This window comes from Nocardia sp. NPDC003693 (genome assembly GCF_053981095.1).
On the sequence record NZ_JBSFNO010000049.1, the window covers coordinates 1 to 56991 of the forward strand.

Consider the following 56991-nt stretch of genomic DNA (forward strand, 5'->3'; position numbering starts at 1 on the left):
AGCACGGTTCCGGCCCGATACGCCCACCCCCGGCCGCCGCGTGCCTTCCCGTTCCGAGTTGTCGTTCTCCACACCCACACCCACCCCGCATCTTCCAGCGGGGTTCGGGAGAGCAGGCAAAACAGATGCGGCAGTGCTGGTTACCTCGCCTGCCGTACCCAACCTATGGCTCCCCAGCCGAGAGCCCATTCACCCTCCCCGCCGGGCTGGCCGGCCGTGGGAACCTTTTCGAGACCTACAGACAAAGACTCGTCATCAGCACAACAGGTGATGGCTCTGGCGGTGATTGCCGCGCCCGGTCCAGAGTTCGAAACTCGGCCACGCATCCAGGGGCTTCGATCCCGTGTATCGGCCCGGGAGGGCCGGAGCCGCCGCCGAGGCACCCAACCTGCCCCGGCTGGTACTCCGTTATCCAGGCGTCCTCTCCCAACCAGGCACCCAACCGCAGTCGAGTCTCCCGGCGAGCCCCCGCTGGTACTCCGTTGTCCTGTCTTCTTTCCTGCGGCAGGGCACCCAACCGCCATCGAGTCTCCCGACGTGCCCCCGCCGGGACTCCGTTCTCCAGGCTTCTCTCCCCCGGCAGGGCACCCAAACCGCCACCGAGGCACCCACGTCTTCCCGCTGGTACTTCGTTGTACAGGCATCTCTCCCCCGGCAAGGCACCCAACCGCCACCGAGTCTCCCGACGTGCCCCCGCCGGAACTCCGTTATCCGGGCTTCTTTCCTGCGGTGGCGCACCCAACTGCCATCGCGGCACTCGACGTGCCCCGCCGGGACTTCGTCACCCAGGCCCCCCGATCCAGCCGGCCATCAAGAAGCAACCCCCGCCTCACCCCCCTCAGAAGTACCAATCCGGACAACCTGCGGCGCAGGCGTTTCGGCACATCGAGGTGGGGCAAATCTCAGTTCAGAACCCCCTGTCGATGGGGACAGGCCGAAAGGCGCGACATGCGAAACGAATTCGACGCACGCTCTCGGGCGCGAGCCGAAATCCAGTCGTTCATCTCCGAACTCGCCGCCGCGGGCATTCGGCCGACCATGCATTCGCGGCCGGCGGGTCCGGGCCTGCGGCCGTCCATCAGCGTGATCGGCTGGGATATCGGCGGCTGCCGCGGCCAATGGCGCGGTTGCGGGCCGGGCTGCGAGCTCGTGGTCACCACCACCGCGAATCTCGTCCTGATGTGCGAACAACCCGAACGCTCCCGCCTGCGGCGCGTTCGCCCGCGCTATGTGGATCTGGCGGATTACCGGGATCTGGCGCGGGTACTGGCACGCGGCCGGGCACTGCTGCTCCCCCGCCCGCAGGCCGCCTGACGATCGAGGCGGCGGCACATGCCGCCGCATCACCCGGTGACTCGTTCGCGCAGATCTCCCCCACACCGATTACTTTCGGATTCGGCACTCGTCGTCATCTCTGTGCGCGCCGACAGCGGCGTGCGGAGCGGCCGATTCGGCGATGACCCGAATCGCGAATGGAGGCGCGGTATGAGCGGTACCAGGGTTTTGGTGGCGGGAGCGAGCATCGCAGGGCCCGCGGTGGCGCACTGGCTGCGCCGCTGGGGCGCGGAGGTGACCGTGGTGGAACGGGCGCCCGAACTCCGGCCCGGCGGGCAGGCCGTGGACGCGCGCGGAGTGACCAAGGATGTCATCGCGCGCATGGGCCTCGACGCGGCCGTGCGGGCGGCTCGCACCGAGACCGCCGGCGCGCACACGGTGGACGCGGACGGCGCGGTGCTCGAGACCTTCAGCGCTGAGGACGATGGCGGCGACGGCTATATCTCCGAGATCGAGATCCTGCGCGGGGATCTGTCGCGGGTGCTGTACGACGACACTCGCGATGGCGTCGAGTACATCTTCGGGGATCGGATCGCCGCACTCACTCAGGATTCCGACGGCGTCGATGTCGTCTTCGAGAGTGGCGATCGGCGGCGCTTCGATCTGGTCATCGGCGCCGATGGGCTGCATTCGGCCTTGCGCGCCATGGTCTTCGGCCCGCGTGAGAAGTACCTGCACCACCTCGGGCTGGCCCTGGCCTTCTACACCGTGCCCAATGAGTTCGGGCTGGAGCGCTGGCTGCTGGACTTCCACGATGGCGGCCGCACGGCCGGGCTGCGGCCGGTGCCGGATGCGACGCGGGCCATGGCCATGTTCTCTTTTCCCGCAGGCGAATTCGATGTCGATCATCGCGATATCGCGGCGCAGAAGCAGCTGCTGCGCGAGCACACCGCCGATATGGGCTGGCTGACCCCGCGCATTCTCGCGCACGCCGATACCGCCCCCGATTTCTATCTCGATCAGGTCGCCCAGGTGGTGATGGACAGCTGGTCCAGCGGCCGGGTGGTGCTGCTCGGGGACGCGGCCTACAGCGCGTCGCCGATGTCGGGGCAGGGCACCGGGCTGGCCCTGATCGGCGCGTACCTGCTCGCCGGGGAATTGGCCGCCAACAACTGGGATCCGGCTGTCGCGTTCGCCGCGTACGAACGGCACATGCGCGACTTCGTCGAGGCCAATCAGGAGATCGGGCGGCTGCACGTGCAGAGCATTCTCCAACCACCCGCGCCGGACCAGGAGCCGGCTTTCGACATGGAGTTGATCGATCGCGCGATCAACGGCGTCGAATTGCCCGATTACGCGAGCATCATCGGAATCGATACGAGGAGCGCGTCATGACCGTTCGCCGACTGGATCACGCCGGATACGTGGTCGACGATCTCGCCGCCGCCGTCGCCTTCTTCCTCGAACTCGGCCTGGAGCTCGAGGGCGAGGCCAGCGTGGGCGGCCCCTGGGCCGACGAATTACTCGGCCTGGATGGGGTCAGCGCGGACATCGCCGTGGTGCGCACCCCGGATGGCCAAGCGCGCGTGGAACTCTCGACCTTCCGCTCCCCCGCGAATCGTCCCGCCGCGCCGCCGGCCCCGGTGAACACCCCGGGCATTCCGCGCCTGACCTTCGCCGTGGACGATGTGGACGATCTGCTGGCGCGCCTGCGCCCGCACGGGGCGGAACTCGTCGGCAAGGTGGCACAGTACGAGGACCTGTACCGCTATGCGTACGTGTACGGCCCGGCCGGAGTGATCATCGGCCTGGTCGAGGAACTGCGCTGACGCGCTGCGGTGTGGCCCCGCGCTGACGGCGACCGCGCGACTACGTTGGAGTTCGCGAGTGGATTGTTCCCGGCCGCACGGCGGGGACGATCGCACGCATCCGACCCCGGCGACTCGGCGCCGCAGCGTGATTGGAGACCGATGGGCGCGTTCGATGTGCCGCTGGCGGATGACCGCACTCAGTTCGAGGCATTCATCGAGGACTATCGCGCCTCGATCGAACAGACTCTCGACGGCCTCACGGAGGAGCAGGCTCGCCGCCGTCTGGTCCCGTCCGCGACAACGCTTCTCGGCCTCCTCAAACACGTGACCTGGATGCAGCGCGTGTGGTTCGAGGAATGCGTCGGCGGCCGGACGCGCCGGGATCTCGGCCTGGTCCAGTCCCCCGATGATTCCTTCCGCCTGACCCCCGAGGACACGATCGCCTCGGTCACCGCCGCCCACCGCGCCGCCTGCACCACCGCCCGCACCCTGGCCTCCCCCCTCCCCCTCGACACCGTGGTGACCGGCCACCGCTCCGGCCCCCGCACCCTGCACTGGGTCTACCTCCAGGTCCTGCGCGAGCTGGCCCACCACTCCGGTCACGCCGACATCCTCCGCGAACAACTGCTCGCCGCCGCGTAAGTCGGGAGGCGGCCCCGGTGCGCGAGCGCGGCTCCCGGGATGCCTTGTCGGACAACGCTGTTACGTTGACGCCAGGATCGCCACGCACCTCGGGGACACACACATGTACGACGCACGGCTCGCCGAGTTCTCCCGCGAGCGGCTGGACGGCCGATACCCGACGATCTGCGGGTGCTGCTGATCGCGCGGGACTACGACGCCCTCGACCACTCCGGGCTCGGGGTGGACCCGGAAGAGTTCCCGGACGACCTGGTCGACGCCGAACGCGAGAAGCTCGGCATTCTCTGACCGGAAAGCTCGGCGGCGCTAGGACGTCCGCGCGCCCTGCTCCGCCGCGCAGCTCTCCGCCGCGCGAACCGCCTCGTGCAGCGCCGTGCGCAACCCACAGCGCTCCAGCTCCCGCACGGCGGCGGCGGTCGCGCCCGCCGGGGCGGTAGTGGCGGCGCGTAAATCCGCGGCGGTGCGGCCCGAATCCCGAAGCAGCACAGCGGTTCCCCGCATCGTCTGGGTGACGGACTCCAGGGCCAGGGGGCGTGGCAGGCCCAGCTGTACCGCGGCGTCGACCATCGCCTCCGCGATCACGTAGAAGTAGGCCGGGCCGGAGCCCGAGACGGCGGTCACCGCGTCCATCCGGCACTCGTCGATGATCACCACCTCGCCGACGGATCGCAGCATGCGGGACGCGAGTTCGAGCTGCCCGGCGGTGACACGGCGGCCCGGCGCCATCGCGGTGATGGCCCGCCGCACCATCATCGGGGTGTTCGGCATGGCCCGCACGACCGGCACGCCGGCCGGCAGCCGGGCCTCCAACTGCGCGATCGGCACGCCCGCCACCAGGGACACCACCACTCGCGCACCAGGCTCGGCCGCGCCGACGCCGGCGAGTACCTCGTTCACGTCGTGCGGCTTCACCGCGAGCACGATCAGATCCGATGCCCGGACGGCCGCCGCGGTGTCGACCGTGGCGCGCACCCCCAGCCGTTGCCCGGCGGCGTCCGCGCGCCCCTGTTCGCGACCAACGATCATCAGATCGTCACGGGCCCAACCGGATTCGAGTAGCCCCGAGATGAGCGCCGCCCCGATCCGGCCCCCGCCGATCACCGCGATCTTCGCCATGGACCTCACGGTAGCCGGTGCGACGCCGACCTCCGGGAGGCGCGTCAGCCGCTGACGATCCGGTCGCCGTCCACGCGGATCGCGCGGGTGTCCAGGGGCCGGGGCGCCGGACCACTCGCCACCGTGCCGTCGAGGTTGAAGCTGCTGTTGTGGCAGGCGCAGCGAATGGTCGCCGCGTTGATCTCGGTGACCTTGCAGCCCAGATGCGTGCACGTGGAGGAGAAACCCTGGAACGAGCCCGCGGTGGGCTGGGTGATCACCGTATCGCCGGCGATCAGGGCGCCGCCGACCGGAACATCGGCGGTGCGAGCCAATTCGGTGGGGGTCCGGCCCTTATCGGTGCCGGCGGTATCGGAGGACGATGAGCCGCCGGAGGAGGAGCAGGCGGCCACGGTCAATGCCGTCGCGGCGGCGCCGGTGGCGGCCAGGGCGGTGCGGCGGTCGAAGCGAATTCCGGACGCGGGAGCGTGTTCGGTCATGAGGAGTACTCCTGGTTCTGGGCGGACCGGGCTGGGTCGCCACACTTGTTCGACGGGGCAGCCGGGCCCGAGGTTCACCAGGTGGGGGAACCGCGGATCAGGCGCTGAGCGGAAGCTTGCGCAGCGAGCGCAGGGCGTAGTGCACGCGCGTCTTCACGGTGCCGACCGGCACGCCGAAATCGGCGGCGACATCCTGGTAGGCCCGGTCGCGCAGGATCACCTGCACCACCGCGTCGCGCTGGGCGTCGGGCAGCTGGGCCAGCAGTTCGGCGACGAGCATGCCGTCGGCGAGACCGTCGGCGAAGTCGGGCCCGGCGCTGCGGCCCTCGACGGCGTCGCCGAGTTCGTCCCAGTGCGTGTCACCGGGCCGGGCCGCGCGCACCCGGGCGATGTCGGTCAGGATATTGCGCTCGATGGTGAGCAGCCAGGTGCGCACGCTGCCCCGGTCGGGGTTGTAGCTCGCGCACGCTTTCCAGGCACGCAGCAGCGTTTCCTGAACCGCGTGCTCGGCCAGGCCGGTATCACCCAGTCGACGCATGGCACGCCAGTGCAGCAGCGCCTTGTCGGCGGTCAGAATGGCCGAGAGGCCGGAATCGGTGCACAGGCCCGCGCAGCGGGGGGCACAGGTGGCAGAGGTGCTGGTAGGAGCGCTGTCCGCGAGGGGTCGGAGTCTTCTCATGCCCTGAATATCGTTGCCAAGGCCACAAAGAGCATCGGTGATTCCTACCCAATTCCGACACGATCCGAACCACCGGAATGGATATGCCGAACACGCCACTAGGTGAAACGTTTTTGCTTCAAAAAGCTATTGCGCCATAGCGCGCAACGAAAGCCGCGTTAACACAATGAATTACCCGAAATCGCACAAAACCGACCGTAATCTCTGATAAACCCCACCCGGGAGATTCGGGGATCGCCCAGGCCGCGCTCGCACCGTCGCGACGTGCGGTGCAGTGAGTTTTCGAGGGAGGAAACACCGTGCGCGCACGTGTGCTCATGACCGCGGGGGCCGTGGCTTCCGCGCTGACGATGACCCTGTCCGGAACGGCGGCCGCGCAGCCGGCCACCGAAATCCCGGACGGCCTGTACCTGGTGAACGTCGATATCCAGCCCGGCACCTACATCACCGAGGGCTCGCCGGATCCCGCCGTCGCCTGCTTCTGGAAACGGCTGTGGAAAGTGCAGACCGAGACCGATTACAACGATCCGAACTACTACATCATCGCCAGCGATTTCACCCGCGTGCGCAACCTGCGCATCGTGATCAAACCCAGCGACGTCGCCTTCCGCACCGACAACTGCGGGGTTTGGCGACTCGATCCCAACCCGCCGTCCACCGGGTCCTTCGGCTGACGACGGCTAGGGTGGCGGTCATGACCAGGCGCAAGATTCTCATCACCGGTGCGAGCTCCGGGCTCGGCGCGGGCATGGCCCGCGAATTCGCCCGTCGCGGGCGCGATCTGGCGCTGTGCGCGCGGCGCGTCGAGAATCTCGAGGAACTGCGCGCCGAACTCCTGGCCGCCCACCCCGGCATCACCGTGGCCGTGCGCCCCCTGGATGTCGACGATCACGCGGCGATTCCCAAGGTCTTCGCCGAACTGCGCGAGGAAATGGGCGGCCTGGACCGGGTCATCGTCAACGCGGGCATCGGCAAGGGCGCACGCGTGGGCACCGGCCGCGCCGACGCCAACCTCGCCACCGCCACCACCAATTTCGTGAGCGCCCTGGCCCAGGCCGAGGCCGCCCTGAGCGTGTTCCGCGAACAGAACGCCGGGCACCTGGTGCTCATCTCCTCGGTGAGCGCGGTGCGCGGGCTCCCGGGGAAGAAGGCGGCGTACTCGGCGAGCAAAGCCGGGCTCACCGCCCTCGGCGAGGGCCTGGCCATCGAACTGCGCGGCACGCCCCTGAAGGTGACCACGATCCAGCCGGGCTACATCGCCACCGACATGGCCGACAAGGCGGGCGACACCACCCTGCTCGCGCCCCTGGACAAGGGCGTGAACTCCATGGTCAAGGCCATCGAACGGGAATCGGTGCGCACCTCGGTGCCCGAATGGCCGTGGCGCGTACTGGCTTCGGCCATCCCGCTGCTGCCGCGCGCGATCATGGCTCGCATGTAGCTCCGAGCCGGCGCGCACGGACCGCCAAAACCGCGCCGCGCCCTTCCCGGTCCAGCGAACCGCCGCTAACATCGGCCCGATGGCGAAGTTCACGACCTGGGACGGCTTGCAGCTCAACTACCGCGTGTGGGAGGGCGAGGGCTCCACCGTCGTGTTGCAGCACGGCGTCGTGGCCGACACGAACGCGAACTGGATGAGCGTGGGCGTCGTCGCCGCGCTGCAGGCCGCCGGTCATCGCGTCGTCTCGCTGGACGCGCGCGGGCACGGGCGCTCGGAGAAGCCACACGATCCGGCCCGCTATTCGTGGCAGGCCATGGCCGACGACATGCGGGCGCTGTTCGACGAACTGGGCCTGGAAGAGGTTGCGCTGGTCGGCTATTCGATGGGCGGCATCATCTCGCTGCTGGTCGCGCAGGCCGATGACCGGGTGCGCAGGCTCGCCATCGGCGGCATCGGTTCCGGCGTCGTCGACTGCGGCGGCATCGACTGGCGGGCCATCGATCCGGACGAGATCGTGGCGGCGATGAGCGGGGACGGCTCCACCGCCCCGCCGCGCGCGGCCATGTTCCGCATTCTGGCCGACGCCCTGGGCGCGGACCGCGAAGCCATCACCGCGCTCGTGGGCGGGCTCAGCGAGGCCCCGATCAAGACGGTCGCCGACATCACCGTGCCCACCCTCGTGCTCGCGGGCGATGCCGATCCGCTCGCCGCCGAACCCGAACGCCTGGCCGCCGCCTTCCCGAACGCGATCCTGGCCGTGGTGCCGGGCGATCACCTGATGGCCACCGTCGATCCGGGATTCTCCGCGGCGCTGGTGGAGTTCCTGGCCTAGCCGCTACTCCGGCCAGCCGCGCCAGACCTCCTGCAGCACCGGGTCGGTGATCCCGCCCGGGCAGGCCAGGGCGGGCGCGTCCCAACCGGCGAGTTTAGAGCCCGCTGCGTACGCCGAGCGCAGGAATTCCAGTGCCGCCCCGGCCGGATCGCCGCTCGCCCGCGCCGCGTCGTAGGCGTAGTAGGCCGCGTGTGCCGAGCCCGAGGGGACCCAGCGGGCGGCGGCCGGGGACAGCGGGACATCGGTCAGCCCGGCGGGTTCGGGCGCGGTGTAGGAGTAGAAGGTGGGTTCGGGGACCTTGTCGTCGCCGAACCAGAACCCGGCGCTGATCTCCTCGCGCGAATACGCCTCGCGGGTCACCGGGTCCACGCTCTCCCCCATCGGCACCTTGTTCTCGGAGAACCGCTGCACCGCGAGATCGAAGGTGTGCCAGAACAATTGGACGGGACTGATCTTGCCCGAGTAGCCGGCGCTGAATTCCTCGAGCACCCGCCCGACCTGGCTCAGCACCCGGAACGCGCGCTGGGCGGCGACCGGGTCGTAGTGGTGATGCTCCTCGTCCTCGTCGAACGGCCGGCCGTGATCGGGCAGGTCGTAGGGCGTGGGGTGCACGATGGTCACGTCGATGCCGAGGTTGTCCAGCGCGCGCAGGGTCTCGGTGTAGAAGCTCGCCACCGACTGCTCGCCCAGTTCGACCTCTTCCTGAACGCCGCGATCGGTGGAGATCCGCAGCACGTGGTCGAAGAAGTCGAATTCGCAGGTGAAGACCGGGCCGTCGGTGGCGGTGCCCAGCGGCACGGTGGTCCAGCCCCGGGCGGTGAGCCGGAAGGTCATGTGCCACCAGTGGTTGCGGCGGATTCCCTTGGCCAGCGCCACCTTCCCGACGATCTGGCAGTACCGGTGCAGGGTTTCCTTGGTCGGCCGCCAGGCGTCCAGGGGCAGGGCGGGCAGCACCTCCCGGGCGGTACCCGTGCCATTTCCCGAGGAGGATTCAGCCATTGCCCTACCCACTTTCGTTCGAGACGTCGGTGTTCGGAGGAGGTGCCGTCGTACGGAACGGGTTACCGTTCGCAGTGCATACTAGTCAGCTATTTCGAAGCAATTGCTCGAACGGCACGGGATCGGCGTACGGGTCGGGCTTGGCTCCGCCGGGGCGGCGCGCCACCAGATCCGTGAATTCACCTGCCGCCCGCAGAATTCGATCGCCCAGTCCGGCGCCGGCCCCGGAATCGACTCCGCCCGTGCCCCAATCCTCGGACGCGGCGTAGACCGAGGTCGGCACGACCACCGCGCGCAGGTAGGCGAACAGCGGCCGCACCGCGTGTTCGAGCGCGAGCGAATGCCGGGCGGTACCACCGGTGGCCGCGATCAACGTGGGCTTCCCGACCAGCGAATCCGGTTCCAGCACATCGAAGAAGGTCTTGAACAGGCCACTGTAGGAGGCGGTGAAGATCGGGGTGACCGCGATCAGGCCGTCCGCGGCCACCACCTTGTCGATGGCGTCGCGCAGCGGGCCGGCGGCGAATCCGGTGAGCAGGTTGTCGGCCAGACCGTGCGCCAGATCGCGCAGTTCGATCACGTCGAACTCGACCGATTCGGGCGCGAGGCCCGCCGCGGTCGCGGCCATCAGGCGATCGGCCAGCAATCGGGTCGACGACGGCTGCGACAGCCCGGCGGTCACCACGGCGATGCGGGTCATGCGGTCACCTCACTGTTCTGCGATTCGACGGTGGACTCCGGCTGCGCGGCGGCGTCGCGCGCGGCGACGAGGGCCGCGTGGGTCGGACCCTCCGGCACATGGGCCGGACGCAGGGCCGCGAACTCCTTGCGCAGCACCGGAACCACCTCTTCGCCGAGCAGGTCGAGCTGCTCGAGCACGGTCTTCAGCGGCAGGCCCGCGTGATCCATGAGGAACAGCTGGCGCTGGTAGTCGCCGAAGCTCTCGCGGAAGGTCAGGGTCTTGTCGATGACCTGCTGCGGGCTGCCCACGGTGAGCGGGGTCTGCTCGGTGAAGTCCTCGAGCGAGGGCCCGTGCCCGTAGACCGGCGCGTTGTCGAAGTAGGGCCGGAATTCGTTCACCGCGTCCTGGGAGTTCTTGCGCATGAACACCTGTCCGCCCAGACCGACGACGGCCTGGTCGGCGGCGCCGTGCCCGTAGTGCTCGTAGCGGCGGCGGTACAGCTCGATGAGGCGCTTGAAGTGCTCCTTCGGCCAGAAGATGTTGTTCGCGAAGAACCCGTCGCCGTAGTAGGCGGCCTGCTCGGCGATCTCGGGGCTGCGAATCGAGCCGTGCCACACGAACGGCGCGACGTCGTCCAGCGGGCGCGGGGTGGAGGTGAAGCCCTGCAGCGGTGTACGGAACTTACCCTCCCAGTCGACGACGTCCTCGCGCCAGAGCCGGTGCAGCAGATGGTAGTTCTCGATGGCCAGCGCGATGCCGTCGCGAATGTCCTTGCCGAACCAGGGATAGACCGGGCCGGTGTTGCCGCGCCCGAGCATGAGATCCACCCGGCCGTCGGCCAGGTGCTGCAGCATCGCGAAGTCCTCGGCGATCTTCACCGGGTCGTTGGTGGTGATCAGCGTCGTGGACGTGGACAGGATGATGCGCTCGGTCTGCGCCGCGATGTAGCCGAGCATCGTGGTCGGCGAAGACGGGACGAAGGGCGGGTTGTGGTGCTCACCGGTGGCGAAGACGTCGAGACCGACCTCCTCGGACTTGCGCGCGATGGCGACCATGGCCTTGATGCGCTCGGCCTCGGTGGGGGTCCGGCCGGTGGTCGGATCCATGGTCACATCGCCGACAGTGAAGATTCCGAACTGCACGGGGGCCTCCTCGGGCTCGCTTCCACTTTTGGTGGATATGTCAACCAGCTGAACACGAGCTTATACCGCACTATTCCAGCGCTGTGACCCGAAGCACACTGATGGTGGTGGTAGTCACACGCAACCTACCTGCGGGAACTATGAAAGTCGCAGTAGTGCAAGATCTTTCAAAGTATCCTGAACATTCCCCGCGCAACGCCGGAGATTAACCGCAGAGCATGGACAGGGGGTAGATCCGCATGGCGGACAACACCGTCGGCACGGCGTACGCCGTTGTCGTGACCGCGGTCACCGACCCGCACCAGGTGGAGGGCCTGGAGTGGGAGCGGGCCGTGGAGTTATTGCCGAGCCTGGACTCCTCTGCCATGCAGAGCTGGGTTCGCGCGCAGGAAACCGAGGGGGCCGCGGCCACCGCGGGCGACGAGACGCGCCGCGGGGTGGTGATCCCCGGGCCGCAGCGCCGGGTCGAGCCCCGGCATCCCTATCGCGAGGTGTGCGTACCGCCCGCCGAGTACCAGCTCTTCAGCGCCGCCGTACGCATCCGGCCCTCGCAGGCGGCCGAAACCGCTCGAGCGGAGGATGATTCACGACCCCTGAGACTGTTCCCCCGACGATGACGTGACGGCGCGGGAGGGCGCGCCGGACACCACGAAGGCCCTGCCGGGTGCTCGACGACAGGGCCTCGCGGCGGCCACCGAGGGGTTGTGACCGGCTCGCCCTCGCACCCCGGGTTTGCGGGCGGGGTGCGAGGACGAGGTCTCAGGGGGTCACGATCGCGAAGTTCGGATCCGGCTCGTCGAACAGGGCGGTGAGCTTCAGGAAGCTCTGGACGTCACCGTCGATGCTCAGCGCACCGGATGCGATGGCCTCCTGAATGTCCTGACCGGCCAGCAGCACACCGATCAGGGTCGCCCTGGTCAGGGTGAAGGTCACCTCGGGGGCGGGCAGCCCGCCGCCCTCGGGGAGGTCGTAGTGGATCAGGACGCCGTTGCGTAGTTCGAGCCGGTGCGTGCGGTCGAGATCGGTGAAACGCCAGTCGCTGACGGCCTTCTCGTTCCACGCCTTGACCCCGTCCAGGCGCAGGGAGATCGCGTCGAAGACCTGCTCGATGCTCAGTGCCGCCATCATGGTCGGCGCGTCGGTCGTCGTGGGCGTTCCGACGTTGCCGTTGCGCAGCTCGTAGGCGCCCATCAGGAACACGTTGCGCCAGGTCGCGTTCTCGGCGCCGAAGCCGAGCTGTTCGAAAGTACTGGCCTGCAACGCCTTCGCGGCCTCGTTCGAGGGGTCGGCGAAGATGACGTAGTTCAGCACCTGCGCGACCCAGCGGTAGTCGTTCTGGTCGTAGGCGGCCTGCGCCTTGGCCACCACGGCTTCGGGCCCGCCCATGAAGTCGACCATGCGCACGGCCTGCTCGACCGGCGGATGCTCCCACAGGTGCGCCGGATTGCCGTCGTACCAGCCCATGTAGCGCTGGTAGATGGCCTTGACGTTGTGACTCACCGACCCGTAGTAGCCGTGGGTGCTGTAGTCGCCGGCGACGGCGGGCGGCAGCTCGATCATCTCGGCGATCTCGGAGCCGACGTAGCCCTGGTTCAGCAGGCGCAGCGTCTGATCGTGCAGGTAGGCATACAGATCGCGCTGGATGGACATGTACTCCACCAGCCGATCGGTGCCCCAGGTCGGCCAGTGATGCGAGGCGAACACGACATCGGAGTCACGACCGAACATGTTGATCGACTCGGTCAGGTACTGCGACCACACGTGCGGATCGCGCACCAGCGCACCGCGCAGGGTGAGCAGGTTATGCAGTGTGTGCGTGGCGTTCTCGGCCATGCAGAGCGCGCGGTGATCCGGGAAGTAGAAGTTCATCTCCGAGGGCGCCTCGGTGCCCGGGGTGATCTGGAAGATCATCCGGACGCCGTCGACGGTCTCCTCCTGACCGGTGTGCGTCACATCCAGATTCGGGGCGATGAGGGTGACGGTGCCCAGCGACGGCGTCTGCCCGAGCCCGGAGCCCAGCCCGCCCTTCTCCCCGCGCGGCAGCACCGCGCCGTACATGTACGCCGCGCGCCGCGCCATAGCCGTTCCGGCGTAGACGTTCTCGGCGACGGCGTGCTCGAGGAATCCGGCGGGCGCGATGACCGGCACCTTGCGCTCGGCGACCTCCTCGACGCTGATGACACCCAGCGCGCCGCCGAAATGATCGACGTGCGAATGCGTGAAGATGAGCCCGGTCACCGGCTTGTCGCCGCGGTGCTCGCGATACAGCGCGAGCCCGGCGGCCGCGGTCTCGGCCGAGACCAGCGGATCGATCACGATCACCCCGGTGTCGCCCTCGATGATCGTCATCTGCGAAAGGTCCAGGCCGCGAATCTGATAGATCCCCGGCGTCACCTCGTACAGCCCCTGCCGGATGTTGAGCCCGGACTGCCGCCACAGGCTCGGATGCACGGAGGATGGGCAGGAACCGGTCAGGAAGCCGTAGGAATCGTTGTCCCACACGACTTTCCCGTCGGCGTTGTGCACGATGCCCGGTTCGAGCGCCGCGATGAAACCGCGGTCCGCGTCCTGCTGGTCCCGCGGGTCGGTCAGTCCGGGATCTTCGCCCGCCCGCCTGTTCTGCTCGACGATGAACGGGCTGGGATCGGAAATCGCACTGCTCACTGCTTGCCTCCTGTGGTGATTCACGGGGTGACGATGGCGAAATTGGGATCCGGTTTGTCGATGAAGCCCTTGAACTCGACCAGGACCGCGGGATTGCCGTCGATCGCGACGTCGCCCTTGGCGACCGCGGCCTTCATGTCCCCGCCCGCCATCATGTTCTGGATGAAGGCCCCGCGGGTGAGGGTGACGGTCGCGTCCGGGGCGGGCAGCCCGTCGTCCGGGCGGCGCTCGTAGTGCACGAGCACGCCGTTGCGCAGTTCGGCGCGGTGCACCCGGTCCTGCTGATCGCTGAACTTCCAGTCGGTCACGATGCGCGCGTCCCAGGCTTCGGGTCCGTTGATGAACAGCGAGATCGCGTCGAAGGCCTGATCCACCGTGAGCGCCGCCAGCAGGCCCTTGGAGTTGGCGGCGGTGGGCGTGCCGAAGGGGCCGTTGCGCAGCTCGTACGCGCCGGAGAGGTAGAAGTTGCGCCAGGTGGCGTTCTCCGAGCCGTAGCCGAGTTGCTCGTACACGCTCGCCTGCAGGTTCTTGGCCTTCTCGTTGCCGGCGTCGGCGAAGATCACGTAGTTCGCCAGCGTCGCGGCCCACCGGAAATCGGCTGCGTCATAGGCTTTCTGGGCCTTGCGCAGGGTCTCGTTCGCGCCGCCCATGGCATCGACGTGCCGCTGCGCGCTCTCGACCGGCGGGTGCTCCCACAGGTGCGCGGGATTGCCGTCGAACCAGCCCATGTACCGCTGGTAGATGGCCTTGACGTTGTGACTCACCGACCCGTAGTAACCGTGTGTGTACCAGGCCTTCTCGATGGTCGGGGGCACTTGCATGAGCTCGGCGATCTCGCTGCCGACGTAGCCCTGGTTGAGCATGCGCAGCGTCTGATCGTTGAGGTAGCCATACAGATCGCGTTGCAGCGACATGTATTCCACGATCTTGTCGGTGCCCCACACCGGCCAGTGGTGCGAGGAGAACACGACATCGGACTGCCGCGCGTAGAGGTTGATGGATTCGGTGAGGTACTTGGACCACACGTGCGGATCACGCACCAGCGCGCCGCGCAGGGTCAGGATGTTGTGCAGCGTGTGGGTCGCGTTCTCGGCCATGCAGAGATAGCGGCGGTCAGGGAAGTAGAGGTTCATCTCCGAGGGCGCCTCGGTGCCGGGGGTCAGCTGGAACACCATGCGCACCCCGTCGATCACCTGCTCCTGGCCGGTGGCGGTGATGTCGAGGGTCGGATCGATCAGGCTCACGGTGCCGATCGAGGTGGTCTGACCCAGGCCCGCGCCGATCTGGCCCTTCTCCCCGCGCGGCAGGGCCGCGCCGTACATGTAGGCCGCGCGCCGCGACATGGCGGTGCCCGCGTAGATGTTCTCCGCCACGGCGTGTTCCAGCAGTCCGGCGGGCGCGATGACCGGGCAGCGACCGGCCTCGACGTCCTCGCGGGTGGTCACCCCGAGCGAACCGCCGAAGTGATCGACGTGCGAGTGGGTGTAGATGAGCCCGGTGACCGGCCTGTCACCGCGATGCCGGCGGTAGAGCGCCAGCCCGGCCGCGGCGGTCTCGTTGGAGATGAGCGGATCGATGACGACGACGCCGGTGTCGCCCTCGATGATCGTCATGTTCGACAGGTCCAGCCCGCGAATCTGGTAGAAGCCGGGCGCGACCTCGTACAGGCCCTGTTTCACGGTGAGCTGGGACTGGCGCCACAGGCTCGGATTGGCCGAGGAGGGGCAGGTGCCCTGCAGAAACCCGTAGGAGTCGGTGTCCCAGATGACCTTTCCCTGCGCGTCCTTGATCACCCCGGGTCGCAGGGCCTCGACGAAGCCGCGGTCGGCGTCGGCGAAGTCGGTGGTGTCCGAGAAGGGCATGGTCTCGGCGACCTCGCGGTTGGCCGAGGCGATGGCGTCGGTCGGGTCGGTCTGGGTGGCGGAGGGGTTCACCTCGTCGTCGCCGGAACCGCAGCCGGTCAGCGCGCCGCCCACGCCCACCGCGGCCAGCGCCGCCGCGCCGACGCCGAACATGCCGCGCCGCGACACCCGCCCGCCGTGTTCCGGACCCTGATTGACCTGACCGCCGTCGACCACTTCGGTCTCCTTCTCCGGTTCGCGCGAACACTCGAACTCGGTCACAACCACCCAAGCAGCTGTTTGCCGAATATTCGCTACTTTCTCGATAACGATTGACGCGCGGGACATATCACCGCAGCTGGCCGGCAAATAGGCGATATCAATCGCCGAGTTCAGGCGTCTCGAAATTTGCCGCTTCCGCCACTGTACACACTATTGCAGTTAGACTGCAATAGTGACCACGTACTGCGGCCCCGACCCCGCCGACTACATCGGGCGCGGTTGTGATCGGATGACGGCATGAGCGAAGGCACGGCCGCGCGGCGGCGGCGCAATCCCGAACAGACCCGGGCGGCGATCGTGGAGGCCTTGCTCGCCGCCGTCAAGGACGGCACCTTCGCCCCGACCTCCAAGGACATCGCCGAGCGGGCGGGCGTCTCCGAGCGCAGCATCTTCGTGCACTTCCCGGGCCGCAACGATCTGCGCCTCGCCGCGGTCGAGACGCAATCGGAGTACGTGGAGTCGCTCATCGCGACCCCGGACCCGAGCCTGCCGCTGACCGAGCGCATCGACGCGGTGCTCCAGCGCGCCGAACTGATCTACGCCGCCCAGCGCAATCCCCGGCTGCTGGGCCTCCTGGAATCACACAACATCCCCGAGCTCGATGCCCGGATGCGCTTGACCGACAGTCGTATTCGCGACGCTCTGGGGGTGATGTTCGCCCCGGAACTCGACCGCGACGGGGTACGCGACGAGCAGCTGCTGGACCTGGTCGAGGCGTCGGTGGGCTGGGCGTACCGGCACCAGCTGATCGAACGGCGGGGCCTGACCCAGGCCGAAGCCTCGCGGGCGATCACCCGGGCGCTGCGAGCACTGTTCTCCGACAGCGCTTCTCGATGACTTCCGGATCGAGCGAGCCCGCACCCGGGCCCGCTCGATCAGTTACGCGGCGACCTCAGAGCGCGACACCGATGTACTTGACCTCGAGGTACTCCTCCAGACCCGCACTGCCGCCCTCGCGGCCCAATCCGGACGCCTTGACGCCGCCGAACGGCGCGGCCACCTCGGAGATGATGCCGGTGTTCACCCCGCACATGCCGGCCTGCAGACCCTCGGCGAATCGCAGTGTCTCGCCGAGGTTCTCACCGTAGACGTAGCCGACCAGACCGGCCTCGGTGTCGTTGGCGGCGGCCAGCGCCTGCGCGGTGGTGGCGAACGTGCGAATCGGCGCGAGGGGTCCGAAGATCTCCTCACGCCAGATCCGCGCGTCCGGATCGACGTCGGTCAGCACCGTGGGCGCGACGAAATACCCTGCGCCCGCGTCGATCTCGGCGCAGGTATGCACCTTCGCGCCGCGGTCGGCGGCGTCGCGCACCAGTCCGGTGACGCGGTCCACCGCGGCGCTGTCGATCAGCGGGCCGACCCGGGTGCCCGGTGCGAGACCGTCCCCCACGAGCAGCCGGGACAGCTCGGCCGCGAGGCGATCGCCGAATTCGGCGGCCAGCGATTCGTGCACCAGGAACCGATTCGCCGAGACGCAGGCCTGGCCGGTGTTGCGCATCTTCGCCGTCACCGCGCCCGCCACGGCCTTGTCCAGATCCGCGGATTCGAGCACGACGAAGGGCGCGTTGCCGCCGAGTTCCATCGAGGTGCGCAGCACTCGGCGCGAGGCCTGGGCCAGCAGCAGCCGCCCGACCACGGTGGAGCCGGTGAAGGTGAGCTTGCGCAGGCGCGGATCGGTGATGATCGGCGTGGACACCTCGGCGGCGTTGGAGGTCGTCACGCAGTTGACCACGCCCGCCGGCAGCCCGGCGTCCGCGAGCACCCGCATGAATTCCAGTGCGGTGAGCGGGGTCTGGGGCGCGGGCTTGAGCACGACGGTGCACCCGGCCGCCAGCGCGGGCGCGATCTTGCGGGTGGCCATGGCCAGCGGGAAGTTCCAGGGGGTGACCGCGTACACCGGGCCGACCGGCTGGCGGGTCACCACGATGCGCTGATCACCGGCCGGCGCGCGGAAGTAGTCGCCGCCGCCGCGCACGCCCTCTTCGGCGAACCAGCGCAGGAACTCCGCGCCGTAGGACACCTCGCCGCGCGCCTCGGCATACGGCTTGCCCATCTCCAGCGTGATCAGCGTCGCGATGCGGTCCGCCCGCTCGTGCAGCAGGTCGAAGGCGCGCATGAGCAGATCGGCCCGCGTGCGCGGATTCGTTGCCGCCCAGGACTCCTGCGCGGCGACCGCCGCGTCGAGCGCGGCCATGCCGGTGCCCGCGTCGGCGTCGGCCACCGCGGCGATCATCTCGCCGGTGGCCGGATTCTCCACCGGCATGAGCGTCGGGTCATCGGTCCAGTGGCCACCGATGAAATGACCAACGGGAAGGTCGGTGAGGGCATCGCCGATGCCCCGCGGGACGGTCGCGGTCGTCATCGAATCTCCTTGTCGCCGTGGTCGAAGACAATAACCTGCCGCACGGCCGAACCGTCGGCGAGCAGATCCATGGCCTCGTTGATCTGGGGCGGAGCGATGCGCGCGGGGATCAGCCTGTCCACCGGTCGACACCCCCGCCCGCCACATGTGTTCGTAGCGCGGGATATCCGGGATGGCACCGCGCATCCGAGCCGGCCGCCCACGATCGCGCGGGCCGCCGGGGCCGGGCTCGCGGTGGCCTGCCTCGGCCCGGACGCCCGGCTGATCACCGCCATCGGCGGCGACCCCGGCGGGCGCACCGTGTCCGGAACGGCAATCGGCCGCGTGGTGCCCGAGCGACGAGGGCGTCGGGCGCGGCCGATCGCCGCCCGCATCAGATTTCGACCATCTGGTGGTCGCCGACCAGACCGCCCAGGCGGCGCAGGTGATCGCCGGAGTCGCCGAGCGAATGCTCGATCGCGGTGAGCCGGGCGGTGTAGTGCCCGACCGGGTACTCCGCGGTCATGCCGATTCCGCCGTGCAGCTGAATCGATTCCTGGCCGATGTGCCGGGCCGACCGCCCGACCCGCAGTTTGGCGCGCGAGGCCACGACCGGATCGGCGACGCCGTCGGCCAGGGACATCGAGGCGTACATGCTCATGCCGCGCGCCAGCTCCAGCGAGACGTACATGTCCGCGGCCCGCTGGGTGAGCGTCTGGAACGAGCGCAGCGGCACCCCGAACTGCTTGCGGGTCTTGAGGTAGTCCGCGGTGAGCCGCAGCGATTCCTCCATCGCCCCGATCGCCTCCGCGCACAGCGCGGCCTGCGCGTGGGCGAAGGCGGACTCGATGACGTCGGTGACATCGGCGGCGGCGCCAAGCGATTCGGCCCGCGCGCCGTCGAACTCGATGTCCGCGCCGCGCTGCCCGTCGTGGGTGCGGTACGGGGTGCGCCGCACGCCCGCGCCGACCGGATCGACCAGGAACAGGCCGGTACCGCCCTCGGGCAGGGCCGCGCTGACGATCAGCAGCTCGGCGCAATCACCGTGCGGCACGGTGCTTTTGCGCCCGGCGATGGTCCAGCTCTCACCGTCGGCGACCACCCGGGTGGCGATCTCGCGCGACGGCCAGCGCACGCCCGGCTCGTTGTGCGCGAACGCCGCGCGCAGCGCGCCGTCGGCGATCTTGGGCAGCAGTTCCTTGCGCTGGGCGTCCGCGCCGATGTGCGAGATCAGCCCGCCGGGCAGCAGGGCGCAGTCGAGCAGCGGCTCGGGCGCCAGGCGGCGGCCGATCTCGGTGAATACCAGCATGGCCTCCAGCGGTCCCGCGCCCATGCCGCCGTCCTCCTCGGCGAAAGTCAGCCCGAGCAGGCCGATTTCGGCGAAGGTGCGCCACAGCTGCTGGTCCCAGCCGAGCTCGGTGCCGATGACCTCGGTGCGCCGCTCGGGGGTGTAGGCGCGGGCCAGCACGTCGCGCACGGTGTCGCGCAGCATTTCCTGTTCAGTGGTGAGATCGAAATCCATAGCGCTGCCTCACAATCCGAGAATGGTCGAGGCGATGATGGTGCGCTGCACCTCGTTCGAGCCTCCGTAGATCGATGTCTTGCGGTAGTTCAGGTAGGTGGCGGTGCTGCGGCGCGCCCAGTCCGGGGAATCGCCCTCGCGGGGCAGGGAATCGGGACCGGCGATGTCGACCAGGAGTTCGGTGACGGCCTGCTGGAGTTCGGTGCCGCGCAGTTTGAGGATCGAGGAGACCGGGTTGGGCTTGCCGTCGGCCGAGCCCGCCGCCACCCGCAACTGCACCAGTTCCAGTGCCAGCAGCTCGTTCTCGAGGTCGGCGATGCGGTTCGCGAAGATCGGATCGTCCAGCATGGTGCCCGCGCCGAGGCGGGTCTGGCGCGCGTATTCCTTGGCCAGCCACAGCCGGACCTTGTTCTGGCCGACGGCCGCGATGCCGGTGCGCTCGTTGCCGAGCAGGAACTTGGCGTAGGTCCAGCCCTGATTCTCCTCGCCCACCAGGTTTTCCACCGGGACGCGCACGTCCTCGAGGAAGACCTCGTTGACCTCGTGACAGCCGTCGATGAGCTCGATGGGCCGCACGGTCACGCCGGGGGTGTCCAGCGGGAACAGCAGCATGGAGATGCCGGCCTGCTTCTTGGGCGCGCCCGGATCGGTGCGCACCAGGCAGAAGATCCAGTCCGCGGACTGGGCGAGGGTGGTCCAGGTCTTCTGGCCGTTGACCACGTAGTGGTCGCCGTCGCGCACGGCGGTGGTGCGCAGTGAGGCCAGGTCCGACCCGGCCTCGGGCTCGGAAAAGCCCTGGCACCACCAGATGTCGAGATTGGCGGTCGCGGGCAGGAAGCGCTGCTTGAGCTCCTCCGAACCGAAGTGCGCGATGACCGGGCCGATCATGTTGGCGTTGAAGGTCAGCGGTTCGGGCACCGAGGCCAGCTGCAACTCGTCGTGCCAGATGTGCCGCTGCACGGGCGTCCAGTCGCGACCGCCCCAGGCCACCGGCCAGTTCGGGACCGCGAGTCCGTGCTGGTTCAGGATGCGCTGGGTGGTGACGATGTCGTCCCTGCTCAGCTCCTGCCCGTGCCGATTCCGGTTCCGGATATCGGCCGGGATTTCGCTCCGGAAGAACGCGCGCAGCTCGTCACGAAACGCGAGCTCGTCCTCGGTGAGCGCCAATTTCATGCCTTGACCTCCAGTTTCGTGGCCACCCGGCCGCGTCGAATGCGGCTGTCCGGGTGGACCCCGTCATCGACGGATACGATACACAGATAGTGCAATGTCTCAAATGGCCCCGAGAAGGAGAAGAATGCCGGACGACCAGCGGACCGCGTACGACGCCCTCGGCGTCGGTGAACTGATCGGCCATCGCCATCGCACGGGCAGCCTGCCCGGTCAGCGCGACGACCCGCATCGGCTCGCGCTGGTCATCGAGGGCGGCGCCTCGCGCGGCGCGTTCTCGCACGGCATGGCGATGGCGATCGAGGAGCTGGGCGTACTGGCGAGCTTCGACGCGGTGTACGGCGCCTCGGCGGGCGCGCTCAACGGGGCGTGGCTGCTGTGCGGGCGCGCCCGGGACTCCGAACGCGCCTGGGCGCCCGAGGTCATCGATCGCGTCATCTCACCGATCCGGGCACTGCGCGGCGGGCCGGTCGTGGACACCCGGTACCTGGTGCACACCGTGTACGAGCGCCTGGTGCCCATGGACTTTCCGGCCATCCTGGCCAATCCGATCACCTTCCACCCCATCGCGACCGACGCCGACACCGGCGCGGCGGTGGATCTGCATGGCGGACTGACGGATTCGCGCTCGATCCAGATCGCGCTGCGCGCGTCCACCTGCATGCCGATCCTGGCGGGCAAGCCGGTGCGCATCGGCGCGCGGCGCTACGTCGACGCGGGATTGTCCGAGGCGGTGCCGATTCGCACCGCGCTGGCCCAGGGCGCGACCCGGGTGCTGGTGCTGCGCACCCGGCGCGACAACGAGATCGCCCGCCCGCCATCGAATCTGGAGAACCGGGTCGTGGCCCGCTACCTGTCCCGGCGCGCGCCCGGCGCGGTGGGCCCGTGGCTCGGGCGGATGCAGCGGCAGCTGGCGGACGAGCGCGAGTTCGCCGATCACCCGGCGGTGCTGCAGATTCGGCCGCCGCGCGACGCCCCGGACATCAGCCGCACCGACCGCGGCGCGGAACTGCTGACCCGGGCGCTGACGCTGGGTCGCGAGGTCACCGCGCGTACCCTGGCCGACTATCTCGCACCTATGATTTCCACGTGACGCGCCCGGAGGGAACCCGATCGCCGGGGCGGCCGGCCTCGGCCAGCCGCGACGACGTCCTGCGCGCGGCCGCGGAGATGTTCGTGGCGGGCAAGCGGGTCGACGTCAACGCCGTCGCCGCCCGGCTCGGGGTGAGCCGGGCGAGCATCTACCGCTGGTTCGGATCGCGGGACGGCCTGCTCGGCGCGGTGATCGTCCACCAGCTCGAGCGCATGGTGGCGCACGTCGAACGCCGCACGAGCAGTACCGGTTCGGCCCGGCTGAACGAGATTCTCGATCGCACCGTGCAGTGGCTCGTCGATCACGATTCGTTGCGCACGTACTTCGACAACGAGTCGACCGCGGCGCTGCGCCTGATCACCCGCAGTGACGGGCCGGTGCACGAACCGGTGGTGGCGATCGTCTCCGGGCTCATCGCGCGGGCCCAGGAACAGGGCTATCGGCCGCCGCTGGACCGGGACACGCTGGCGTACGCGCTGGTCCGGCTGTGGGAGGCGTTCCTGTACAACGATGCCGTGGCGGGGTTCCGGGGTGATGTGGAACGACTGCGCCAGGTGCAGGCGGCGCTGCTGCGCACCTGACCACGTGGGCTACGAAACCCGTTCCGGCACAGGCATGTCCATCGATTCGGCCCGCAGCGACCGCCGCACCCACAGCCAGGTGACGGCGAGCATGACCACCAGCGCGGGTTTGCCCAGCATCAGCGCGACCGAGCCGAGCAGCACCACCTTGTTCGCCGCGTAGAGCGGGACCATGATCGCCAGGTGGACGGCCCAGAAGGCGAACCACGCGGCGGTTACCCTGCGGTGCAGGAAAAGTCGCGCGCCGGGGTCGGCGTGCTCGGCCGGTTCCAATCCGATCCGGCGGCAGGCCCATCGGCTGAGCGGGCGGCCGGTCAGCAGCGTGAGGCCGAACGCGGCCGAAAAGACCAGGCAGATCAGCAGATCCGGCAGATAGAAGCCGCGCCCCTCGCCGGTGATGCCGACGAACAGCGAGAAGACCACCACCGTCAGCAGCGAGATCACCACGACCTTCACCGAGTCCCCGCGCAGCAGGCGATACAGCCCGATGAACGCGGCCGTCGCGAGCGCGATGAGCACGCCGCTCCTGGCGTCGGCGAACGAATAGCCCAGGAGGAAGCCGAGGGCGGGTGCGGCCCCGTCGAGCAGGTGGCCGGGGCCGCCCAGCGCCCGGAACTTGCCCCACATCTCGGCCGCTCCCGACCGGGAATCGGTGTCGGTTGGCATCGCGCACCCCTTTTACATCGAGCCCCAGGACTGCATCAGATAGGTGATATTGGCCAGTACACCGGTGACGGTGCTCGCGAGATCGAGGGTGGCCGAGCCGAGGTTGATGATCGGGAAGTTCATGTGTGGCTACTTTCGATTCGGAATCACTATTGCAGTCTCACTGTAATAAGCGGGCGACGCCGATCCAAGGCAATCCGCGGCGATATGACCGGGTTGGCAGAACAGCACATCCGTGGCCCGGGTCACAGCCGCGACGCACACCGAGCAGATGACCGCCATCTAGCAAACATCTAGCTAAGCTCCGACCGGGGGGATCTCGCGGATCGAAGGAGTACGACGTGCAGGATCCGAACACGACCGGACTGTCCCGCCGGCACCTCCTGGGCCTGGGCGCGGTGGCGCTCGCGGGCCTGGGACTCACCGCCTGCGGCTCCGGCGACGACTCCGGCGACTCGGGCGCCACGAGCACCACGGTCTCGAACGACCCCGCGAACGTCGCGGCCGACGCCTACACCTTCGGATACCCCCTGGTCCTGATGGACGCCACGCGGGCGGCCTCGGGCGCACCCAACCAGTTCATGAACGCCGAGGCGCTGCCCACCCCGGCCGACCGCTTCGTGGTGCGGCTCAACCTCGACACCCTGTACTCCCAGGCCTGGCTCGACCTGCGCCCCGAACCACTCGTATTGCAGGTCCCCGCAATGGAATCCGGACGGTACTGGCTCATGCAGGTGCTCGACGCGTGGACCAACACCGCGCACAATCCCAGCAGCGTGCGGCCGCGGACCGAGGACGGGGCGCAGACGCCGCCGTACACCTACCTGCTGTCCGGACCGCAGTGGAGCGGGCAGACACCCGAGGGCATGACGCCGCTCGCCATGCCCACCGATATGGCCTGGGTGATCGGCCGGATCCAGGTCAACGGCCCGGAGGACGTGCCGAATGTGCTTGCCCTGCAGGCCGGTTTGAAGCTGGTGCCGCTCAGCGCCTGGCTGGCCGGGCAGACCGACTCGCCCGGCCGTCCCTTCTCGATCGATCCGGCCGCCACCCCGCCGCCGGCCCAGGTCGCGGCCATGGACGGACCCGCCTTCTTCGACAAACTCTGCGCGCTGATGGTCGCCAATCCCCCGGCCGCCGCGGACGCGCCCGCGATGGAGCGGTTCGCCGAGATCGGTGTGAAGCCCGGCGCCACGGTCGATTCGACGTCGGCGGACATGCTGAACCAGGGCGTGACACAGGCCAAGGCCGCCATTCCGGCCTACCGCGACCCGAAGGCCGAGCTGGTGAACGGCTGGAGTTACAGCACCGATCTCGGCACGTACGGAACCGATTACGCGCTGCGGGCCCGCACGGCGGTGCAGGCGCTCGGCGCGAATCTGGCCGAGGACGCCATCTACCCCAGCGTGGCCGGTGAGGCCGACGACAACGGTGTTCCACTGCGCTACCGGCTGCGGTTCGCCGCCGATCAGCTGCCGCCCGTGGACGCCTTCTGGTCGATCACCGCGTACGACGGGGACAGCTACCTGGTACCCAATGCCGCGCAGATCTATTCGATCGGGCACGACATCCCGGTGGTCGCCGGGCCCGACGGCACGGTGGAGCTCGCCGTCCAGAGCGAGGATCCGGGTCCGGATGTGCCGCAGGGCAATTGGCTGCCCATCCCGGCGACCGGAAAGTTCTCGCTGAGCATGCGCCTGTACGCCCCGAAGTCACCCGCGCTGGAGGGCGGCTGGCAGCCGCCCGCGCTCACGCCGGTGAGCTGACGGCGCTACCGGATGCCCGGGGTGGCCGGATCGGCGCCGAAGCAGCCGACGATGTAGCAGCCCGGCGGCCACCCCGACACCGGCGGGGCGAGCGGTTTGTCCAGGCACGTCAGGAAGCCGCAGTCCGGATACGCCATGCGGCCCAGGCCGAGTGCGGCGAGGGTGGCCTCGGGATTGGAGATCTGCGGATCGGCCAGGCTGACGTCGGGCACCGGACGGTACGGGCCCGGGTCGGCCAGCACCGGATCACGGAACGCGGCGTCGAGCGCGCGCATGGCATCGTGCGGGAAGCTCACCGCGCTGCCCGGGATGGTGATGCCGGTCCAGCTCAGCAGCAGGCCCAGGCTCGGGACGATGTTGTTGTCCTGGCGCATCATTCCCGACATCTGCACGGCGTCGGCGGGCAGACCGGGGAAGATCGACGCGCAGCCCGGGCCGTTGACCACGAACAGGTAGCCGTAGCAGTCGTTGGTGCCCGCCGGGGTGGTCGCCTCGTCCAGGTAGGCCCGGGAAATCACCTGCGTGCCCGCCCAATCGCCGCGATTGGCTACCAGCAGGCCGAGTTTGACGAAATCGGCCGGGGGCATGACCAGGTGCGCGTACCCGTAGGTGTGGCCGCTGCGATCGCGGGCCCAGTAGTAGTCACCGCGGGCTATCCCCAAGGGGTCGAACAGTTCTCGCTGGGCGAAGCTCTGGAAGTCCTCGCCCACCGCCTGCTGCACCACATAGGTGAGCAGGTCCACCGCGCGCTGGCTGTACTGCCATTTCGTGCCCTGCGGGGCGACGATCGGCATCGCCAGCGCCTGCGCCACGACGTTCGGATCCAGTTGCACCAGACCGGTGATGCCCTCCGAGGCGACGGCGACCTCCATGCCGGAGGATTCGGTCAGCAGGCTGCGCACGGTGATGGCTCGATGCTCGGCGTCACCGAGCCCGGGCGGCAGGTACCGGTCGATGGGATCGGTGACCCGCAGGAGTCCGGCGTCGACGGCGATGCCGGCCACCATGGACACCACGCTCTTGGTGCTGCTCCACAGGTTCCACGGCATGTTCTCGGCCTGCGCGTTGGTGGGGCCCGCCGCCACCAGGCAGTTGTTCCGATAGATCGAGACCGTGAAGCGGGTCGGGTCGGCGACGAAATCCAGCGCGCGGTCCAGTGCGGCCGAATCCAGCCCGACCTCCTCGGGGGCGGCGGTTTCCGGCGTTCGCCCGGAAGTGACCGAACACTGCCGTAGTTGGCCCGGGTCGGCCTGCGTCGCGGGTACACCGGCGAAGAGCGTCGCCGCCGTCATCACCGCCACCGCCAGGGCCGTCATCGTTCGCCGCACACCGTCTCCTCTGCCCGAAGTTCCCTTCGTTCAGATCGGAAACGACCAGTCGCCGTTATCTTTTCGTGACCCCCGACTTCTCGGGGCGGTGGTTCTCGGGGCGGTGAACTTCCGGGCACGACACGCCGATCGGGAAATTCACCCCGAACCCGGTGGGTCGCACCGGGCCCGGGGGGATCGGGGGGCGCCGAGGCATGCTCACCCGCGCGGGCTCGAGCGATGCCGTCGGCTCCGGGTGGGCTCCGACGATACTGTCCGCCCCCATGGTGTCGGCAATGCCGCTCCCGCGCAGCAAATCCGCCAAGGAAGGCGCGACACGCGCGTGTCCTGCCCGAGCGTCGCGCGATGTCGCGGTTCGACTGTGCCGCAGGACGGGCCGGAGGCGCTTCACCCGCCAGGGATGGTTTCGTGAGCGGGCGGCCGTGATTGCCCGGTCGGGCATACGTCCAGATCGAACCCCCATCCGGTAACTTGAGATTGCTAGAAAGTTGCTTCGCGCATGTCCGGCGGCCAGGGAGGCTTGGGTGACCTCAACCGAGCGGGTGGATCCGCACCCGAGGACGGCGCAGCACCCACGTCTCGGCTCGGAAAGACCGGCTCCGAGCACGCATCCCGTGGTTCGGACCGCCGCGCTGGATCTGCTCGCCGCGGCACTCGGCCAATCCCACGCCACGGTGCTGATCATCAGCGCACCGGCGGGCACGGGAAAGAGCGTCGTCCTGGCCGACTGGCTCGACCGGGAGGCCCGCGCCCGCGGGGATGACCTGGTGACCGGCTGGATCACCGCCCACGACGGCCTCGACTCCGCGACGGCGCTGTTCGCGGCCGCGCACGACGCGCTCGGGCCGAAAACGGCGCTCCCGGACGCGCTGTCGGCGCTGTCCGGCGACGCGCCCGGCAGTCGGCGACCTCGGGCCGACACACCCGCGTGCGAGGTTCCACACCGCACCGCGCCCCAGCGACGGCACGCGGCCCGATCACATGCCGTGCCGCCGGCCGGCAACCCGGCCACCGCACCCGAACTCGCCGATCTGCTCGCGAGCCTCGCACCGGCCCGGCCGACGGTGCTGGTGATCGACGACGCCCACCGCCTCACCGCGCCGGAAGCGCTCGCCGGGCTGGAAAGCCTGCTGTCCCAAGCTCCCTCGCATCTCACCGTGGTGATCGCGGCCCGGCGGGCGCCGGCGCTGGGCTGGCACCGGCTGGACCTGCTCGGCCGAATCGTGCGCGTGGGCGCCCGCGAACTCGCCCTGAACAGCGCCCGGGCACGGGAGGTCTGCGCCCAGCACGGCTATACCCCGGACGCGGCGGCCCTGCGCGCGATCATGTCCCTGACCCTGGGCTGGGCCGCACTGGTCCGGCTGGCCGCCGCGCACCTCGCGGGGCACGACGGCCCGCCGCGGGCCGCGCTCACCGCCCTGGCGCGCCCCGCCCGCGCCGTCTCGGACTTCCTGGGCGCGGAGGTCCTGTCCGACATGTCCCCCGGGACAACGGCTTTCCTGACCCGCACCTGCCTCCCCGAAGCCTGCACCGAGGACCTGGCCGCCGCCCTGGCCGGCCCCGACGCGGCCCACCACCTGGCGCTCCTGGAAGCCGCCGGGTTCCCCCTCACCCGCGAGGTGCGCGGCGACCGGATCTGGCTCGAACACCACCCCCTGGTCCGCGCCCACCTGCTCGCCGAGGCCCGCCGAACCCACCCCGCCCTCCTGCCGGACCTACACGACCGAGCCGCGACCTGGCTACTGGCCGCCGCCGAACCCCTCCGGGCTCTCCCCCACCTGATAGCCGCCCGGAACGACACCGCCCTACGAGCCTTCCTACGCGACAATGCCTTCGCTCTGGTCCTCGACGGCGAAGGCGATCCCCTCCTGCACGCCCTCGACGCGGCCTCCCCCGCCGTCACCGACGACAGCTTCGTCTGGCTCCTACGCGCCGTCCACGCCCGGTCCCGAGGCGAAATGACCGAGGCCGCAGCGTATTCGGCCCTGGTCCGCGCCCGCCCCGACGCCCCCTCCCTGGCCCCCACCCCCTGGCTGCGCTCCTTGACCCGGGCCGTAACCCTCGACGCCGACCAGGATGCTGCGGCAGGCGGCGACGGAGATCATGAGCTCGGCATGGACGAACCGCCCACCGAGACAGGGCAACCCGACATCGACTGCTATCTCGCCCTGCAACTCGCGGTCTCGCGGGCCCTGCGTGGCGACCTCGCCGACAGTGAACGCGCGCTGCGGCACTGCCTGGCCCTGGCATCCCGCCGCGGCCGCCATCGCGTCGCGCTGCGTGCGACGGGCCTGCTGGCCCTGACTGCGGGTCTCGACGGCGCGATCACCATGATGCGCGACCGTGCCGACGAGGCGCGCGCCGCGGCCGCCCGCCACGCGCTCACGCATACCTCATACGCGAGCCACGCGGCCGCCCTCGCCGCACTGGCCTGCCACTGGCAGGGCACGACACCCGACAACCCCGTCGCATACGCGGGCACGTCCGCCCTCCGAAGTCGCGAAATGCCTTGCTGCCCCTTTGATCCCACCGAGATGCGGCATACCGACTCACGGCCGCTCACTGCATCTCCGACCGGCGCCCCCGCGCGGCACAATGCGGCGCAGGGCTCAGGCACACCGTGGGCCGGCGCCGCGACACCTGATCGCACCGCCGATGTTCAACAGAGCCGCGGGCGACAGCGTTGCACGGCCGCAGGGCATGTCGACAGGGCAGCGGGCGTCGATTTCCCACGCGGGGACGGTGACGAGCATGCTGCGGCGACCCGACTCCATACAGCGGCCCGGTACGGCTACGGGGACATCTGCGCGTGTGAAGACCTCTTGCTCGCGGCTTCTCCGAGCGGCGACCCGGCGCAGCGCGGCTGCTGTGGCAGCGATCCGGCACCTACTCCCGCCACCGGCGACCGGCAGAAGTGCGGGCGGCGCAACTGCACCGACGCACGGCATGCCATCAGAGCGCGGGAAGTTGCGTCCGTATTCGACGACGCGTGTCATTCCGAAGCCCGGCCGTATGCGGCGGCGCTGGGTGGCGGGGGCGAGGAGTGGGGTGACAGCGTCACACGGGTCATCGGGTGGTTGGTGGCTTTTCACGCGCCGGACGCGGTGCGGTTCCCGGCGGCGAACGGGCTGCGGGACAGTCTTTCCCGGTTGTTGCGAAGTGAGGGCGCTGCGGGCGGCGGGCCACTGCTACCGGCGGCGGTGTGGGCGCTGCTGGGGGTCAACGAGGCGGGGCTCGCGCAGGAGCTGGTCGAGGTGGGGGCGGGGGCGCTGGGTGAGTCGGCGGACGTCGTCGTCGCGCGGGCCTGTATCGCGGAGGTCGGGAACCGGTCGAAATCTACTCGGGCGCTGCTCGTTTCGGTGCTGGACTCCGTGGCGGGCGTGCATCCGGTCACCGAGGTGACCGCGTGGCTGCTCGACGCCAGTGCGGCCGAACGACTCGGACATGGGCGGCGGGTGCGGCCCAGCCTCGAGCGGGCACTGCGGCGCGGGGCGGACGAGGGGATCATCCGGCCTTTCCTGGATGTGCCAGGGGTGTTGGCGATGCTCGACGAATACACCGGAAGGTTCGGGCGCTTGGACGCTTTCGCGGATCGGGTGCGGGCGCATCCGGCGGCCGCGCGGGCCCAGCGCGGGCCCGCGCTGACCAAGACCGAGCTGGCGGTGCTGCGGCTGCTGCCCTCGGGGCGGACCGCGCAGGAGATGTCCGAGGATCTCGGGGTGTCGGTCAACACCGTCAAGACACACCTGCGGGGCATCTACGGCAAGCTGGGCACCAACACCCGGGGCGGCACCCTGGATCGCGCGCGATACCACGGAATCATCTAGCGGCCCAACGACACTCGAACCGCAGTTGCGCGATCGGACGCGCATCCCCGGGACCGCCACAACGTCACCGACCTCGCGGACGCACCGCGTCCCCCGGTGCGATCGAGCCACCGGGGGACGCGGATGCGAGAGAACCTAGGACCCGGCCTTCAGCGCCGGCGGCTGCCAGCTGCCGTCGATCACGCTCTGTTCCGGCGCGTACAACCGCATGGTCAGCGAGAACTTGCCGGATTCCGGTATGGGCAGCCAGTTTCCGGCGGGCACGCCCGAACCCGGGTCGGCGTTCTGCACCATGATGTCCACCGAACCGTCGGGGTTCGCGGTCACCGGTATCTGATGGCCCACCGAGTAGATGTTCGCCGGGTTGGCGACCAGGAAGCTGTCCGCGTCGTAGGCGGTGATCGACCAGAAAGCCTTGGCGGGCGGCAGTTTCCCGGCCTCGAAGTGCAGCGTGTACTTCCCAGTGGCACCGCCACCCGCGGGCTCGACGAAAATCGTCGGGTACAGCGCGTCCTTGGGCAGATTCGCGCCGAGCCCCAGCATGGCGACATTGGCGCGTAGCGCGTAATTGGTGCCGTAGGTACCGACATCGGTGCCGAATACCCAGCCGTTCTCGTTCTTACGGTCCGGATCGGTATACGCGGTAATGGTTTTCATGCCCTGCTGCGCTCCCTCGTTGAGCACGGCGGGCGTGGTCTTGTCGGTGTTGCCGCCGGGAGCCACGCCGATCTTCGCGAACCGCTCCATCGCGGAGGCATCCGCGTCGGCGGGCGGATTGGTCGTCATGAGCTCGTTCAGCGTCGCAAAGAACTGCGGCGCGAACATCTCCGCGAACTCCTGCGATGGATTCTTCGACTTGTCGCTCGGCCGTCCCGGGGGCAGATTCTCCTGATCGCCGGCCACCCACCGGCTCAGCGGGACCAGCTTCATCTGCGATTGAATCGCCTGTACCGCCGCCACATCGGACTCACCGTTCACCTGCACCCGGCCCAGCAGCCAAGCCATGTCGGTGGGCATCTTCAACTCGGTGACGTCCTCGGGCAGCGTGCCCTTGAAGCCGGGACCGGTAATGGCGTAGGTGAACGGCCCGGTCTTCGCACCCGAGCGCAGCTGCGGATCGATGCTGCCCGGATCGTGCCGGGTATTGGTCCAGGCGTCGAGGATCTGCATGAGCCAGTACCGATCCCCGTCCATCTCGGGCACCTGCAGAATCATGGGTTCGGCCTGCAGATCCAGCCACGCCTGCGAGTACAGGGTGTCCAGATTCAGGCGAACGACCTGCCGATTGTCCGGCGTGGGCAGGGAATCGGCGTGGTCGAAGCGATTCGACTCGGCGGCCGCGGCGCGGGTGGCGTCCATGAGCACCAGCGGATACCCGAAGACGTAGGCGTCGGCGGCGATCGCCGCCGGATCGTCGGCGGACGCGCTGCTCGAGGTCGCCGAATCCGAGTCCGAGGAATCTCCGCCGCAGGCCGCTACGGCCAGCCCCGCCACGGCGATGGACAGTCCGACGGCGGCGGCCCGCACCAGCGGGCGACGCGCCATGACCCCAAACCTGTGCATACCCATGTGGTCCCCTGTCTCACCGCGGCCGGTGCAGCATCGGATCGGGCACGTGTCGTTATCGACTCGTCCGCAACCGGCGACCACCGGGCACGGACTCCCCACGCTGCCCGATCCACGCCCGCGAGACCTCACACCTCAGGGGTGAACTTCGGCCGCGCGACGCGCTCAGCGGGCGTCGATCGTGGCGAAGGCCGCCCAGATCAGCGGCGAGTTCTCGATCGCGCCGGTCGCGCGCCAGGCGGCCAGGCGGGTCCGCTGCCAGTCGTTGAGCGCCCGTACCGGATCGACCCCCTCGTGGGCCGCGTCGATGGCGCACACGGCATCCTGCAGGGGACGGCTGGTGGCGGGCGCGCCGCCCAGTCGCTGGAAGGCGAGATCGGTGGGCAGCGGCCAGCGGCCCGCGGTGACGAGTTCGGCGCCGCCGGTGAGCATCGCGGCCACCAGGCCCAGCGCCTCGCCGAAGCGCAAGTCCCCGCCGCTCTCGCAGGCGATGAGGGCCACCCGGCTCGGAATGGGCCAGAGCTGTGGTCCGCTGCGCGGATCGTCGGCCAGGGTGTGGGTGCCCAGCAGCAGATCGCGCGCGGAGAGCGGGCGGTGATCGCGTTCGGCCGGGGCGAAACCCAGGGTGTCCGCGGTGCAGGCCAGATGCAGGGTGGCCGACTCGCTGCGCCCGGATTCGGGCGCGGCGGCGGTCACGTGGCCGACGTAGAGCAGGCGGGAGGCACCGGTGCGCAACACCTCCCCGAGCCAGTCCCGATCCAGATCGGTCCGCCGGAACGCCTCGAGCGGGTCGCCGACCCGGGGCACCAAACGGTCCCGCGCGGCGTGACTCGCGACGAGTTCGGCCAGCGGAGCGCCCGCCTCCATCCGGCCCAGCACCGAGCCCAGCACCGAATCGGCCCGGAATCCGGGCACGCGCGGGTCGAGCACCGCCACCACCGGCAGCTCCCGCGCACTCTCCCATGTCCGCCCGATCCGGGCGGGCGCCTGCACGATTCCCGCCGGGGCCAGCAGGCTCACGTCGGCGATCTCCACCAGCCGCAGTCCCGCGTCCGGCGCGATCAGCTCCCACGGGATCTGCGCCACCCGCGGCGACGGCTGGATCCGCAGCAGCGGCCGCACCCCCGCGACGTGCAGCTCGTACAGCTGCACCGCGAGCTGATACGGCAGGAAGGTCGCCGAAAGCAGCTGCGCCAGCTCATCTTCCGCCGCAAGGTCCGCCAGTTCACCGGTGCTCAAGACCTTTTCGAGCCCACCCGCTTCCCCCGGCGCGGGCAGCGCGGCCGCGAACCGCCCGACCGCCGCCTCCACCTGCTCCCGGGGCACGACTCCGATACCCGCGGCGGCCGGATGATCCACCCACCGCCAGGTGATGAACAGCTCCCCCGCGTCGGCCATCCGCACCAGTGCCGTCGGCTGCCCGCTCACGGCCGCATTCACGACGTGACCACGCGATCGTCGCGGAGGCGGCGGCCGTAGCGTTGTTCGGCGGCGGCGATCCAGGGGGCGAGGGCGAGGTGGCCGTCGGGGGCCACCGCCACGTGCGGGGGCGGGGCCACCGGCAGGCCGGCGCCGGCCGCCACGGCGGCGAGCGCGCTGCCCAGGTGCAGGGCGTCGGCCACCGCGGCGGCGGGCGGGGACGGGGGCGCCATGGGCTCGAGCAGGTTCAGATGATGGGGAACCGGGGTGGCGGCGGCGATCCGGCCGATATCGAGGGTCGTTCCGACGCAGCTGGTTTCGATCAGATCGGCGATCAGGCGGGCATCGCCCGCGAGGTAGGCGTAGCGGAAGGCGACGCGCAGCGCGGGATCGGCGATGCGGCGGCTCCAGGTTTCGCGCTGCGGGCCGTCGGGGAGTTCGTAGCGGACCGCGTCCAGGGCCAGGGCCGCGGGCACGGCCAGATCGACCGCGCGGGGCAGCAGGGCGGGATCGGCCTCGAGCAGCGGTTCCAGCAGCCCGGCGTGCCAGTAGTCCAGCTGGGCGCAGTGCAGACCCAGGCCGTGGCCGGCGTAGGTGGCGCGGGCGTCGGCCAGGGCGCGCTCCCCGTCGGCGTAGCGGTGCGCGGCGAAAGCGACCATGGCCGAACGGGTTCGGACATCGGCGGCGTCGATGACCGCGCCCGACTCCTCGAAATGCGCGAGCGCCTGCCGATACCGGGTCTCGGCCAGGTTCAGGTCCGTCCGCTGCTCGGCGATGAAACCCATGACCTTCCAGCCGATCCCGGCCCGGTAGGCGACCCCGGTCTCGTCGAAGTACTTCTGCGCGGCCAGCAGCAGCCGTTCGGCCTCGTCGAACCGACCGGACCGCGAATGCATGATGGCCAGATTCTGCGTCGTCTCGGCCACCCCGGAACTGTCCCCGGCGCCGGCGAACGCAGCGAGCGCCTGCCCGGCGAAATCCTCGGCCAGTTCCCAGCGCCCGGTCTCGAAATGCGCGGCCGCCAGGTTCATCAGCGGATGCCCGGCCTGCGCGGGGGCGTAATGCTCCGCGGCGGACAGCGATTCGTTGCCCAGTTCGATCGCGCGCGACCACTGCTGCCGGTGCAGCGCCAGCGCGGTGGCCGAGACCAGCCCGGCGAAGCGCAGATCCGCGGGCGCGTCCGGGGCGGCCAGCACCGCCCGCGCCCGCTCCATGGCCTCCTGCGCGCCGTCCAGATCCCCGAGGTGCTGCAGCGCCTGCGACAGGTTGATGAGCGCGACCGGTCGCATCCGCGGCGCGTGGCCGGGCATGCGCGCCAGCGCTTCCCGGAATCGGGTCACCGCCTCGGCGTGCTCACCGAGCTGATCGGCGACACACGCCGCGTCGACCAGTGCGCACAGCGCGTAATCGCCCGGCTCGGTCAGCACCGCCGCGTCGAAGATGCGCAGCGCCTCGCGCAGATCCCCGCGCACCATCGCCTCGGCCCCGGCCCGCAGCGCCGGCGACTCCTCGGGGCCCGCACCACTGGTCATGGGCACGTCAGAAGTCCGAATCCTCAGCGGCGGCGGCGATTTCGGCCAGCAGCGGCGCGTCCCTCTGCTCATGGGCGCTGACACCGGCGGCGTGCCGCAGCCGCGCCGCCGCGAAGTCGCGGATCCGCGACCGCAGGTCCACCGAGGCGTCCCCGGTACGAATGCCGAAGCCCGGCACGTGGATATCGACGTGGACCGGCGCGCCCGCGGACGACACCGCCGCCGCGCCCACCCATGCCCCACCACTGGGCGTCAGGGCGGCCTCGACCAGCGTGCCGCCGGAATCGATACGCGCCCAGGGCCGCAGGTACGCCGCGACATCCCCGGGAGCCTCCGGCGCGGCGGCCGCGCTGACCGCCACGGTCGTCTCCCCGCCCGCGCGCACCACACGCCAGGACACCGCCCGCTCGGAGGCGTCCACCAGCCCGGGCGGACAGTACCGCCAATCCCAGCCGCCGCGGCCGCGCGCCAGGACCAGCGCACCCGGCTGTTCGCCGTCCGACCCGGCCGCCAGCGCGTAATCCGTTGCCCGCGGCAGGCTTTCGACCGGCGCGGACACCGCGGGTACGACGGCGTCGGCGCCGTCCACCAGGAACTCGCATTCCTCGGTGAGCGCGGCGATGTCCCGGTCCAGCAGCCCCGGATCCAGTGCCGGGATGGCGTCGATAGTCGAGGCCGGCCACCACCGAGATGCCCAGTGCGCGTACGCCAGCCGCCGCGCACTCGCGGCCAGCGCGGGCTGCCCCGGGTCCGCCGCGGCCGTCGACGAAGCCGTGAACCCGTCCGGCGACGCGGCGCTCGATTCGCCCGCCGTGAGCGCGTCGTCCAGCGCGAGCGCGATCGATTCCCCGTACAGCGCCCACACCCACTGCTGCGCGAGCTCGGCGTCGTCGATCACCGCCGACGGAAGCTGCTGCGGGACAAGCACATTCCACGTCAGGTGCCCGCCCGCGACCTCGAGAACCATGACATCGACCTCGGCCGTCGCATCGAGCGCGTTCGGCGCGCCCGGGGCCAGGATGCCCGTGAGCCCGTCCGCGAGCCGCCGAATCTCCACCTCGCTCATCCCGCCCTCGATTCCATCGGTTCCGCCGCGATCTCGGTCGTCGCCAGGGCGCGTTTGACGCGGGTCCGGTGGTCCAGGATCACCGACCGCGCCACCCCGTCGAGCACATCCCACAGCTCATGGGGCGCGTACACGGGGAATTCGCGCACGTCCCGCCCGTGCAACCGCACCCACAGCCGCCGCGAATACACCCGCCACGGCACGCGCAGCTCCGCCGCGATCGCCTCCAGCGGCCCGCTCGCCCCCTCCGCCCGCACCACCAGCCGCCGGGCCTGCAGCACGTAGGCTTCCCGCTGCCACCGCGCGTTGATCACCCGCGCGGCCGCCGACTCCCCTCGCCCGTTCCCGAGTGCCCGATCACCGTGGACCGCAACCACTTCGCCACCCGTACCGAGCACACCGCCATCCGGGGCCGCACGCACACCCGCTCCGGCACCGTCCCACCCCGCGCCATCCCGGGCCGGGCGGGATCTCGCACCGACCCCACCCCGCGCATCGTCCGGCGCGGTGGTCCCGCCGCGCTCGCCGGCCGCCGCCGGCGTCCCTGCCAGAGGCGCGCGCATCTCGGCACCGGCATGCCACCGATCGCCCTCCCCGCGCACGCCCGCACGGTCGGCGACGATCGGCCGCAGCTGTGCCGCCAGCACCGAACCGGCCGCGGCGGCCACGCGCAGCGACTCGTCCAGCAGCGACCACGGCGAGCACGCCCGCGCCACTTCCGCGGTCACCAGCTCCGGAATGGGCGGCAGTTCCGCCCGCTCGCTCGACGCCTGCAACACCGTGAACACGCGCTCGTGAATGGTCCGATCGAAGGGCAGGCCCAGGCTCGCCTTGGACGCCGAACCGCCCACGCCCGGCGGCTGCGGCAGCTCGTGCGCGGTGAGCCCGAGCTCCTGGGCCGCGTTCCCGTTCTCCGCCCGCCACATGCGGATTCCGCTGTGCGTGCCGACGTAGGCCGCGGTCAGGTCCTCGATGTCCACGTCGGGCTCGGGCTCGCCGAGACGGCCCGCCGCGCACGCGTCGAGCAGTTCGGCGAGCGCGATCGTCGGATCCGGATCGGGGCTCAAAGGCCGCCGCCGCCACGCCGTCGCGATGAGTTCGTCCAGCTCGCGCGCCTGCTCCGGGTCGGCCAGATACTCCTTGAGCGCCTGGGTGGTCCGCCCGGCGGTCATGTCGTGGATCTCGCGCAGCGCCGCCTCGGCCGCGGCCCGGTCCCGCACCGGATCGGGCAGGCCCGACACCGTCGCCAGCTCGAAGCACCGCTGGAAGTACAGGTCCTGGGCATTGCCCTCGGTGATTCGCAGGGCCCGCCGCACCTGCTTGAGCAGGGTGAACCAGGCCGCGGCCGCGCGCAGCACGTCCGCGGCCGCGAGCAGGCGCGTGGTCAGCAGCACCGCGCCGTCCGCGCTCAGCACCGACCCCGCGCACAGCGGATTCTGTACCGGCCGGATCACCAGCGGATCCAGTATCAGGTTCACGGTGCGGCGCAACGGCCCGCCGTGCGGCCCGCTCAACGCCTCGACACCGTCGAGGCGGCGCCAGACCTCGTCCAGCACCATCGCCCTCGGTCGTCGCATTCGCCCAGGCTAGCGGAGTTCTCGCCCCGATCACGCACCGAAAGTTGGTATCGGTAGGGCGTCGGCCGGTTTCTACGGTTCTCTCAACGGCTCCACCGGGGAGCCACCACAGAAGATCGAGGAAACACCATGAACACCAAGTCCGTTCGCATCGCCGCCGCCCTCACCGCCGCCGCCACCGCCGCCCTCCTGGTCACCGGCTGCAGCGACGACTCGGGCAGCTCCACCTCCAGCACCTCGGCCGCCACCGGCGCCGCCACCCCGGGCAACGCCGCACCGGCCGGAAAGTCCTCGGCCATCGTGGACGGCAAGACGCTGGACGGCACGTTCGACACCACCTGCGTCAAGCAGGGCGGAACCCTGGCCCTGGCGCTGACCGACACCGCCAACGCCACCTACGGCCAGCTCACCGTGAGCGCCACCCTGACCGACGACAGCACCGTGCAGGCGGTCGGCATCGCGGGCAGCAAGGGCGGCGACAACGGCCTGCCCTACGCCATCGGCTTCGGCAACGGCATGCCCGGCGGCTCGGCGAAGGTCGTCAAGGACGGCAAGACCTACACCGTCACCGGCGAGGGCGTCGGCACCCCGGACATGAGCAACCCGACCGCGGGTGTCAAGAACTCCAAGTTCGAGATCACCTTCGCCTGCTCCGACATCGTCGGCTCCTGAGGCAGAGGCCTTCCACCGGCCGCCCGACGCGGCAACCGCTCTGACAGCTCCACCCCGCTCGTGCCCGGCCGGGCACGAGCGGGCTCCCCCAACTCGATTCATCAGCACCGATCCCGAGGACATCATGAAGAACCAGATCCGCGTCGGGGCCCTCGTTTTCCTGGGCCTGTCCATCGCCTACTACCTGTTCCACGGCCTCACCTCCGATGACGTCTTCGGCTGGGTCGGCTGGCAAATGGCCCTGCCGATCATCGGATTCACCATCGTCCCCATGGCTTTCGCCTTCACCGGCGACGGCATCATGTCCGCCCTGACCGGCAACAACAGCGCCGAATTCCGCAACGGCCTGATCGGCCTTGGCACCGTACAGGGCATCAGCCACACCGGCGTCACCCTCAATGATCAGCCGCAGGTGCGGATCGATCTGCGGGTGGAGGGCGTGGACGGCAAGGTCTTCCCCTCGCACGCCAAGATGATCGTGCCGCTCACCGAACTGGCCCTGCTGCGCACCGGCGTGGTGCTGCCGGTGCGGTACCTGCCGGGCCGCACCGACCGGGTGGAGATCGACCACTCCGGTGACGCGGTCGCCGCCCAGGACGCCATGAACGCCGCGATGGTCCGCAAGGGCATCACCACCCCCGCCAAGCTCGACATCGCCCGCCGCGGCGTACCCGCCCAGGCGGTGGTCCGGTCGCTGTCGGTGCCCGGCGAGATCCGCGACGGTCACCCCCGCCTCGATCTCACCCTGCTGGTGACCCGCCCCGACGGCAGCATGTTCGAGGCCCGCACCGAGAAGTTCCTCCCGACCAGCCAGGTCGGCCAGGTCCAGATCGGCCGGGTGGTGCGGGTGCACTACCTGCCCGAGAACGAACAGGACCTGGTGATCTCCCTGCCCCTGAACGCCGCGTAACCGCCCCACCCCTACCGCAAGCGCCGCAGGCTCCCGCCCGCGGCGCTTTTCCGTGCGCGGATGACGTTGTGTGGCAGAGATATCTACCTCCTCAGAGGGGTATGCCGCCCACGAGGCCGTATCCGGCGCGGATCAGGGAGCCGTCGATCCCGAACTCGGCGCGCACCTCGTACAGGCCGAAGTGGGCCATCAGCAGCTCCGGCTCGGCGACGTACAGCACGGGCAGGCCGTGGTGCCGGAAGTAGCCGACGATCATCTCCCGCATGACGCTGTAGCGGTTGGCGGGGTCGGTGAGGGGGTTCACCACGTCCGCGGCGTGCTCGATCACCTGGCAGGCGATATCCGGATCGCTCGGGGAGACTTCGACATCCGGGTCCGTCACCGCGTAGCAGGAGTAGCCGGCGCGGCCGGGGCGGCGGTAGTACTGCAGTCCCCGCCCGTCCCCCAGCCGGACCGCGGCCGTCGCCAGCAGCGTCGCGAGATTGCGGGCGACCGGAGCGTGCGACAGGTCCACCCGGTCCGTGCTCAGCTGCGGCGCACCGTGTTCGACGGCCAGCGCGCGCACCGCGGCGCTGCCCGCCCAGTCGGCCGTCGCCCAGGTCCACGTCTCGGTCTCGGGGTCGAAGTGGCCGATCTCGGCGCCCCGCGGCTCCGCGTCGAACAGCGCGGGATCGCCGTAGCCCGGTGTGTCCCCGCGATGGCCGGCCACGATCGGCACCGCGGGCGCGAGCGCGGCGAGCAGCGCGTCCGGCACGAAAGGCGTTCCGCGCCGGTCGGGTTGGCTCGGCGCGGGGGCCGGCGCGAACGCCCGGCCGTCCGGGCCGAAGACCGCGACGTCGGCGATGGTGTCCCACTCGTCGATCTCGAACGCGAGGCGATAGTCCCCCGGCAGGGTCAGCTCGGCGATCTCGGGCGCGGGCGCGACGCGCACGGGCAGCCCGCGGCCGTGCGCGTAGCCGCTGATCACCGCGCGCGCACCGCCCCCGGGCAGCAGCTCCGCCGCGATGCGCAGGATCGAACCCGTCTGCGCCGGATCGGGTTCGGCGCGGGTCACGCTCTCGTCGTCGGTCACCAGGTAGGTGTAGGCCCGGCCGCCGTGATTGAACTTCGTCATGCCCCGCGCGCCGAGCGCGCCCATGCAGATGAGGGCGAGGTGATCGGCCGCCAGCTTCGGATCGTGGAAGCCGCCCAGATCCACCAGTTCGGTGGTGAACTCCGGAATGTCGTGCCGCAGCCCGATATCCCGCAGCCGCGCCGAGTGTTCGGCCCCCGGCCTGCCCGCGGTGTCGGGCTTGGCCCAGGTCCACATGAAGGTCAGGTCCTCGGCGAAACTCCCCAGTTGCCCCGAGCGCGTGAACTCGCGCTCGCCGATGCGCGCGATCCCGGTGATCACGCTGCACCCGGTCCGGCCCGGCGGAATCTGCCCGGAAAACCACATGTGCTGTTCTATCGCCCCGCCGAGTACCCCCCGTGCGAAGGACATTAGCGATTCGCTGAATGTGTCCACGTGGACGCAGACTAGCCGGACAGTCCGACGGGAATGCGCTCGAGGACGCCACCTGCGAAAACGTCGTAGAGCGGCAGGGTTTCGAGATGGACGTAGCCGATGTGGCAATCGCACTGCGCCAGTGGGCAGGCCCGGGGGCGCAGGGCTTCCCGATAGCTGCCGTCGTAGAGATTGCCGAGTTCGGCGGGGATGAAATGACAGCGGCGCACGGTGCCGTCCCCGTCCACCGAGATCACCGATTCACCGGTCCGGCAGGGCATTCCGGCCGAGGCGTGCGGGTGGCGGCTGTAGCCGAACAGCGGATCGAGTTCGGTCCAGGCCGCGGCCTGCGCGTCGGTCAGCGGATGTCCCTCGGGTGCGTTGACCCACAGGTAGACGTGCGAGGGTAGGTCCGCGCGCAGCCGCCGGGCGGCGGGCAGGTGGTCGGGGAAACCGACGATGCCGACGCTGTACCGGATTCCGAGCCGGGCCAGCTCCGCGCATTTACCGGTGAAGCGGTCGTAGGGCGTCTGATCCGGGTGATAGGTGCACCACAGCGCGAGGGTGTCCGGATCCGCGTCGGCCAGCCAGTCGGTGCGGCAGCTCAGATTGGTCTGGATCGCCACCCGCGCGACCTGGGGCAGCCGCGAGAGTTCCACGAGCGTGCGGCGATACCAGGATCTGACCAGGCCCTCGCCCCACGGGGTGAACAGGATCGAGAGCCGGTCTCCGTGCTGCTCGCCGACCCAGGTGGCGAACCGTTCCAGCGCGGCGCGATCCGCGCGCAACTGCTCGCGGGAGTCCCGGCGCTTGGCGAAGGGGCAGTACGGGCAGTCGTAATCGCAGGAGGCCAGCGGACCGCGATAGAGAATGGTCAGATCCACGGGCTCACTTCGCTTCGTAGGCCGCCATGGCCGCGTGTACCTCCGGGGAGAACAGCCGCGGGCCCAGGGCGTCGGAGTAGGCCAGTCCGTCGGCACTGAGCCGGAGCAGATCGGGGCCGGTTCCGGTTGCGAGCCAGCCGAATTCCTCGAACTCGGCGAGCTCGGCGGGGAAGTGCTCGTGCGGGGTCCCGCCGAAACGCGCGCGATACTCGGCGATCTCCATGCCCTGGGCCTGCAACAGCGATTGCAGCAGATGCCTGCGCCGGGCCTCGTGCTCGTCCATCCGGCGGCCGACCTCGGCGCGCGTGAAATCGACAGTCTCGGTGTAGGTGTCGATGATGCCACGCACCTCGCGGGTCTCCACGGCGTAGTCGAACGAATAGTGCAGCCCGGCGGTGTACGAGCGCGCACCACAGCCGAGCCCGATCATGCCGTCGGTCTGGCACGCGTAGTCGTCCGGACCGCTCGCCGCCGCGCCGACCCGCCGGAACATGCGCATGGAGGTTTGTTCGTAGCCGTTGTCCAGCAGGTGATCCCGGCCGATCGCGTACAGGCGCAGCCGCTGCTCGTCCCAGTCGGCCTCGCTGCCGGGCTGCGCGCGGCCCAGCCCGGTCAGCGGCCGCACGTACAGCGGATACAGGTACAGCTCCTCGGGCCGCCACGCCAGCGCGGCGTCCAGCGAGGTCAGCCAGCTCCGTTCGGTCTGCCCGTCGATGCCGTAGATCAGGTCGATGTTCAGGATCGGAATGTCCACCGCCCGAATTCTTTCCAGCGCGGCCTCGACCTCGGCCCGGCGCTGCGGACGCACCGCGGCCCGGGCCTCGGTGTCGACGAAACTCTGCACGCCGATGCTCAGCCGGGTCGCCCCGCGCTCGGCCAGCACCGCGAGCCGGTCGGCGGTGGCGGTGGTGGGCGAGGTCTCCACCGACAGCGCGATCTCCCGCAGGTCCGCGCCCATGCGCAGCTCGGCGATGTCGCAGAGCCGTTCCAGCTCAGCGGCGTTCAGGAAGGTCGGGGTGCCGCCGCCGAACGCGGCGGCGGCGAATCGCACCGGTCCCGGGCCCAGCGCCGCCCGCACCGCGCGGGCCTGCCGCTCGAGCGCGTCGAGGTAGCGGCCGGTCAGATCCTCGGGCGCGCCGACCCGGGTGAAGAGGTTGCAGAACCCACATCGGTACTCGCAGAAGGGGATATGGGCGTAGAGCGAGAGCGCGTCCTTGGGTTCGTCCGCCCACAGCTCCGCCAGCGCCGGCCGGTCCGCCAGCGGCCGGTACGCCGTCTTGTGCGGGTACCCGTAGACGTAGTTCCGGTAGGGCCGCGGCCGGGTGATCGTCCTCATGTGGCTGCCTCGAGAAAGAAGTGGGCGTAGGGCACCGTCCACACCGATTCGTGGCCGAGCCGGTGGCCGGTGAAACCGTCGTCGCCGTAGGCGGTTCCGTGATCGGAGCACACGATGGCGAAACAGCGCCGCCGGGCGCTGACCGCCGCGAACAGCCTGCCGATGTGCCGGTCCACGTATTCCAGTGCGGCGGCGTGGGTTTCCCGGGAGTCGCCGGCTTCGCGGGTGGCGCCCGGCAAATGGAACCAGTTGGGCTGGTGTAGCGCGGACACATTGACGAACAGGAAGATCCTGCGCTCGGCGGGCAATGCGGCGATGACCTGTTCGGCGCGCTCGATCTGCGCTTCGAAGGCGGCGGGCGCGGCGACCGAGAACTCCGGCTCCCAGTGGCTGTCCTGGAACAGATTCGGCAGTACCGAGCCGAGCGCGCCCTGCCGGTTGAAGAATCCGACCCCGCCCACGCACACGGTGCGATAGCCCTCGGCCGCGAGCGCGGACACCAGATCGGGGGTGTCGTAGACGTAGGTGCGGCCCGCGGTGGTCTCGCTGCCCGCGAACCGCGAGGCGAACAGCCGCGGGTGCGGGCCGGGCGAGGCGGGGGTGGGCAGGAAGCCGGCGAAGATGGCCTGGTGCGAGGCGTAGGTGAAACTGCCCGGCGCGTGCCGCCGTTCCCACTCGCCGTTCGGCAGGTGCCGGGCCAGATTCGGCAGCCGCCCGGCCGCGAGCAATTCGGCGGCGACATCGAAGCGCAGGGTGTCCAGGGTGACCAGCAGCAGATCGTCGCGGCCGATGACCTCGTTCATATCCGGCTGACCGGGGTGCGGGTTAGGCGCTGACACCTGATTCATTCCTCGTTCTGCGGGCGGTCTCGGTTCCGCGGGCTATCGCGTCGACCTGCGCATCGTAGGTGGTGCGGGTTTCCGCACCACTACCGTCCAGACCGGTCAGTCCGGGAAGCAGATCGCCGAAGGCGTTGACCTCGCCGATCGCGAACCGCCGCCAGCCGACACCGGGCAGCACGTCCACCCCGACCCGCGAACAGCCCGGGAAGCAGGCCGCGGCCCGCTCGGCCAGGCGCAACACCTCTTCCCACCGCCCGCCCGCGGCGTCGATGGCCGCGCGCGCCGCGCCCAGATCCCCCCGCGCACCGCCCAGATGCAGATTGGTCAGCGGCGATGCGCTGGTGCGCAGCACCGCGTGGGTGGCCCGCCCGCCGATCACCACCACCCGCAGATCCGCGCTGCGCCCGTCCTGCGACGCCTTGGGCAGCCAGCGTTCGACGTGCAGGCCGTCCGGAGCGAGCGCGTCGATGATGGCGGCCACCTCGAGTTCGGTGCGGTAGCGGCGCACGCGCAGCGTGTTGAACAGTCGCCCGTGCTCGTCCCGCTGCACCGAGGTCACGGCCTGTACCCGGCCGCGCCCGGCGGTCTCCACCGCCAGGACCCCCGAGGCCGAGGAGCCGTGTGCGAGTTTGACGAAGACCCGGCGCAGCCCGGAATCGGCCATCAGGGCTCGGATCTCGTCCCAGCCGAGAACGGCCGTGGAGCCGGACGTCGGCGAGAACGGCACCGGCACACCGGCCTTCGCCACCCGCGCGTGACACAGCCGCTTGTCGAACAGCACGGCGAGCTCGGCCGGATCATCGAGCAGCCGCGCGCCCGCGGCCCCGGCGCGTTCGCGCACCGAGTCAGCCGCCGCGCGAAACCCCGTGTACCACCGCGCGGTCCCCTCGACCCGGGTCGGATCGCTGACACCGCGCAGGATCCGCTCGACCTCCGGGTTCTCCCCCGGCGAATCGAAGCGCACCAGCTCCCCCGCCTCGAATTCGGCGCTCCCGCAGAGCACGTCGAGCCACGGCACCGGCCGCGCCGGCGGCAATCCGGCGCGGCGCACCGCGTCCCGGAACAGCGTGACGCGGCGGTTCTCCGGATTGCCGACGACGGCCAGGCGGGGTCCGGCGTTCACTCCGCCACGGCGGTGTAGCGCCGGAACCGAGAATCTTCCTCGTCCTCCTCGGTTTCGGCGCCGGTGAGATCCACGACGACCCCGGCCGGCTCGAGCGCGGCGGTGAGACGGGCGACCATCGCCGGGCCGATGAAGTGATGGTGCAGATCGAGTGCGCGCAGATGGGTCAGCGGCTGACCGGTGAGCAGCGCCTCCGCGCCCTCGTCGCCGAGGGTGCCCATCGACAGGTCCAGGGTGTGCAGCTGCGCGACGACCGGTGCCGCGGCGACCGCGACGGCGATCTGATCCTGAATCTCGCTGTTGCGCAGGCCGAGCGAGGTCAGTTTCGGCAGGCGCGAACCGGACAGGAACGGCTCCAGATCCGGCACCGTGGCGGTGGCCCCGTACCAGGAGGTACCGAGCCAGAGGTCGAGTTTCGTGAGTGCGGGGAACTCACTCGCGCCGATGCCCCGCACGACGTCCACACCGAGACCGCCGGTTTCCACCGTCAGCGACTCGAGGCGCGCGTGGGTGATCGGCGGGAACGACAGGTTCTCCCCGCCGCGCACGCCGAACTCGACGAGTTCGGGGTAGTTCTCCAGCAGCGGCGTCACGTCGCACTGGTGGATCCAGGAGATCTCGTTCTCCTCGTAGGTGATGTCGCCCAGGAAGATCGCGCGCAACGCCGGGAACGACTCCCGCGCCGCGATCAGCGCGGCCACCACCGGCTCGGAATCCTCGTCGCCCTCGCCCCAGGTGCCCACGATCAGCGCGCGCACCGCCGTGGTCTCGACCGCCACGAGGAACCGCGCGAACGCCTCCGCCCAGGTCTCCTTGGAATCCCACGCCTCGATGGCGATGCGCCAGGCCGTGCGATCGGCGGCCGGCAGTTCGGCCGTGGAGGTGGCATCGGGGAAGTCGAACACGGGCAGCCCGTGGAACTCCTGCAGATGGGTGGAAATGGCCATATCGCGGGCTCCGTACGCCTGTTCGGTGATGGTGGTCGAGGTGCGCTGCCAGTTCTACCAAGCCCGCCCGACAGCCCGGGGGCGCGGCCCCGGCGAAATTCCCGGGCGCCGCGAATTGTCGTACCCCGCCCGTACTTTCGTGAACGTGCCGAAGCACGGGGCGACGGCCGGGGAAGGGAAGAGTTCATGTTCCGTCAGGGAGACGTGCTGATCGCGCCGATCGCCGAGGAGTCCGTCGAGGCGCACGTGCGAGCCGATGCCGGGCTGCCGCGTGACACCCGGGGCCGCATGGTGCTGGCGCTGGGCGAGGTCACCGGGCACGCGCACGCCGTCGCCGCGCCCGGCAGGCTGATTCGCGCCGGCGCCCGGACCCTCATGCATCTGCCCGAGGGCGGGCGCCTCGTGCACGAGGAGCACGCCGCCATCGTGCTGCCCAAGGGCTGGTATCGCGTGGTGCGCCAGCGCGAGTATCTGCCCGGCGCCGTGCGCATCGTCGCCGACTGACCTACCCTGCTTCCGATTCACCGGCCACAGACGGGATTTCACATGCAACACATCGACGAGTGGCGCGCGGTCGCGGCCGCCACCGGTCCGGCCGACCGCGCCGCCGCCGAGGCCGCCGCGCGCCGGGCGTACCGCGCCGCCGGGCTCGCGGTGCCGACCCGCTACGTCTGGGTCGATTCGCCGCTGGCGGCCGTACACGCCATTCGCACGCTGGAACGGCGCGGTGACTCGGTGCGCGACGCGGTGCGCACGCGGCCGTGGGCGGCCGAACGCGAGAGCGCGCACCGGGATCTGGGTCCCGGCGGCTGGGCCGAGCTGTGGAACGCGACCGGCGCGCAACTGTGGGACACCACGCGCACTCTCACCGATCGCATTCGCGCGGGCGTGGTGGACGCGCTGCTCGGCCCCGCTCCCGAGGGCAGGCGCGACACCGCCGAGACCCGCCGGACGCGCGGCGCGGCGGTGAGCGAGATTCGCGGAATCCTGCTCGACGCTGTCCTGGGACAGCACGACGCGCCGTGGCTGGTGGCGTTCCACGAGCGCGGCGAACGCCTGGCCCCGCTCGCCGATCTGGCGCGAAACACGGGCTGGTGGTGGCCCTTCGAACACGTGGTGGTCTTCAGCGAGCGCCCGGTGCGGCTGCGCCGCGACGAGGCGGGCCGCCTGCACAGCGAGGACGGCCCGGCCCTGCGCTACGCCGACGGCTTCACCCTGGCCGCCTGGCACGGCATGCCCGTGCCCGACGGCTTCTTCGACGAACTGGCGTCCCTGACACCCGCGCGCATCCGCGCCGAGTCCAACGCCGAGCTGCGCCGCGTCATGCTCGAGCACTTCGGCTACGACCGGTACCTCGCCGAGTCCAACGCCGAGCCGGTCCATCGGGACGAGACCGGAATCCTCTGGCGCATACCGCTGTCCGACGACGAGGACGTGGCGATGGTCGAGGTCGTCAACAGCACCCCCGAGCCCGACGGCTCCTTCAACACCTACTGGCTCCGCGTGCCCCCGGACACGACGACCGCCAAGCAGGGCGTCGCCTGGACCTTCGGTCTCGAGGCCGACGAGTACGAGCCGCTGCGCCAGACCTAGCGCCCGAACGCACACGGCGGGCTCGGCATGTGCCGAGCCCGCCATGTCGCCGAAAGACTGTGCCCCGCGCGCTAATCGAGGGAACTGGTCCCCGAGCAGTTGATGGCCGGAATCGGGAACCAGCCGGTGTTGGTGACCGAGAGGTCCACGCGCAGCGGGCCGGTGCCGGTCGGGATGTGGGAGAAGTACACGGTGCTGCCGTTGCCCAGGGTGGCCTGGCCGTGCCCGGTCAGCGAACCGCTCGCGCCGGTGGCGAGGTTGGTCCAGGTGAGCGTCGGATGGGTGCCGTAGCCCCACAGGCTGCTGTTGCCGCGAATGGTGAACGAGGCCGTCCCCGCGGGCGCGTCGTAGGTGGGATCGACGATCACCTGTGCGCTGTACGGCATGTCGATCACGTTCGGGCTCAGGCCGACACAGCTCATATCCACCAGCTTGCCGACCGCGGCCGACGCGTCACCCGCGCCCGCGACCACGGTGCCCGCCAGCGCGCTCGCGGCCACCGCGACCCCGGCGATCAGCGACTTCTTCGAAACCCTCATGAATGCCCTTTCGTCCGAGCCCCGCCCCAGAAGTCCCGACTCTAGGAGCGGAGGGCCGGACGCGGTATCGGGCACATGCCCTATTCCCCGAGATTTGCTCGCGCGCGCCGGATTCGGCGAGCGCACCCGCGGCACCCGTGCCTCACGTCGCCGGAATAGCCCGGTCCACCAGGGTTTTCACCAGTTCGGCGGCGCGCTTCTCGTCGAAGATGCCGGGCAGGGTCAGGCGATCCAGGATGAGCCAGTTCAAGGCCAGATAGAGCATCACCACCGCCTCCTCGTCGCCGGGCAGAGCCGAATCGCGGTAGTTGGCGATATTGAAATCCAGGTCCGCGCGCACCCGTTCGGTCAGCAGCGCCTGGAGTTCGGGGCGGCGGGTGGCCTCGAGCCGCAACTCCAGAATCGCGAGATATCCGGTGCGGAACTGGGACACCCGCTCGACCACCTCGGTCATGAGTTCGGTCATGGACTCGCGCGTCTGCGGGCCACGCGATTTCGCCATGGCCTCTTCACCGGGGATGAGCCGCTCGTAGTAGCGATTCCCGACCTGCACCAGCAGGGCGTCCCGGCCCGGGAAGTAATTGGACGCCGTCCCCGCGGGCACGTCGGCTTCCTTGTCCACGGCCCGGAACGTGAGCCCGCGGGCCCCTTCCCTGGCCAGCACCTCGATCGACGCGTCCAGCAGGGCCTGCCGTCGCTCGGGATTCGTCCGAACCACTTGACACCACTCCATCCGTAGTACTACGTTTCAGTCAGTTCACGCAGAGTACTACATCTGAGGCGGTAACATGCGAAAGCAGCACAGCACCTTCCCCGCGCAGCTCGCTCACCAGCGCCGGCAGGTTCGCCCGCTGCCCCCGCGCAGCACCCGGAACGTCATGCCGCGACCGGGCAGGAACGGTTCGCGCTAGCGCCGGACGATTCGAACGGCGGAGCAGCCCACCACGATTGCCGATCGGTAACGGGCATCTCGCGGACCCCGATGGACCGGACAGACGGGCCAGTCGGGGGTGACATCGACTACGACGAAGGATCAGTGCGATGAACTTCATCAACGGCGTTTCCAACGCGATTGCGCAATTCCTGATGGGCGCGCCCCAGGACGTCGTCGTCGGGTGGTTGCTGTACGCAATCGGTATGTAGCGCCACCGGTTCCGGCCCGGCGGCCCGCACCCACGTGCGGGCGCCGGGGCCACGCGCCCGCGCCGGGCAGGGCGCGGGCGCACCGGCGTAGGGAGAATGCCGGACACGTCACAGCGATAGCGGGGAATCCGGCGAGGTGGGCTATGGTTGTGACTACCGAGTATTGATCTTGCATACTCCTTCCGTCGTGGATGTCTTCTCTTCGCGTCGGCCACGCAGCGCACTCAGCAAGGTACGGACGAACAGTCCTGTGACCGCTGCGGCTACTTCCGATGCTGAAAGGCACCCGTACTTCCTATGACGACTCCTCCCGTGTCCTTCGCCGCCCTCGGCGTGCGCAAGGCGATCGTCGCCGCCCTGGCGAAGAACGACATCAACGCACCGCTGCCGATCCAGGCCGCGACCCTGGCCGACAGCATCGCCGGGCGCGACGTGCTCGGCCGCGGCCGCACCGGCAGCGGTAAGACCCTCGCCTTCTCGATTCCGCTGGTCGAACGGCTCGCCGACGGCGCGGGCGCGACCGACCCGAGCCATCCGGTCGGCCTGATCCTGGCCCCGACCCGCGAGCTGGCGACCCAGATCGCCGCGGCGCTCGAGCCCATGGCCCGCGCCGTCGGGCTGACCGTGACCACCGTCTTCGGCGGTGTGCCGCAGAACCGTCAGGCCCGGGCCCTCAAGTCCGGCGTCGACATCGTCGTCGCGTGCCCCGGCCGGCTCGAGGACCTGATGAAGCAGCGCCTGGTCTCGCTGGACGCGGTCCGCGTGACCGTCCTGGACGAGGCCGATCACATGGCGGATCTGGGCTTCCTGCCCGGCGTCACCCGCATCCTGGCGGCGACCCCGGCCACCGGACAGCGCCTGCTGTTCTCGGCCACCCTCGACAACGGCGTGGACAAGCTGGTCAAGCGCTTCATGCGAAACCCGCTGTCGCACTCCGTCGATGAGGCCCACTCGCCGGTGCCGGACATGACCCACCACGTATTCGAGGTCAGCGGCGGCGGCGACGCCAAGCGCGACCTGGTCTACGCCCTGGCTTCGGGCGAGGGCCGCCGAATCCTGTTCATGCGCACCAAACATCACGCGCGCCGGCTGGCCAAGCAGCTCACCGCGGCCGGCATCCCGGCCACCGATCTGCACGGCAACCTGTCCCAGGCCGCCCGCGATCGCAACCTGGCCCAGTTCGCCGCGGGCACCGCGCGCGTCCTGGTCGCGACCGACGTCGCCGCCCGCGGCGTGCACGTCGACGACGTGCAGCTGGTCGTGCACGTCGATCCGCCCGCCGAACACAAGGCGTACCTGCATCGTTCGGGCCGCACCGCCCGCGCCGGATCCTCCGGCGACGTGGTCACGGTGGTTCTCCCCGAGCAGCGCAAGGACGTCGCGGTGCTGCTGCGCAAGGCGGGCCTGAACGTCAGCCCCGAGCGCGTGACCGCGCAGTCCCCCGCGGTGACGGCCCTGGTCGGCCCGATCGCACCCCTGGTCACCCCCGGAACCGCCACCGGCGCAGGCGATTCCGACGACCGCGATGTCGCGGGCAACCGCGGCCGGCGCCGCGGCCCCGGCGGCGGGCAGTCCGCCCGCCCGGCCAAGGCCCGCCCGGCGGGCGGCGGACGCGGCGGTAACGGCGCGGCTCGCGGCACGGGCGCCGGCAACCGCGGCGCGAGCACCGGCGGCGGTCGCACGACCGCGGGCGCCGGTCGCACCGCTACCGGTGGTGGCCGCACCGCGACCGGCGGCGTGCGCAGCCCCCAGTCCGGCGATCGTCGTGCCGCCGGTGCGGCCCGCTCAGACGAGCGTTCGGCCACCGCGACCCGCAGCACCGACGGCGCCCGCGCCCACGCGGGAGCGCCCCGCCGCCGGGCCTCGCGCCCGCAGTCGGCCGCCACCGGCGAGCAGCAGCGCCGCGGCACGCGCAATTACTGAGCGGCGCGCGTGAATTCACGCGCGCGGCACGAATGACAACGGATCGGGCCCGGCGATTGCCGGGCCCGATCCGCGTTTCCGACAGCATCGCCGTGAATTGCCGGGCCGCCCAACCACTCCGGTTACCCGACTGCCGCTCGCTTCGGCCCCGGCCGCACCGATCGATTCCGATGACCCCGGCTGCCCTGGCCCGCCGGGAAAGCACCGCCCAGGCCACCCGGCCGCGCATACGTCGAGTTGCCTTGCTGCACTGGCGTGCGGTTCGACCGCACGCCCGGCCGTGCGCGAAGATGACCGGATGACCTCCGAGGATTCGGCACAGCGCCCGCCGGTGAGCAGTCCGTCGATTCTGGTGCTGACCCTCGCCCGCACGGTCGAGACCGAACTCGCCGCGGCGCTCGCACCGCTCGAGCTGACGGTCAGCCGTCTCGGGCTGCTCGGCCATATCTCGGGGGTGCCCGGGGCGTCGTTCAGCGACCTGGCTCGGATGTCGGGTACCAGTGTGCAGAGCGTGCACACCGCGGTGAAGGGCTTGGTCGCCGCGGGGCTGGTGCGGGACCGGAACGCGCGGGCGGGTTCGGCCTCGACCATCGAGCTCACCGAGGCGGGAACGGCACTGCTCGGCGCGGCGCGCAAGGCCGTGGCCGAGGTGGACGGGCGGCTGTTCGGACCGGACTCGGACCCCATCCTGCGCCAGGTCGGCGCGGCGATTCTGGCCGCCTTCGCGAGCTGGACCGCCCCCTGACCGGGTAGCGCGCGCCCGCGCGGTGAGTTCCGTCATATCCTTCAACTTCATTGAAGCTCGAGGCTAAGCTTCAATCCACCTGAAGGATATGGGAGTTGGCCTTGCAGCATTTTCTGCTTTCGGTGCACGTGGTGGCGAGCATCGTCTTCATCGGCGGCTCGGCCGTCGCGACCAGTCTTTTCCCGCGCTACGCGCTCGTCACCGCGGGTGCGAACGCTACGGCGGACGAACCCTCGGAGCGCGATGCCGCGGTCGCCCGGCTGCTGCACCGCATCACCGGTAGGTACGCCGTGGCCGGAATCGCGGTCCCCGTCATCGGCATGATCCTGGCCTCGGTCCAGGGCCGCATGGGCGAAATCTGGATCACCGCGGCCATGGTCATCACCGTCCTGGCGGGCGTGCTGCTGGCCGTGCAGATCCACCCGATGCAGAAGGAGGCCCTCGAGACCCCCGACGACGGCACCCGCCTGCGCACCCTGGGCATGCTGGCCGGACTCTACAACCTGCTCTGGACGATCGTCGTGGTCCTGATGATCATCCGCCCCGGGTCCTGACCCGCGGCGCTAGCTCAGCGTCCGCTTCTCGATGACGGTCTTGAAGCTCGAGCCGTTGATGTCGAGGTACAGATCGCCCTCGGTGATGGAGAGCGACACCGTGTTGCGCCGCTCGATGGCCTCGACCGCCTTCTCGATGAAGTCCGGTTCGAAATTGACCAGCGTGATGTCCCGCGCCCGGTGAATCTTCTTGCCGCTGAGCTGCGCCAGCACCTTGGCCGGATCGTGGTGGGTGTAGACCGCGGTCCGGTCGGCGAGCTTGCTGCCCCGGTGCACGCGGTCCGCGTCGGGCGAGCCGATCTCGATCCAGGCCGTCACCCGCCCGGTCAGGTCCCGGACCAGCACGGCGGGTTCCTTGGTCGCCGACACGCCGCCGTCGCTGAAGGCGATGCCCTCCTCGTACTCCAGGCAGTAGGCCAGCAACCGCGTCAGCATGAACTCGTCGTTCTCCGAGGGGTGCCGTGCCAGCCGCAACTCCAGATCCTCGTAGACGCCGCGATCGACGTCCGCGAGCTGAACGGAGAAGTTGAACAAAGTCGCGCTGAGGGCCATGAGAAAGAAAGCTTAGTTGTATCGCGCCGGTACCCCACGGGGGCATGGCCTCGCCTGCGAGAATCGGAGCGTGAAGCGTGACGTCTCGGTTCTTCTCGACGTCGAGGTCCATGCCGAATCCCTGCTCGAATTCCAGATCGCGGTGGCCCACCAGCCCGGCGTCGAGGTGATCGAAACACTGAGCTTCGAACTCGGTGGCGCGCCACAGACAGCCAAGGAGGTGAGCGGGCCGCACGGGTCCCGGATCCACGTATTGCGCTGCGGTGCGGGCAATCTGCGGACGAACTACAGCGCGCGGGTCCTCGGCGCCGCCCGGCCGGAACCCGCCTCGGACTACGACCTCGCCCTGTACCTGCGGCCGAGCCGATTCGTGGAGTCGGACAAGATGCTCGGCTTCGCCGCCGCCGAGTTCGGCTGCGGCATAGACGATCCGGAGGTGCCCGGCCGGGTGGCGGCCTGGGTCGCCCGCCGCATCGGCTACCTGCCGGGCAGCAGCGCGCCCAGCGACAGCGCGGTGGACACCCTGCTGACCAGCAACGGCGTCTGCCGGGACTTCTCCCACCTCACGGTCGCGCTGCTGCGCGCGGTGGGCGTGCCGGCCCGCGTCGCCTCGGTCTACCCGCCCGGCTGCATGCCCATGGACTTCCACTCGGTCGCCGAGGCGTACGTGGGCGGCGGCTGGCAGGTGTTCGATCCCACCCGGCTGGCGCCGCGCTCGAGCCTGGTGCGCATCGCCACCGGCCGCGACGCCGCCGATATCGCCTTCCTCGGCAATCACGGCGGCGACATCACCGTCAACGGACTGTGGGTGCGCTCGTTCGTGGACGGCCCGCTCCCCTACGACGACCACATTCACCCGACGACGATCAATTGACCGGCGCCGGAACGGACACCGCGTTAACGACGACGCGGCGACAGGGGATCTCCTTGCGAAACACTCGCTCGTCAGGGGCAGCGACGCGCACCGGGATCGCGAATCTATGGGAGGCAGCGTGCGATCGACCAACGAGACCAGGGCGGGAACCGCCGGGCGCGGATACCGCGGGGGCACAGCCGTCGCGGCGGCCCTGCTCATCGCGGCGACGGCCGTGCTGGGCACCGCGTGCACCGGCGAGGACACCGGCAACGGACCCGGCGCCTCGGAGAACGCCGCGCCGATGGGCACCGGGCAACCGGGACAGCCGAGTTCGTCCGGCGGCGGCGGACAGGATCAGGCCACCGTGCGCACGATCGGCAAGACCGGCTGGTACGAGGGCTTCGAGATCACCGTGGACAAGGCGACGGTGGTGCCGGACGAGTACGGCGGCGCGAAGATCCGCGTCGACATCACCTACAAGAACACCACGACCGACACCAAGACCCTGAGCGTCTACCCGGCGCTGCAGTTCGGCGGCGAGGTCGACGGCGGCGCCGGCTTCGACAATCCGACGGTGCCCGGCAAGGGCACGGCCACCGGCAGCGCGACCACCTCGATCCAGAAGCTCTCGGACCCCGGGCATCTCATCGACACCCTGACCCTGGTCTACGGCCAGGCCGCGGACAACCAGACCATCATTCCGCTCGCGGCGGGCGGCAAGGTGATCAGCGTCGCGCCGGAGACCCTGAACGTCTCGGGCACCCTGACCCAGGATCAGACCACGGTGCAGATCACCGGCGGCACACTGACGCCCAGCTATACGAAGAACGAGAACGGGAAAATGGATCTCGCGCTGCGTATCACGCTGCGCGGCGGGTCCGGAATTCCCGACGGCGGCACGAATGTCTTCTACGACTACTTCACGATCAAAACGCCGGACGGGCAGTCCCTGCCCGCCGATATTCGCGGTCCGATCAATGAACTGCTCAATCGCAACGAAACCATCGACAACGCCAAGAATTACGTCGTCTTCGTGGTGCCGAGTCCGGCCGAGGGCGCCTATGTGGTGACCTACGACGCGACCAAGGGCGAGGGCTCCGCGCCCACGTTCGGTTTCACCATCGACTGACCGGCGGCGCGGGACCCCGACCGTCCCGCGCGGTGCCCGTCGCGGTCGGCCCGGCGATTCGCCGGCCCGGCCGCGGCGGGTCATCGCGGGTCCCGGCCGGCTCGCGAACCGCCCGCGCGCTCGATCACGCCCGATTCCCTGACCAGGGCTCCGGAAAACCCACGGGGTGTTTACCGGGTCCTATGGTTAGCATCGGCGTTCGTGCGTGCAGATTCTCCCGGATTGCTCCGGGTACAACTGATCGCCCTTGTGTCGGGGGTTCTAGGAGTTCTACTGGCGGTGCTCACACCGCTGCTGCCGGTTCGGCAGGATCGAACGAGTGTGGAATGGCCACAGGCGCAGTCGGTCCAGGTGACCGCGCCGCTGGTGGATTATGTTCCGCTGTCGCTGAATGCGAGTGTGCCGTGTACGGCCCTGCGTGATCTGGCTACCGGGACGGTGCTTTCCACCGTTCCGGCGAAAGCGCCGGGTGCGGCCGAGCAGGGCCTGATCGCACGGATCGAGTCGACGTCCGGGGCGGCACCGGAGGCCGCGTCCGAGGCGAAGACCGAGACCGTGCGGACGCTGTCGGTGGTGGTGCGGGGAGTGCCACTGCTGAGCGCGCCGCTGTCGGAGATCCTCGGCGCCGAGGCCGCGAAGGCGGTCCCCGCGACAAACCCGGCCGGGCCCGCGGGTCTGCGCGGGCCGAACGGCAACGGCCCCGAAGGCGGTATGCCGCCCGGTAATCCGCCGCCGGGCGGCCCCGGTGGGCAGGGTGGACCGGGTGGACCGCCGCCGATCGGTGGACCACCGCCCGGTAGCACCCCGCCGCCGGGTAGCACCCCACCGCCGGGCACCACCCCGCCGCCCGGGGCCAAGCCGCCCGCCAATGCCGTTGCGCCCGCCGCGAATCCGCAACCCGCGCCCGCGCCGAAGTGCGCCGCGCTGATCCTGCGCTCGACCGCCACCGCCACCACCGTCGAGGTGACCGGTGTGACCCGAGCCGACGGTTCCCCGTTCGCGAAGACCATCGACGGTGACGTCCGCCCGCAGCTGGTCGGCGTCTACACCGACCTCGAACGCGCCGCCCTCGGCGACGCGACACTGCACGCGGACATCGATTCCCGCTTCTCCTCGGCCCCCGGTGGCCTCAAACTCGCCGCCATGATCGGCGCGCTGCTGTGCACCCTGATCGCCCTGATCTGCCTGCACCGCATCGATTCCGCCGACGGCAGGCGGGCGCGCCGCTTCCTGCCCGCGCGCTGGTGGCGGGTCACCCCCGCCGACGGCGTGGTCGGCGCCACGCTGGCGCTGTGGCATGTGATCGGGGCCAACACCTCCGATGACGGCTACATCCTGACCATGGCCCGGGTGTCCGAGCACGCCGGTTACACGGCCAACTACTACCGCTGGTTCGGCGTCGCCGAGGCTCCCTTCGGCTGGCCGTACGAGGTGCTGGCGTATCTGACCCGCATCAGTGACGCGAGCGTCTTCTTGCGCCTGCCCGCGCTGTTCGCGGGCCTGCTGTGCTGGTGGGTCATCAGCCGGGAAGTGCTGCCGCGCCTGGGTTCCCGGGTGCGCGGCAGCGCGGCGGCCCGGTGGACAGCCGGGCTGGTGTTCCTGGCGGTCTGGCTGCCCTACAACAACGGCCTGCGCCCCGAACCGCTCATCGCCCTGGCCGCCCTGCTGACGTGGTGCTCGATGGAACGCGCCATCGCCACCCGCCGCCTGCTCCCGGCCGCCGTCGCGGTCCTGATCGCGGCGTTCGCGCTGGCTGCCGGGCCGAGCGGATTGATCTGTCTCGCAGCGCTCGTCGCCGGTTCCCGACCGGTCCTGCACACGATCGTCACCCGGGTCCGCGCAGTGACCGCCCCCGCCGGGCGGCCCCTGGCCCTGGCCGCGCTGCTCGCGCCGATCACGGCGGCGGGCACGCTGGTGCTGACGGTGGTCTTCGCCGATCAAACCTTGGCCACGGTGCTCGAGGCCACCCGCGTGCGCAAGCTCATCGGTCCCGACAAGTCCTGGTTCGAGGAGTTCTCGCGCTGGGAGACGCTGCTGTCGCTGAACCCGGACGGTTCCCTGGCCCGCCGCTTCGGCATTCTGGCGATGCTGGGCTGCCTGGTGGTGTGCGCGCTGGTGCTGCGCGCCCGGGGCGGGCAGATTCCCGATACCGCGCGTGGGCCGGTGGTCCGGGTGCTCGGCATCGTGTTCATGTCCCTGCTGCTGATGATGTTCACCCCCACCAAGTGGACCCACCACCTCGGGGTGTACGCGGGCCTGGCCGCCGCGCTGGCGGCGGTGACCACGGTCGCGGTGGGCGCCGGCGTGATTCGCGCGGGCTACAAACGCGCGCTGTTCGCCGCGGGCGTGCTGTTCCTGCTGGCGGTGACCGCGACCGGTTCCAACGGCTGGTGGTACGTCTCCGGATACGGTGTGCCG

At 70.2% G+C, this 56991-nt stretch carries 51 protein-coding genes (1 of these 51 only partly in view); 23 read left to right on the top strand and 28 right to left on the bottom strand.

Annotation, left to right across the window (positions count from 1 at the left end):
• Positions 1 to 948: 948 nt before the first annotated feature.
• From ACWDOP_RS34470 to ACWDOP_RS34485, 4 genes are all read left to right on the top strand, one after another.
• Positions 949 to 1314, top strand: a complete 366-nt coding sequence (locus ACWDOP_RS34470) for a hypothetical protein (protein ID WP_456348414.1) — start codon at positions 949 to 951, stop codon at positions 1312 to 1314.
• Between the two features lie 171 nt (positions 1315 to 1485).
• Entirely contained in the window at positions 1486 to 2670 is a 1185-nt protein-coding gene (locus ACWDOP_RS34475) for an FAD-dependent monooxygenase (protein WP_456348415.1), read from the top strand.
• The gene (locus ACWDOP_RS34480; protein ID WP_456348416.1) at positions 2667 to 3104 is read left to right on the top strand and encodes a VOC family protein; all 438 of its coding nucleotides are present in this window, start codon (positions 2667 to 2669) and stop codon (positions 3102 to 3104) included. Before ACWDOP_RS34475 ends, ACWDOP_RS34480 begins: the two co-directional genes overlap by 4 nt.
• Positions 3105 to 3245: 141 nt before the next feature.
• Positions 3246 to 3728: a DinB family protein gene (locus ACWDOP_RS34485; protein ID WP_456348417.1), complete on the top strand. Its 483-nt coding sequence runs from the start codon at positions 3246 to 3248 to the stop codon at positions 3726 to 3728.
• Between the two features lie 306 nt (positions 3729 to 4034).
• Here the strand turns inward: ACWDOP_RS34485 and proC are convergent, their stop codons facing one another.
• The 3 genes from proC to ACWDOP_RS34500 form a co-directional block, all read right to left on the bottom strand.
• Positions 4035 to 4844: a pyrroline-5-carboxylate reductase gene (gene proC / locus ACWDOP_RS34490; protein WP_456348418.1), complete on the bottom strand. Its 810-nt coding sequence runs from the start codon at positions 4842 to 4844 to the stop codon at positions 4035 to 4037.
• A gap of 44 nt (positions 4845 to 4888) precedes the next feature.
• Positions 4889 to 5323, bottom strand: coding sequence for a QcrA and Rieske domain-containing protein (locus ACWDOP_RS34495; protein ID WP_454201302.1), 435 nt, complete (start codon positions 5321 to 5323; stop codon positions 4889 to 4891).
• A 97-nt stretch (positions 5324 to 5420) separates the two neighbouring features.
• On the bottom strand, positions 5421 to 6002 hold the full coding sequence (locus ACWDOP_RS34500; protein ID WP_456348419.1) for a sigma-70 family RNA polymerase sigma factor: 582 nt from the start codon (positions 6000 to 6002) through the stop codon (positions 5421 to 5423).
• Positions 6003 to 6301: 299 nt separating this feature from the next.
• Between ACWDOP_RS34500 and ACWDOP_RS34505 the strand changes: the two genes are divergently transcribed.
• From ACWDOP_RS34505 to ACWDOP_RS34515, 3 genes are all read left to right on the top strand, one after another.
• Positions 6302 to 6676 carry a hypothetical protein gene (locus ACWDOP_RS34505; RefSeq protein ID WP_456348420.1) on the top strand — a complete coding sequence of 125 codons (375 nt, stop codon included), beginning with the start codon at positions 6302 to 6304 and terminating at the stop codon, positions 6674 to 6676.
• A gap of 20 nt (positions 6677 to 6696) precedes the next feature.
• A complete protein-coding gene (locus ACWDOP_RS34510; protein WP_456348421.1) occupies positions 6697 to 7443 on the top strand; it encodes an SDR family oxidoreductase in 747 nt (248 codons plus the stop codon).
• A 79-nt stretch (positions 7444 to 7522) separates the two neighbouring features.
• A complete protein-coding gene (locus tag ACWDOP_RS34515; RefSeq protein WP_456348422.1) occupies positions 7523 to 8275 on the top strand; it encodes an alpha/beta fold hydrolase in 753 nt (250 codons plus the stop codon).
• Between the two features lie 3 nt (positions 8276 to 8278).
• Here ACWDOP_RS34515 and ACWDOP_RS34520 read toward each other — a convergent pair whose 3' ends face one another.
• From ACWDOP_RS34520 to ACWDOP_RS34530, 3 genes are all read right to left on the bottom strand, one after another.
• Positions 8279 to 9274, bottom strand: coding sequence for a DUF5996 family protein (locus ACWDOP_RS34520; protein WP_456348423.1), 996 nt, complete (start codon positions 9272 to 9274; stop codon positions 8279 to 8281).
• Positions 9275 to 9359: 85 nt separating this feature from the next.
• Entirely contained in the window at positions 9360 to 9974 is a 615-nt protein-coding gene (locus tag ACWDOP_RS34525; RefSeq protein ID WP_456348424.1) for an FMN reductase, read from the bottom strand.
• Positions 9971 to 11098, bottom strand: a complete 1128-nt coding sequence (locus tag ACWDOP_RS34530) for an LLM class flavin-dependent oxidoreductase (protein ID WP_456348425.1) — start codon at positions 11096 to 11098, stop codon at positions 9971 to 9973. The genes ACWDOP_RS34525 and ACWDOP_RS34530 overlap by 4 nt, the downstream gene beginning before the upstream one ends.
• Positions 11099 to 11337: 239 nt before the next feature.
• On the opposite strand from ACWDOP_RS34530, the gene ACWDOP_RS34535 reads away from it, so the two are divergent.
• Positions 11338 to 11715: a hypothetical protein gene (locus ACWDOP_RS34535; RefSeq protein ID WP_454201310.1), complete on the top strand. Its 378-nt coding sequence runs from the start codon at positions 11338 to 11340 to the stop codon at positions 11713 to 11715.
• Positions 11716 to 11857: 142 nt separating this feature from the next.
• On the opposite strand, the gene ACWDOP_RS34540 is transcribed toward ACWDOP_RS34535, so the two are convergent.
• Both ACWDOP_RS34540 and ACWDOP_RS34545 read right to left on the bottom strand, forming a co-directional pair.
• Entirely contained in the window at positions 11858 to 13762 is a 1905-nt protein-coding gene (locus ACWDOP_RS34540) for an alkyl/aryl-sulfatase (RefSeq protein ID WP_456348426.1), read from the bottom strand.
• Between the two features lie 20 nt (positions 13763 to 13782).
• Entirely contained in the window at positions 13783 to 15624 is a 1842-nt protein-coding gene (locus tag ACWDOP_RS34545; protein ID WP_456348458.1) for an alkyl/aryl-sulfatase, read from the bottom strand.
• Between the two features lie 498 nt (positions 15625 to 16122).
• On the opposite strand from ACWDOP_RS34545, the gene ACWDOP_RS34550 reads away from it, so the two are divergent.
• A complete protein-coding gene (locus ACWDOP_RS34550) occupies positions 16123 to 16722 on the top strand; it encodes a TetR/AcrR family transcriptional regulator (RefSeq protein WP_456348427.1) in 600 nt (199 codons plus the stop codon).
• 55 nt (positions 16723 to 16777) lie between these two features.
• Here ACWDOP_RS34550 and ACWDOP_RS34555 read toward each other — a convergent pair whose 3' ends face one another.
• From ACWDOP_RS34555 to ACWDOP_RS34570, 4 genes are all read right to left on the bottom strand, one after another.
• Positions 16778 to 18247 carry an NAD-dependent succinate-semialdehyde dehydrogenase gene (locus tag ACWDOP_RS34555; protein ID WP_456348428.1) on the bottom strand — a complete coding sequence of 490 codons (1470 nt, stop codon included), beginning with the start codon at positions 18245 to 18247 and terminating at the stop codon, positions 16778 to 16780.
• Entirely contained in the window at positions 18244 to 18369 is a 126-nt protein-coding gene (locus ACWDOP_RS34560; protein ID WP_456348429.1) for a hypothetical protein, read from the bottom strand. The genes ACWDOP_RS34555 and ACWDOP_RS34560 overlap by 4 nt, the downstream gene beginning before the upstream one ends.
• A 251-nt stretch (positions 18370 to 18620) precedes the next feature.
• Entirely contained in the window at positions 18621 to 19748 is a 1128-nt protein-coding gene (locus tag ACWDOP_RS34565) for an acyl-CoA dehydrogenase family protein (protein ID WP_456348430.1), read from the bottom strand.
• Between the two features lie 9 nt (positions 19749 to 19757).
• A complete protein-coding gene (locus ACWDOP_RS34570; protein ID WP_454201316.1) occupies positions 19758 to 20921 on the bottom strand; it encodes an acyl-CoA dehydrogenase family protein in 1164 nt (387 codons plus the stop codon).
• Positions 20922 to 21045: 124 nt separating this feature from the next.
• Here ACWDOP_RS34570 and ACWDOP_RS34575 point away from each other — a divergent pair, with 124 nt between their 5' ends.
• Positions 21046 to 22011 (top strand): patatin-like phospholipase family protein, encoded by a 966-nt coding sequence (locus ACWDOP_RS34575; RefSeq protein WP_456348431.1) that lies wholly within the window; start codon positions 21046 to 21048, stop codon positions 22009 to 22011.
• Entirely contained in the window at positions 22008 to 22592 is a 585-nt protein-coding gene (locus ACWDOP_RS34580) for a QsdR family transcriptional regulator (protein ID WP_454201318.1), read from the top strand. Before ACWDOP_RS34575 ends, ACWDOP_RS34580 begins: the two co-directional genes overlap by 4 nt.
• Before the next feature lie 9 nt (positions 22593 to 22601).
• Here ACWDOP_RS34580 and ACWDOP_RS34585 read toward each other — a convergent pair whose 3' ends face one another.
• On the bottom strand, positions 22602 to 23258 hold the full coding sequence (locus ACWDOP_RS34585; protein ID WP_456348432.1) for a DUF3159 domain-containing protein: 657 nt from the start codon (positions 23256 to 23258) through the stop codon (positions 22602 to 22604).
• A 341-nt stretch (positions 23259 to 23599) separates the two neighbouring features.
• On the opposite strand from ACWDOP_RS34585, the gene ACWDOP_RS34590 reads away from it, so the two are divergent.
• Entirely contained in the window at positions 23600 to 25024 is a 1425-nt protein-coding gene (locus ACWDOP_RS34590) for a DUF1254 domain-containing protein (protein ID WP_456348433.1), read from the top strand.
• A gap of 5 nt (positions 25025 to 25029) precedes the next feature.
• Here the strand turns inward: ACWDOP_RS34590 and ACWDOP_RS34595 are convergent, their stop codons facing one another.
• On the bottom strand, positions 25030 to 26352 hold the full coding sequence (locus ACWDOP_RS34595) for a serine hydrolase domain-containing protein (protein ID WP_456348434.1): 1323 nt from the start codon (positions 26350 to 26352) through the stop codon (positions 25030 to 25032).
• A 614-nt stretch (positions 26353 to 26966) separates the two neighbouring features.
• Between ACWDOP_RS34595 and ACWDOP_RS34600 the strand changes: the two genes are divergently transcribed.
• Entirely contained in the window at positions 26967 to 30179 is a 3213-nt protein-coding gene (locus ACWDOP_RS34600) for a LuxR C-terminal-related transcriptional regulator (protein WP_456348435.1), read from the top strand.
• 135 nt (positions 30180 to 30314) lie between these two features.
• Here ACWDOP_RS34600 and ACWDOP_RS34605 read toward each other — a convergent pair whose 3' ends face one another.
• The 5 genes from ACWDOP_RS34605 to ACWDOP_RS34625 all read right to left on the bottom strand — a co-directional run bounded on the left by ACWDOP_RS34605 (position 30315) and on the right by ACWDOP_RS34625 (position 37321).
• Positions 30315 to 31724, bottom strand: a complete 1410-nt coding sequence (locus tag ACWDOP_RS34605; RefSeq protein WP_456348436.1) for a DUF1254 domain-containing protein — start codon at positions 31722 to 31724, stop codon at positions 30315 to 30317.
• 186 nt (positions 31725 to 31910) lie between these two features.
• Entirely contained in the window at positions 31911 to 33143 is a 1233-nt protein-coding gene (locus tag ACWDOP_RS34610; protein WP_456348459.1) for a CHAT domain-containing protein, read from the bottom strand.
• Positions 33144 to 33181: 38 nt separating this feature from the next.
• Entirely contained in the window at positions 33182 to 34696 is a 1515-nt protein-coding gene (locus tag ACWDOP_RS34615) for a tetratricopeptide repeat protein (protein ID WP_456348460.1), read from the bottom strand.
• 7 nt (positions 34697 to 34703) lie between these two features.
• On the bottom strand, positions 34704 to 35762 hold the full coding sequence (locus ACWDOP_RS34620; protein WP_456348437.1) for a hypothetical protein: 1059 nt from the start codon (positions 35760 to 35762) through the stop codon (positions 34704 to 34706).
• The gene (locus ACWDOP_RS34625) at positions 35759 to 37321 is read right to left on the bottom strand and encodes a hypothetical protein (protein ID WP_456348461.1); all 1563 of its coding nucleotides are present in this window, start codon (positions 37319 to 37321) and stop codon (positions 35759 to 35761) included. The genes ACWDOP_RS34620 and ACWDOP_RS34625 overlap by 4 nt, the downstream gene beginning before the upstream one ends.
• A 147-nt stretch (positions 37322 to 37468) precedes the next feature.
• Between ACWDOP_RS34625 and ACWDOP_RS34630 the strand changes: the two genes are divergently transcribed.
• Both ACWDOP_RS34630 and ACWDOP_RS34635 read left to right on the top strand, forming a co-directional pair.
• Complete coding sequence (locus tag ACWDOP_RS34630; protein WP_454201325.1) at positions 37469 to 38011, top strand: lipoprotein LpqH; 543 nt, start codon at positions 37469 to 37471, stop codon at positions 38009 to 38011.
• Between the two features lie 124 nt (positions 38012 to 38135).
• Positions 38136 to 38921, top strand: a complete 786-nt coding sequence (locus tag ACWDOP_RS34635; protein ID WP_456348438.1) for a hypothetical protein — start codon at positions 38136 to 38138, stop codon at positions 38919 to 38921.
• A 91-nt stretch (positions 38922 to 39012) separates the two neighbouring features.
• On the opposite strand, the gene ACWDOP_RS34640 is transcribed toward ACWDOP_RS34635, so the two are convergent.
• Genes ACWDOP_RS34640 through ACWDOP_RS34665 form a run of 6 tightly spaced genes read right to left on the bottom strand, consistent with a single transcriptional unit; the run spans position 39013 to position 45539 of the window.
• Complete coding sequence (locus ACWDOP_RS34640; protein ID WP_456348439.1) at positions 39013 to 40404, bottom strand: DUF6882 domain-containing protein; 1392 nt, start codon at positions 40402 to 40404, stop codon at positions 39013 to 39015.
• A 35-nt stretch (positions 40405 to 40439) separates the two neighbouring features.
• Positions 40440 to 41291, bottom strand: a complete 852-nt coding sequence (locus ACWDOP_RS34645) for an STM4011 family radical SAM protein (RefSeq protein ID WP_456348440.1) — start codon at positions 41289 to 41291, stop codon at positions 40440 to 40442.
• 4 nt (positions 41292 to 41295) lie between these two features.
• Positions 41296 to 42627, bottom strand: coding sequence for an STM4012 family radical SAM protein (locus tag ACWDOP_RS34650; RefSeq protein ID WP_456348441.1), 1332 nt, complete (start codon positions 42625 to 42627; stop codon positions 41296 to 41298).
• Entirely contained in the window at positions 42624 to 43466 is an 843-nt protein-coding gene (locus tag ACWDOP_RS34655) for an STM4013/SEN3800 family hydrolase (protein WP_456348442.1), read from the bottom strand. The genes ACWDOP_RS34650 and ACWDOP_RS34655 overlap by 4 nt, the downstream gene beginning before the upstream one ends.
• Entirely contained in the window at positions 43453 to 44592 is a 1140-nt protein-coding gene (locus ACWDOP_RS34660; protein WP_456348443.1) for an STM4014 family protein, read from the bottom strand. The genes ACWDOP_RS34655 and ACWDOP_RS34660 overlap by 14 nt, the downstream gene beginning before the upstream one ends.
• Entirely contained in the window at positions 44589 to 45539 is a 951-nt protein-coding gene (locus tag ACWDOP_RS34665) for an STM4015 family protein (protein ID WP_456348444.1), read from the bottom strand. Before ACWDOP_RS34665 ends, ACWDOP_RS34660 begins: the two co-directional genes overlap by 4 nt.
• A gap of 186 nt (positions 45540 to 45725) precedes the next feature.
• Here ACWDOP_RS34665 and ACWDOP_RS34670 point away from each other — a divergent pair, with 186 nt between their 5' ends.
• Both ACWDOP_RS34670 and ACWDOP_RS34675 read left to right on the top strand, forming a co-directional pair.
• Positions 45726 to 46043: a hypothetical protein gene (locus ACWDOP_RS34670; RefSeq protein WP_456348445.1), complete on the top strand. Its 318-nt coding sequence runs from the start codon at positions 45726 to 45728 to the stop codon at positions 46041 to 46043.
• A 42-nt stretch (positions 46044 to 46085) separates the two neighbouring features.
• Positions 46086 to 47132 (top strand): DUF6745 domain-containing protein, encoded by a 1047-nt coding sequence (locus ACWDOP_RS34675; RefSeq protein ID WP_456348446.1) that lies wholly within the window; start codon positions 46086 to 46088, stop codon positions 47130 to 47132.
• A gap of 71 nt (positions 47133 to 47203) precedes the next feature.
• Here the strand turns inward: ACWDOP_RS34675 and ACWDOP_RS34680 are convergent, their stop codons facing one another.
• Together ACWDOP_RS34680 and ACWDOP_RS34685 are read right to left on the bottom strand one after the other, a co-directional pair.
• Positions 47204 to 47671: a hypothetical protein gene (locus ACWDOP_RS34680; RefSeq protein ID WP_456348447.1), complete on the bottom strand. Its 468-nt coding sequence runs from the start codon at positions 47669 to 47671 to the stop codon at positions 47204 to 47206.
• A gap of 142 nt (positions 47672 to 47813) precedes the next feature.
• Positions 47814 to 48389: a TetR/AcrR family transcriptional regulator gene (locus ACWDOP_RS34685; RefSeq protein ID WP_456348448.1), complete on the bottom strand. Its 576-nt coding sequence runs from the start codon at positions 48387 to 48389 to the stop codon at positions 47814 to 47816.
• A gap of 722 nt (positions 48390 to 49111) precedes the next feature.
• Between ACWDOP_RS34685 and ACWDOP_RS34690 the strand changes: the two genes are divergently transcribed.
• The 3 genes from ACWDOP_RS34690 to ACWDOP_RS34700 all read left to right on the top strand — a co-directional run bounded on the left by ACWDOP_RS34690 (position 49112) and on the right by ACWDOP_RS34700 (position 52036).
• The gene (locus ACWDOP_RS34690) at positions 49112 to 50737 is read left to right on the top strand and encodes a DEAD/DEAH box helicase (RefSeq protein ID WP_456348449.1); all 1626 of its coding nucleotides are present in this window, start codon (positions 49112 to 49114) and stop codon (positions 50735 to 50737) included.
• A gap of 298 nt (positions 50738 to 51035) precedes the next feature.
• The gene (locus ACWDOP_RS34695) at positions 51036 to 51482 is read left to right on the top strand and encodes a MarR family winged helix-turn-helix transcriptional regulator (RefSeq protein ID WP_456348450.1); all 447 of its coding nucleotides are present in this window, start codon (positions 51036 to 51038) and stop codon (positions 51480 to 51482) included.
• A 95-nt stretch (positions 51483 to 51577) separates the two neighbouring features.
• The gene (locus ACWDOP_RS34700) at positions 51578 to 52036 is read left to right on the top strand and encodes a hypothetical protein (protein ID WP_456348451.1); all 459 of its coding nucleotides are present in this window, start codon (positions 51578 to 51580) and stop codon (positions 52034 to 52036) included.
• 9 nt (positions 52037 to 52045) lie between these two features.
• Here ACWDOP_RS34700 and ACWDOP_RS34705 read toward each other — a convergent pair whose 3' ends face one another.
• Entirely contained in the window at positions 52046 to 52588 is a 543-nt protein-coding gene (locus tag ACWDOP_RS34705; protein ID WP_454201339.1) for a YaeQ family protein, read from the bottom strand.
• A gap of 70 nt (positions 52589 to 52658) precedes the next feature.
• On the opposite strand from ACWDOP_RS34705, the gene ACWDOP_RS34710 reads away from it, so the two are divergent.
• From ACWDOP_RS34710 to ACWDOP_RS34720, 3 genes are all read left to right on the top strand, one after another.
• On the top strand, positions 52659 to 53462 hold the full coding sequence (locus tag ACWDOP_RS34710) for a transglutaminase-like domain-containing protein (RefSeq protein WP_456348452.1): 804 nt from the start codon (positions 52659 to 52661) through the stop codon (positions 53460 to 53462).
• A gap of 118 nt (positions 53463 to 53580) precedes the next feature.
• Positions 53581 to 54573 (top strand): hypothetical protein, encoded by a 993-nt coding sequence (locus tag ACWDOP_RS34715; RefSeq protein WP_456348453.1) that lies wholly within the window; start codon positions 53581 to 53583, stop codon positions 54571 to 54573.
• A 279-nt stretch (positions 54574 to 54852) separates the two neighbouring features.
• Positions 54853 to 56991, top strand: partial view of an arabinosyltransferase domain-containing protein gene (locus tag ACWDOP_RS34720; RefSeq protein WP_456348454.1) — the 5' portion only. Its footprint extends 1437 nt past the window's final position; 2139 of the gene's 3576 nt are visible here — the first part of the coding sequence; it begins with the start codon at positions 54853 to 54855; the stop codon falls past the right edge of the window.

Excerpts from the sequence above, each read along its gene's own strand:
- ACWDOP_RS34470 (WP_456348414.1), top strand. The coding sequence starts at position 949 with ATGCGAAACGAATTCGACGCACGCTCTCGGGCGCGAGCCGAAATCCAG.
- ACWDOP_RS34475 (WP_456348415.1), top strand. The coding sequence starts at position 1,486 with ATGAGCGGTACCAGGGTTTTGGTGGCGGGAGCGAGCATCGCAGGGCCC.
- ACWDOP_RS34480 (WP_456348416.1), top strand. The coding sequence starts at position 2,667 with ATGACCGTTCGCCGACTGGATCACGCCGGATACGTGGTCGACGATCTC.
- ACWDOP_RS34485 (WP_456348417.1), top strand. The coding sequence starts at position 3,246 with ATGGGCGCGTTCGATGTGCCGCTGGCGGATGACCGCACTCAGTTCGAG.
- proC (WP_456348418.1), bottom strand. The coding sequence starts at position 4,844 with ATGGCGAAGATCGCGGTGATCGGCGGGGGCCGGATCGGGGCGGCGCTC.
- ACWDOP_RS34495 (WP_454201302.1), bottom strand. The coding sequence starts at position 5,323 with ATGACCGAACACGCTCCCGCGTCCGGAATTCGCTTCGACCGCCGCACC.
- ACWDOP_RS34500 (WP_456348419.1), bottom strand. The coding sequence starts at position 6,002 with ATGAGAAGACTCCGACCCCTCGCGGACAGCGCTCCTACCAGCACCTCT.
- ACWDOP_RS34510 (WP_456348421.1), top strand. The coding sequence starts at position 6,697 with ATGACCAGGCGCAAGATTCTCATCACCGGTGCGAGCTCCGGGCTCGGC.
- ACWDOP_RS34515 (WP_456348422.1), top strand. The coding sequence starts at position 7,523 with ATGGCGAAGTTCACGACCTGGGACGGCTTGCAGCTCAACTACCGCGTG.
- ACWDOP_RS34520 (WP_456348423.1), bottom strand. The coding sequence starts at position 9,274 with ATGGCTGAATCCTCCTCGGGAAATGGCACGGGTACCGCCCGGGAGGTG.
- ACWDOP_RS34525 (WP_456348424.1), bottom strand. The coding sequence starts at position 9,974 with ATGACCCGCATCGCCGTGGTGACCGCCGGGCTGTCGCAGCCGTCGTCG.
- ACWDOP_RS34535 (WP_454201310.1), top strand. The coding sequence starts at position 11,338 with ATGGCGGACAACACCGTCGGCACGGCGTACGCCGTTGTCGTGACCGCG.
- ACWDOP_RS34545 (WP_456348458.1), bottom strand. The coding sequence starts at position 15,624 with ATGCCCTTCTCGGACACCACCGACTTCGCCGACGCCGACCGCGGCTTC.
- ACWDOP_RS34550 (WP_456348427.1), top strand. The coding sequence starts at position 16,123 with ATGAGCGAAGGCACGGCCGCGCGGCGGCGGCGCAATCCCGAACAGACC.
- ACWDOP_RS34555 (WP_456348428.1), bottom strand. The coding sequence starts at position 18,247 with ATGACGACCGCGACCGTCCCGCGGGGCATCGGCGATGCCCTCACCGAC.
- ACWDOP_RS34565 (WP_456348430.1), bottom strand. The coding sequence starts at position 19,748 with ATGGATTTCGATCTCACCACTGAACAGGAAATGCTGCGCGACACCGTG.
- ACWDOP_RS34570 (WP_454201316.1), bottom strand. The coding sequence starts at position 20,921 with ATGAAATTGGCGCTCACCGAGGACGAGCTCGCGTTTCGTGACGAGCTG.
- ACWDOP_RS34575 (WP_456348431.1), top strand. The coding sequence starts at position 21,046 with ATGCCGGACGACCAGCGGACCGCGTACGACGCCCTCGGCGTCGGTGAA.
- ACWDOP_RS34585 (WP_456348432.1), bottom strand. The coding sequence starts at position 23,258 with ATGCCAACCGACACCGATTCCCGGTCGGGAGCGGCCGAGATGTGGGGC.
- ACWDOP_RS34605 (WP_456348436.1), bottom strand. The coding sequence starts at position 31,724 with ATGGCGCGTCGCCCGCTGGTGCGGGCCGCCGCCGTCGGACTGTCCATC.
- ACWDOP_RS34610 (WP_456348459.1), bottom strand. The coding sequence starts at position 33,143 with ATGGCCGACGCGGGGGAGCTGTTCATCACCTGGCGGTGGGTGGATCAT.
- ACWDOP_RS34615 (WP_456348460.1), bottom strand. The coding sequence starts at position 34,696 with ATGACCAGTGGTGCGGGCCCCGAGGAGTCGCCGGCGCTGCGGGCCGGG.
- ACWDOP_RS34620 (WP_456348437.1), bottom strand. The coding sequence starts at position 35,762 with ATGAGCGAGGTGGAGATTCGGCGGCTCGCGGACGGGCTCACGGGCATC.
- ACWDOP_RS34625 (WP_456348461.1), bottom strand. The coding sequence starts at position 37,321 with ATGGTGCTGGACGAGGTCTGGCGCCGCCTCGACGGTGTCGAGGCGTTG.
- ACWDOP_RS34630 (WP_454201325.1), top strand. The coding sequence starts at position 37,469 with ATGAACACCAAGTCCGTTCGCATCGCCGCCGCCCTCACCGCCGCCGCC.
- ACWDOP_RS34635 (WP_456348438.1), top strand. The coding sequence starts at position 38,136 with ATGAAGAACCAGATCCGCGTCGGGGCCCTCGTTTTCCTGGGCCTGTCC.
- ACWDOP_RS34640 (WP_456348439.1), bottom strand. The coding sequence starts at position 40,404 with ATGTCCTTCGCACGGGGGGTACTCGGCGGGGCGATAGAACAGCACATG.
- ACWDOP_RS34650 (WP_456348441.1), bottom strand. The coding sequence starts at position 42,627 with ATGAGGACGATCACCCGGCCGCGGCCCTACCGGAACTACGTCTACGGG.
- ACWDOP_RS34665 (WP_456348444.1), bottom strand. The coding sequence starts at position 45,539 with ATGGCCATTTCCACCCATCTGCAGGAGTTCCACGGGCTGCCCGTGTTC.
- ACWDOP_RS34670 (WP_456348445.1), top strand. The coding sequence starts at position 45,726 with ATGTTCCGTCAGGGAGACGTGCTGATCGCGCCGATCGCCGAGGAGTCC.
- ACWDOP_RS34675 (WP_456348446.1), top strand. The coding sequence starts at position 46,086 with ATGCAACACATCGACGAGTGGCGCGCGGTCGCGGCCGCCACCGGTCCG.
- ACWDOP_RS34680 (WP_456348447.1), bottom strand. The coding sequence starts at position 47,671 with ATGAGGGTTTCGAAGAAGTCGCTGATCGCCGGGGTCGCGGTGGCCGCG.
- ACWDOP_RS34690 (WP_456348449.1), top strand. The coding sequence starts at position 49,112 with ATGACGACTCCTCCCGTGTCCTTCGCCGCCCTCGGCGTGCGCAAGGCG.
- ACWDOP_RS34695 (WP_456348450.1), top strand. The coding sequence starts at position 51,036 with ATGACCTCCGAGGATTCGGCACAGCGCCCGCCGGTGAGCAGTCCGTCG.
- ACWDOP_RS34705 (WP_454201339.1), bottom strand. The coding sequence starts at position 52,588 with ATGGCCCTCAGCGCGACTTTGTTCAACTTCTCCGTTCAGCTCGCGGAC.